This is a genomic window from Methanosarcina sp., from assembly GCF_028693135.1.
Classification (GTDB): domain Archaea; phylum Halobacteriota; class Methanosarcinia; order Methanosarcinales; family Methanosarcinaceae; genus Methanosarcina.
The window spans coordinates 1-57,671 of the sequence record NZ_JAQUVZ010000003.1 but is presented as its reverse complement, the minus strand read 5'-3'; the positions used below and the strand labels follow the sequence as shown (position 1 = coordinate 57,671).

Here is a 57,671-nt window from a genome sequence, read left to right as displayed (position 1 = left end):
CCAGAGCCGCTACACAATCGAGTCGGTGTGGCAGGAGTCCAAACGAACCCTCGCGGGTCTCTGCGACTATGCGCGATACACCTTTCTTTTCGGCAAAAATCTGGAAAGGCAGAAGAATCTTGAGCTTCATGAGGGGTGAATTCATGTTTGTTCCCTGCTTGATTTTCTGGCTATTGCTTCATCAATTGTTCCGATCATGTAGAGATCGCTTTCCGGGTAATCTTTGAATTCGTCTTGCAGGATACGCTCGCAGCCGTCGAGGGCGTCTGAGAGAGGGACGAATTTGCCTTTAAAACCGGTGAACTGCCCGGTAGTGAAAAATGGCTGAGTGAGAAAACGCTCCAGGCGGCGAGCGCGAACGACCACGTTTCTGTCCTCATGTGACAGCTGTTCCAGGCCAAGCATAGATATTATGTCTTTGAGTTCTGCGTATTGCGCGAGCGTCTGCCGGATTTCCTGGGCCAGCCGATAATGCCTTTCCCCAATAATGCCAGTTGTGGACATTTTTGAATTTGACTGCAAGGGGTCAATAGCCGGATAAAGCCCCTCACTTGCCCTTTTGCGTGAGAGGACAATCGATGCCGAAAGGTGTGAAAACGTATGCACAGCTGCAGGGTCCGTGAAATCATCAGCCGGTACATATACCGCCTGAATTGACATGATAGCTCCGGCATCGGTATTGGATATACGCTCTTCTAACTCCGATAACTCGGTGCCCATTGTCGGCTGATAGCCAAGGCGCGATGGCATCTGCCCCATCAAGCCAGACACTTCCGAGCCAGCCTGGATGAAGCGAAAAATGTTATCGATAAGCAGCAGCACATCGCGGTGCTCATCGTCTCGGAAATACTCTGCCATTGTAAGAGCTACATGCCCCACTCGAAAACGGGCACCTGGGGGTTCGTTCATCTGGCCGAACACCATGACCGTATTCGGGAGCACCCCTGCTTCTTTCATGTCACGGTAAAGTTCTTCCCCTTCACGACAACGCTCCCCTATTCCACAAAATATGCTCACTCCCTGGTGTTGCTTGGCCACATTGTGAATCATCTCTGTTAGCAACACCGTTTTGCCAACACCTGCCCCTCCGAACAGGCCCGCTTTGCCTCCGCGTTCAAGGGGTACAAGCACATCTATAGCCTTGATACCGGTCTCGAAGATTTCGGATTTAGTTGACCGACTTATCAATGGTGGTGGAGGTTGATGGATTGTTCGCCACTGGACGTTTGACGGTGGAGCCCTGTGATCGATGGCATTTCCAAACACGTCGAACATCCGGGAAAGAATTTCCCTTCCTACAGGTGCTTTCAATGGTCCACCCGTATCTTCTACCTTCGTGCCCCGGGCAAGCCCTTCGGTAGGGGTCAGTGCAATCCCACGAACGTGATATGAATCCAGTTGGGTTAAAACCTCAATGGCAATTTCTCCATTTTTTCCCGTACGTAGTAATGAGTATATGGGAGGCAAATACTTCTCAAATCTTATATCTACGATACTGCCACGTACCGAGACGACAGCACCGAGGTTCAAGGGATTATTTTTATTTTCCATATGACCTTTGACAGCTCCCCTTATGATTGCATCGCACCCTTTCGCTTTTGAAAGTGCCCATTTTTTATAAGATATAACTCGTGAGAATTAAACAGATATAATGAGAATTCACATTCAATTTAGTTCCGCAAAAACTACAATAAGCGGGAAACGCTGAAGAGAAAACAGAATGTAATTTTTTTTCAAATAAGACTTCTGGCAAAGGAACATACTACATTGCTTTGTCTCCTCTTCCCCATAAGGAAATAGATCACTAAATTATATAAATGTGATTTTGTCCTATTTTTCGTTTTACAGCTACGGCAAAGTCTAATTTATATTATTTAATGAATATGAAAAAATAATGAACTTGTCTCCTGGATGTGAAAATAGAAAAAACAAATCCTGAGACTGAGATTCGAGGATGAGATTCGATACTTATCAAACAAACTTTTAGCTGCAGAAAATCAAGACTTTTTTACCATGGATATATGTTCTATGTTAGTTTCAAGGAAAGTTTCCCCATAGGCAACAAATCCAAACTTTTCATAAAAGCTTACTGCATGAGTTTGGGCATGAATATAAACCTCTCCTGCCCCCATTTTTACAGCTGTTTCCAGAAGTTTATCTACAACGAGTTTACCGATCTGTTTTCCCCTGCATTCTTTCAGGACGGAAATCCTTCCGATAAGCCAGGTTTCTCCATCTTTAAAAAGCCTGCCTGTGGCAACAGGTCTGGTATTTGCATACACAACAACGTGACGGGACCTTAAGTCTGCCCTGTCAAATTCCTCTTCTTCAGGCACATTTTGTTCTTTTACGAAGACTTTTCTTCGGACATGGAAGGCATCCTCCAGGTCCTGAGAGCTTTTAGCATCAATCAGTTTTATGTTGAGTGAGGGGTCACGTTTCTTTTCCATCCAGGAACCTCTTTTTTCAATTTCCGCGGTTTATTTTTCAGCAGGAAGAAAATCCGGAGAATAAATATTTTTTGGCGCCCAATGAAAGGATTTTGGCCCGCAATGCTATGATAATTGTAAAAAATATTGTAAAAAAACTATTAATGAATAACTTTCAGCTGAAGAAAAGACTGCACAGAAGAACAGTTACAGTAAAGTTGAGGACATCAGGTACAAAATTAATTAACGGGCCCGCCGCGATTCGAACACGAGTCAATGGGTATCTTCGTAATAATCTTACTTCGAAGCCCATTAGGATATCCTGGCTACCCTACGAGCCCACGGTGCAGGAGTAGTGATAGTAACTACCCATATTAAAGGTTTCTCTCAGAATTGAGAAAAGTGGACAGAGAAAGAGAGCAAATTCAAAAATACCCTTGCAATGAAAATGTTTATCAAGTCATACAGATGAAATAAATGATAACAGATTAAATGAAAAGATCGGAAATTTATGGCTCAAAGTCCAATCAAGATTAATAGAAACATCAATGAAAAAAAAAGAAACAACTCACAAACATAACTTTTATATTACAAAAGTTCTTTTAATATATAGAAGTGATTTTCGGCATCATATTATTGTACCCTATTGAATTATATAAGTCATATATGGCCCCATCTGAACAAATAAAATCAAATAGAAAGATATTTTATTTTGAGCTATAAAGGAACAGTGGATATGTGTTTTAAGTTAAAAAACTGTTAAATAATATTTAAAGATTTGTGATAACTTACAATACATTGTACAATTAATTCAATGCCGCATAATAGCGCAGAAATGAAAAGGGCAAAGTACACAAGAAAATGAGGGTTTACAAAAATGGAGAGGGTTTCAACAGGCATAGGAGAACTGGACAGGAAATTGATCGGGGGCTATCCTGTGAACAAAGCAACCCTGATAACGGGTGTAGCAGGGAGTGGAAAAACTATCTTTGGAATCCATTTCATTCACAGGAGTTGTCAGGAAGGAAAAAAATGCCTGATGATCGCAACTGAAGAAACTCCTGAAGATATCCTCTACCAGGCAGAAATGCTGGGGCATGATCTTAGACCTTATTACGAGAGCGGGCAGCTCAGCATAGAAAATATATTTGAAAGCCGTTCCGAAAGCATAGGGCATACAAGGTATGGTTTTAAACCTGAAGGCCTGGATATTGAACTTCCGAACCTTATAGAATTCATACGTGAAGGAACGGAATGCCTTGTCATAGATAATCTAGGCACCTTTGCCCTGAGAGTTTCCAAAATAAAGCTCAGAGACCAGTTTGACGGACTGAACTATCTCGTGAGAAAAAAAGGCTGCACTACTCTTTTAATCATGGACGAGTCAGCACACAATCTAACTCACCAGCTTGCTGAGTACTCGGTCTATGGTTCTATTCGCCTTCTGGTGAAAGAAAATGCCTATCTCGGAAAAATGGAGCGCTACCTATGCATACCCAAGATGCGCAGTACCCCCATTTCTCCCGATATGTCGATCTTTGAAATCACATCTGAAGGAATCGAGATTCATGAACCCAAGGGAGGAAGCCTTGTTGAATGAGAATATCAAACCAAAAATCCTGATTGTAGATGACATGAAGGAAAATGTAGAACTTATGGAGGCCTACCTTGCAGTCGAACCTTATGAAGTTGTCTCTGCCTCTGGTGGAAAAGAAGCACTCCAGAAAGTTAAGAACGAAAACCCGGATATCATCCTTCTGGATGTTATGATGCCTGAACTCAACGGCTACGAGGTCTGCAAAATTCTCAAGGAAAATCCCGAAACCCAGTTCATTCCCGTCCTGATGCTTACCGCCCTTTCAGAACTTGAAGACCGGATAAAAGGGATTGATGTCGGAGCTGATGATTTTCTTACAAAACCCATAAATAGACTTGAACTCAAGACCAGAGTGAAATCTCTGCTCAGAGTCAAATGCCTTCACGACAGATTGGTTTCCGACCGCGACAATCTCGAAGTAAAGAACAGAGTACAGAGTATCCTTACATCCATAATTCCGACTCTTCTCCAGTCTATCTCCAATGAAGAAAAAAAGGTTATAATAAACCAGATGACAGGCATGGTAGAAAGGACCCTTCTCGATCTGTACCATTTTGAGAACAGAGAAATGGACCTGGCTTACGCAGGGAATGTCTGCGCCGAGATAATGAACCAGCTGGGTGGAGTCTTTTCCTCGACCATGGGTGAAAATGAAAAAATCTGGGTAGTCAGGGGAACAAAATGTCCCTGGAAAGGAGAAGAAGCCCGCAAAAACCCCATCCTTTGTACACTGACCAGGAAGATTTTTTCAAGCATAACTTTGAAAGTAGATTCAGGCTGCAGCCTTGAAGCTATAAAAACCATAGGAAACAGGAACGACTGCTGTGAATTTATTATAAAAGCAGCATAATATTTGATTTCAGATCCTTTTTACCTGATTTCTGAATCAGATATATCTGAATTCCTTTTTAATTTTAATTTCTTTTTCTTCCCTGAATCTTTTTGTTATTTCGGGGTGAACTACCCCTGAGCTAAAGACTCAGAGGCTTCCTGCGTCATTCTTCAGACTATTGTCCACAAGTCAAGCAGGCTCTACCCCGTGTCCGGTGAAAATATGTACTTGAGCTTCCTTTCGAATTCCAGTTTTCGCTGGAACAGTCTCCAGTGTCGCATCAACAGGAAAATGTCGTCTAAAATCAGTTGCAACTATTCAGAATAGTTCAATCCTTGAGGATTGACGCGACACCGGAATGAGATCGTCGGGAGATTAAATAGGATCACTTGTCGAGTGATTTCTGGCCTATGCCTGAGATAACTCTAATTCCCTGCGAAGTAATGTCAAACAGGGAATATTTGACCGGGACTGGAGTATTTCTCATTTTTTCAATGTAGAGATACTGCTTTGTTTTTCCAGAACTGAAATTTTCCTGTGTTATGAGTCTAATCAACCCGAAAACCATGTAACCTGTAAGCTTGTGGGTCAGCTCGTAAGAATCCTCATCCATTATAAAGAGGCTTGTACATCCGTTTTTCAGGAGGATTATGCTTATCGAACTGAACTCATCTGCAAACTCTCTTATATCGTGATGTATAGCCATTACTCCGATGTTGTCAATGATCACAACATCAACTTCCGAAGACATGGAGCTCAGATATTCGAGTATATCCGCATCCACGGCACAGAGCCCTTTTCCGAATTTTGAAACACTTTTGAGCTTGTTAATCTTGTCTTCGAATATATTCCTGATACTCAGCTGGCCGTTCTCAAGGAAAGGCTCCAGGTTAAGATTGAGGCTTCGGGCCTGAGTGAGTATGTCTTCAGTAAGCTCTCTGGTAAGAACAAGTATGCATTTTTTGCCTTCCTGGCAACTCCTGTGCAGAAAATGAATTTCGAGGATGGTTTTTCCCGAACCAGGAGGACCGGTGACCAGAATACTCTTTCCTTTAGGATACCCCCCATCCATCAGCAAATCCAACCCTTTTACTCCAGTAGACAAAATCTCCATACGATCACATACCCTCCATACTATTACATATTTAAGCACGATAGGTTTCTATTAAACGCGAATAGTTTCTCATCAATTAAAGTAAGTTAATCTTGAACTTACTATAAAAAGTAAGTTTCCATTTTAGTATATTATGTTTCAACTGATATATTTTTTCCTGAAAAAATAAAGAAAGTTGCCAGAAAAGCAGGTGCCTGCAAAAATTACAGGAACAGAGAATTACAGGAACAGAGAATTACAGGAACATAATTACAGGAACAGAGAATTACAGTAACAGAGAAAAAACAAGACTTTTTAAAAACCAGACTTTTACTTGTGTTCATTTATCATTATATTAAAACAGTATATTAATCAAGATAGTTCTCCTTAAACTCCGAGATCTGCTTGCTGCTTCCCACAACTGCAACTATGTCTCCTGCCCGGAGTACAGTCTGTTTGTTAATGGTAGTAGTAACAAGACCCTCGCGCTCAATGCCTATTACAGTGCATCCGACCTTTTTTTCGAGGTCCAGGTTTTCTATTGATTTTCGGTCAAAAAAAGAGCCTTTCTCAATATGGTACTTTTCAATTTCTATGCCCTCGTAAAGCATTATATCTTCATCGATCCTGCAGACTTTTCCAATACAATTTGCGCTCATTTTGGCAAGCATCTGGCCCGCAACTATAGAAAGAGACCCGACATAGTCCGCTCCTGCCTTATAGATCTTATCGATGGATTGTACGGAGTTTGCCCTTGCCACAATGATAGCTTCAGGATTCAGTCCTCTGGAAATAAGGGTTGCGAAAATAACATTGGTATCATCATTCAGGGCTACAAACACAAGGCATGCAGTTTTTACTCCAGCTGCCATCAGGATCTCCTCATCCGCCCCGTTGCCCACAAGATGTTCAAATTCCACATTCTCAAAAACTTTCTCATTGGAATCCACAACTACAAAACGGAACATTCCTCCAGAAAGTTCACTCACAATGCTCCTTCCGACGTCCCCATACCCGAGTACAACAAGATGTCCTTTTGACTTCATTATTAATCCCTTAGGTTTTTAAACAAGTTTTTGAAGAAATGTGCTGAAAAATTGCCCTGGATAAGTTTTATCAAGTCAATTTATTCGGTCTTTAGCTTTATCTGGTCTTTATGGCTTTAAACAGATAAAATTTTTGAGAGATGATGTCTATAATTTTGAGTTATGATGTCTATAATTTTGAGTTATGATGTCTATAATTTTGAGTTATGATACCCTATTAAGGAATGACAAAAATATAACTTTTAATTTTTAGTTTGGGAATTGATCTATAGTTCCATTCCCCAAATAATCATTCTTGGCAACAAAACCCCTTGATATTATATTTGAATCATTCCTAAGCTGTATTTCAGGCTGGCAGTCAATGTGTAAGTTTCTTCAGTTTTGAGAGCTCATCCGGCGTTCCCACAGCCAGCAGGACAGAGTTGCCCCGGATGATATCTTCTTCTTTAAGGTCAAAAGAGAGAGCCCCGCTTTTCCAGATTCCAACAATTCTTGCATCAGTCAGCCGCTGGCTGGAAACTTCTTTAAGGGTCTTGCCTATAAGCGAGCTCTTGAGATAGATAGGGAATTCCGTAACGTGCACTCCTTTGAAAATTTCAGTCGTCCCTGTCACCCTGCTTACAAGCCTGTCCATTGCTTTTCTTCCGATAAACTGTCCGAATATCGATTTAGGAGAAACAACGGTATCAGCACCTGCGTATTTCAGATATTTTGAATTGGACCTATCCTCAACGATGGCAATAATATTAAGATGCTGGAACTCCCGAGCAGTTAGCACGATGTTCGCATTTCTTTCATCGGATTTGTTGGCAATAAGGATCCTGGCTTTTTGAACACCTGCATTTGTAAGGGCCTGCTTGTCACTTGGAGTCCCGAAAATGCAGGGGATATCCCTGAAAACAAGTTCTTTTACGATTTCTTCCTCGTCCTCGATTATTATGAAAGTTATCTCCTGCTCTGCCAGTTCATCAATCAGGGTTTCTACCAGCTGGTTGTACCCACAGATAATAATGTGGTCTTTCATGCTAGAAGGGACTTTCCTTGGCATTCTGAACTTGATAACCTTGTCCATCCAGGGAGCGATAACATAAGTTGCAAGAAAACCTGAAATCAGAATAATTCCCGTAACCTGTACGACTATGGAAAAGATTCTTCCCGGAAGCGAGGTGAAAACCACATCCCCATATCCTACCGTTGCAATGGTAGTTGTAGCCCAGTAGATAGCTGTGACAGCATTTGCATTTGCGGGCTGGTTCTCAAGAATCATAAGCTGTTTAAAAAGCAAAATATAGATTGCAAGCAGGAGCAAAACTACAAGTTTGTATGCCATATCGGGCTTTTTGCGCATTATTTTTCGAAACTTTGATTTATGACTGATCCTTTTCTTACCTGAAGAAAACATTCTTCGTGCCCTTCCTTAGGTCTTCTGCTGAACTAGTGTCGCGTCAATCTTCAATGATTAAATGATTCTAAATAGATGTAATCGATTAAATACGACATTTTACCGCTGACGCGACACTAGGTCAAAATATCTTTTAATCTATATTCTCTCTACAGGTTCATAGAATTTCGCTTGAATGTTACTTGAGAGCTTCTTCTAATAGGCTGGAATATTATTTAAGGAACAGGAAATCTCAAAGACCGGCTAGTAACGGCAAACCGAAGAAATGCCCGAAAAGAATCAGGAATCAGAAAAGAATCAAGAATCAGAAAAGAATCAGGAATCTGAAAAGAATCAGGAATCAGAAAAGAATCAAGAATCAGAAAAGAATCAGGAATCAGAAAAGAATCATGAAAACCGGAAAAAAGTTTTAACTTTCCGGCTTTCCAGCAGATTTCCGAATTAATTGAATTTATCCCGATGCTTCTCCCTGTTTGAGCTATTCTCAGTTTGAGCTATTCACATCAACTGCCCTATGAAAGGCCCGAATATCATGAAGAGGAATGAGAGCAGGATCAACATCGAAAGACTTGCTGTGATCGAATTAGAGATCCTTTCTGAAACTGCCTCGTTCCGTGTAAACCGATATATGAGGGAGTAGGAATAGTCCCTGAACACATGCCCACCATCAAGAGGCACCGCAGGCAGGCAGTTGAACAGGCCCACGTAAAAGTTCAGCCAACCAATCCAGAGCAGGGAGTTTGCAATCCAGAAAATTCCAACTCCAAGGGGCTCTGCCCAGCCAACCGGATGGTAGAACTGAGCGATTGTGCCTGAAAAGCCGCGGAATCCCTCACCTGCAAATCCGTATATAGGAAGCCCGAAAAGGAGAATCCAGCCTACTGGTTCGTCCAGAAAGGAAGGGATCTGCTTTAGCGCTTCAAGATAGAATTTTGCCTGGGGCATCCATATGGAAATTCCGAGCATCGGGCAATCCAGGTTTCCTTCATTTCCGTACGTCACTCCAAGGAAGCCACTTTCACCATCCGAGGGATGAGGAGCCAGCTGGACATCGAAAATAGCGGTGCCGTTTTCGGTAAGGACACCCGTATAATTTGCAGAGGGCATCATCTCTACCTCTATAGTCTGGTTTACCTTTGTCCCTTGCATAAAGTCAATGAAACTTGCAATGCTTCGCATTCTTGTCTCGTTAATCCGGAGCATTGTCATCCCGGTCTCGATTCCTGCAGCCTCTGCAGGACTTCCTTCTACAATACCCCCTACAGGCACACCACTGAAACATTTCTCTGGAGAAGAAGGAACTTTTAATTCATGGACTGAAACGACACTGTCTTTTGAAGCATGGATGCGCAAAGTATCTCCGGGTTCGGCTGTCTCAAGATAAGAGAGAAGGTCCATGCCTGTAGTGACATTTGTGTCATCAACCTGCGTGATTATCATGTTTTCCTGAAGCCCGGCAAGCTGAGCTGGAGAACTTTCGTTTATGCCTACGATCATTGCATCGCTGAGAGGAGCAATTGCCCCCAGCACAGGCCCAAAAAAGAGCAGTAGAGCTACAAAAGCAACGCAGAAATTAGCCATAACTCCGGCAGCAAGGATACGGGACCTCTGGGTTCTTGTGGCAACAACTGCTGGTTCAGGCTTTGCTTCTTCGTGCTTGAGGACACCTGGTTCTCCATTTTGCTCCTCTTTTGGATTTTGTTCTTCTTTTTCTCTTTGCTCCCACTCTTCGATTTCCTCAATCGTTGCCGTTAGTGGAAGCTCTGTTTTTACATCCTCTTTTTTCCCGAAGAGCTGTTCATCATCAGGTTCCGCAAAACCCCCTATAGGAACAAGGGCAAGCAGGATTCCCATGGATTTGACTCTGATGCCTTCAACCCTGCACAGGATTGCATGGGAAAACTCGTGCACTACAAGAGTAACTATGAGGGCAATCACTCCCCAGGTAAAAGGGATAAACTCGTTTACTCCGGGGATCAAAAGGATATTCCTGGGGGCATTGTACTTTCCCGGCGCTGGCACACTATTGTTCAGAAATGAGGTATAGAGTGCCAGGTCCGAAATAATAATGACCAGGAGCATAGCAACCATGCCTGCAAACATCATCAGGATTCCAACGTTTGCGAAAATCCTCCAGTAACGTTTAGGGCGGGCAAGAATGTCCAGTAACTTAAGACCCTTTGTTGTCCTGATCATGAGGATCGGGAGAGGCCCGAAAGTGCTTATGTTATACTTTTCCAGGATACCCTTTCTGTCAAGAAAGGAAATCAGGAACCAGTACATTAAAAAAATACCCAGTGCAATGCTTGTGCCACTCAAGAAAATTCTCCGAAATCATTAACTGAAACAATTATAAGATTTGGATTGTGAATGTTAATCGATTAAATATTGACGATTGACTCATATCGATGATTGAATACATATCGATGATTGCCTATCGGTCGATTTAACTGTAATTAACTGTAGATAGATTAACTGTAGATCAATTATAACTGTAGATCAATTATAACTGTAGATCAATTATAATTGTATATAGAACATGCCTTCAATAATGAAGTTAGCGCCAGCAACCTTTGAACACAGTTTACAAGCTCCAAGCTGTCTTTTTAAGCAGTAGTTCGGGGAAGACATACATTCAATTAATTAATGCTGTTAAACCCGGTAGTATATCTTATTATAAAAACGTTTTAGTTCGTCTTTACATAGCCTGAGATCCAGTTTCATAAAATATTTTTTTTGAAAATGCCTGTATCTAAAAAGGCACAAAATAATACATCATAATTATATAAAAATACATATGGAAATACAGTTTTCGGTTTGCCGGAAAGGTCATTTTAAAGGGTTCTATTTTATGGTCAAAGGCAATAGATAATAATTGCACGAATAATAATAATAATAATATCCAGTATATACCCAGTAATTTGTGGTTATAATAACTTTGTATTAGGTGCCTGTTACATGCTTGGGATCGCGTACATTACTGCAGGAGATATGAAGAATGCATCAGAAATCGCAAGAGAGCTGGTTTCAAGAAGGCTTGCAGCCTGCGTAAACATGTTTCCGATATCTTCAATCTACAGATGGAATGAAAAGATAGAGGAGCAGAACGAGATAGTTCTACTTGTTAAAACCGACTCTTCACGCCTTGATGAAATCATCGAAGTCGTGAAAATCCTTCATACGTACGACCTGCCTGCGATCGAATTCTGGGAAATTGAAGGGGAAAAGGAGTACCTCGACTGGGTCCATGTAAACAGTTCATGAGGAAAACCTGAAGGTCTCTAAACCTGAACATGAAGCTGGGATGTCTGAAACCGGAAATGAGAAAAAATATGTGCAAAACATCCCCCTGACTCAAAAATTAGCAGGATTAGCTTAGTTACAGGATTAGCTTTATATGTTAGTTATAACTTTACCTATTTGGATTCCGAAAAGCGCGAGAATATCCAAACGGTCAACAGTGACAGAGTCAAGATATAATCAGGAAAACTAGATAATATTTAGACAATAAATAAAATCAATTGTGCGAGGGTTGCCGAGTGGTTAAAGGCGATGGGCTCAAGATCCATTCCCGCAGGGGTTCAAGGGTTCGACTCCCTTCCCTCGCATTGAACTTATTAGAATTTTCTCATTTTTTTTAGGTTATTTTATTAGGTTAATTTTTTAAGGTTCTTATTGTCGTTAAATTTCTCTGGTTCTATTTACATTTCTTTTGAGTTGCGGCAAGAAGCCAGGTCAAAGGTGATAGGTTGAAGACCTATTCTCGTAGGAATTCGTGCGTTCTCGTGCGTTCTCGTGCGTTCTCGTGCATTCGAATCGCACTTCTCGCATCCTACCTTTTTGAGGTAAATTGTATCCCCCCATATTCAGAGAAGGGAATTATTCACCACCCTTGACACTTTATCTGGTTACCATTTTCTCCAGTATTTTTTGAAGAATTTAAGATGGATTCCCGGCAGCGACGCAGGGAGAATTTGATTTGAGATGGTAATCATGTGAACCAAGGTCTGTAAAGAGAGGAGCTACATATATGTCAGTGGTTGAGTTTGCATTTTTATAATTTCCACCCACATTATTATACAAACAGTTATTATCCAGCACAAAGGTATGTGTTTCAGGGAGATAATTGATCACTGCGTATCCTGTCCCATCAGGGTCTTTTGTGCGTTTTTGGGTATTTACAATTATATTGTTGCGGATAATCGTTGTGTATCCTGTACCTTGAGGTGAAAGGTCAACGGTATCGCTTGTGCCTGTAGAAACTGAAGGGTACATATTGATAATAGCAGCATGATATATACCGTCAAATACGTTATTCTCAATGAGAGTATCGTAAAACCCACTGGTCACAATACCTCCTACCCAGTCAATACCGGGGTTCGTACCGGTGTCGTAAAAGGTATTATGATGAATGTGGACATTCCGTGCCTCTTTCCTGGGATAAGATTCTCCATAACCTATCAGCCAGATTCCAGGCCCATAAGTGTTATGGATAGTATTATTGTATATCTCTACATCGTTCACTATACCTGTTGATTTCTCGATAAGGATTCCAGGGCCTCCTGCGCTCCAATCGAAAAAAGAGTCGATCACATTATCATGGAATTTTATGTGGTTTGAGTTCCATATTCTAAGACCGCTATTAGTCCTGCAAGTTATTGTGTTGTCCCAGGCCTCTATATTCTGGCATTCAATGGCGTAAAGACCGTCATGCCCCAATTTGTACACTTTGTTATTGTAAAATTGAATGTTGGACCCTTTCTCTACTTTCAGCCCGTCTCCATGCCCATCATGCAGGTACATATCATGAACTTGAATGTCTCTGGCATTGAGGAAAGAGATCATATTGTAATATCCTTCCCCTTTCTTTTTGTCCTGATTATGGTCATGATCTCCGTTGATTTCAAATCCTCTTATAGTGACTCTACGGATTCCGGCACTGTCCATTTGAGTTATCAGCGGCTTCCCACTTTGCCAGCCTGCTTCGTCTTTAAGTTTAATTACGGCTGTAGAATCCCCCTCAAGGACTGTTTTGCTTCCAATCAAAATACTGTCAGAGATATCGTATATATTTGGACCTTTTAAATGAACAGTTGAATACTGTCGATTTTCTGCAACGTATGCAAGAGCTTGATTTATCTCTACCTGATCATCACTCCCGTCACAGTTGAAGTTTCCACTTCCATCGCCAGTTACATACACAATCTTATTTAATGGGATAAGAGAATAGTTGGATTGTGTAGCATAAAGAATGAATATTCCCAGTGCAATCAGGGAAATAAGAATTACAATGGAAATTCCTATTTTTTTCCTGTTTTGCCGTATGTATCTAAGATGTTTTTGATTCATTTTACCCCTCTTTTAATTAAAAATTTCAGCCTTGAAAATCTCTTGAGAGTGGATTTTTGATCTTGTCTGGTGAACTGCCACACCATAAAATCTTCACCTGACGGTTCAGATTTTTGAGGAAGGGGGTCTTCCCGCCTGCGGAGATAAACATATTCGTTGTATTTTGAAAAACATAAAGGGATTTTTGTGATTCAGATTTACAGTAAACTATTCCACAACCAATATAATGGTTACTTTAGAATCACCCTTCTGTAAACCTATAAATCTAAATTAAGTGGAATGGATGATTTCAGCAGTTATTTTTAAGATTCGCAAATTCTTAACCAATACAAATGGATGAGTATATAAAAGATCCTTTTTCGAAGGAATTCGTGGACTCGAATCGCATCCCTTTCATCTGCTTTTTTTTGGCTCTCCACGTTTTCGAGTAGGTGATTTACATCTATTTCCAAAATCGGGGAGATAGCATGCATAAATTTAGAAACATTTATCGGTGAAAGTCGCATTCAAAACTGAGATTTATTTCTTTGGTGTGATCACTTTTCAACCGGGCAATTATTTTCAATCATTTCAAAACAGCGAAGAGCAATTAAGAGCCGGTTATACCTTGAATATCTGTAAAAACAAAATTATAAATTATGGGGCAGAGTATCATTAGCAGAATTAGCAGGCCATAGCAATAAAGTTCTAGTTTTAGTTAATATAGAAAAATATTTGAATTAATTGTGAATCTCTAATTTGGATTATAATAAGAATATAAGAGAGTGCCAGCCTCGACACTCCAATCCAGGCACAGAAGGATGAAAATGAATTTTAATGGATAAAAAACATTCAACGGGTAAAGACAGATGAGTAATAACCAGACCCCGGAGCAGAAAGCCAGAAATGACATCGATCGAAAATTAAATGATTCTGGCTGGATAGTGCAGGAAAAGAGCAGGATCGATTGGAGCGCTTCCAGAGGCATTGCGGTTAAGGAATATCAGACCGATGTGGGACCGGCTGATTATGTACTCTTTGTTGACAAAAGACCCGTTGGAATTATTGAGGCGAAAAGGGACGAAGAAGGACACCGATTAACCATTGTTGAGGAACAATCAGCCGACTATGCTGCAAGCAAGCTAAAGTACCTGAACAATGACCCACTTCCTTTTGTTTACGAGAGTACCGGGGAACTTACACGCTTCACAGACTTCCGTGACCCGAAGCCCAGGTCAAAACCTGTTTTTTCTTTTCTCCGACCTGAGACTTTTGAGGAATGGCTCAGAAAGAAGCCTTTGAGGGAAAGGTTACTTGATATCCCTGAATTGCCTCCCGAAAGGTTATGGGATTGCCAGATAATAGCAATTTCAAACCTTGAAAGATCTTTTAAGGACAACCGCCCGAGGGCTCTGGTCCAGATGGCAACAGGTTCAGGAAAAACCTATACTGCTATAACCTTCATCTACAGGTTACTAAAATTTGCGGATGCCAAAAAAGTGCTATTCCTTGTTGATACCAGGAACCTTGGCGAGCAGGCAGAGCAGGAATTCATGGCTTATGTGCCCAATGATGATAACCGCAAATTTACCGAGCTTTACAATGTGCAGCGCCTGCGTTCCAGTTATATATCCTCGGACAGCCAGGTGTGTATTTCCACGATCCAGCGGCTTTACTCTATTTTGAAGGGCGAGGAGCTGGACGAAAATCTCGAGGAAGAGAACCCTGCCGAGAGAGGATGGCAAAAGGAACCGCTTCCTGTAGTGTATAATGAGAAGATCCCCATTGAAGAGTTTGATTTTGTAGTCATAGATGAGTGCCACCGCTCCATATACAACGTGTGGCAGCAGGTTCTGGACTATTTCGATGCTTTTTTGATAGGTCTAACGGCTACGCCGGATAAACGCACTTTCGGATTTTTCAATGAGAATGTGGTGAGCGAGTACAGCCATGAAGAAGCTGTGGCAGACGGCGTAAATGTGGGCTATGATGTGTACATCATCGATACTGAAATTAGCAAAAACGGGGGTAAGATACCTGCTCAGGAGTTCGTGGACAAGCGGGAAAAACTGACCCGTAAAAAACGCTGGGAACAACTAGACGAAGATTTCACCTATACTTCCAAAAAGCTGGACAGGGATGTGGTCAATCCCAGCCAGATAAGAAATGTGATACGGGCATTTAAGGAAAATTTACCTGAGATCTTCCCTGGCAGAGAGGAAGTTCCAAAAACCCTGATCTTTGCCAAGAACGATAGCCATGCCGATGATATTATCAATATACTGCGGGAAGAATTCAACGAAGGCAATGCCTTTTGCAAGAAAGTGACCTACAAAGCGGAAGAAGACCCCAAATCAGTGCTGGCCGATTTCCGCAACGCTTACAATCCCAGAATAGCGGTTACGGTGGATATGATTGCCACGGGCACGGATGTTAAGCCGCTGGAATGCCTGCTGTTTATGAGGGATGTTAAGAGCCTGAATTATTTTGAACAGATGAAGGGACGGGGTACACGGACCCTGGGCTTCGATGACCTGAAAAAGGTGACGGAATCGGCTGTTTCGGCTAAGACGCATTTTGTAATTGTGGATGCCGTTGGCGTTACAAAAACCTTAAAGACTGACAGCCGGCCACTGGAACGCAAGAGGAATAGTTCACTGAAAGACCTGCTGGCAGCAGTAACTTTTGGTGCTCAGGACGAAGACCTGTATGTTTCCCTGGCTAATCGGCTTGCAAGGCTGAACCGGCAGATAAGTGAGGACGAAAGAGCTACTTTTGCCGAGAAAGCGAAGGGAAAAACTATCAATCAGACTGTTAAGGACCTGCTCAGTGCATATAACCCTGATATCATTGATTCCGGAGCTTCTGAGATTAAACAGCACCAGCCGGAAATTCAGGAAGCCGATGCAAAGAAAAAGGCACAGGAAAATCTGATTGATGTTGCCAGATCCACTTTTTCCGGAGAGCTGAACGATTATATCGAAAATGTCCGCAGAGTCCATGAGCAGATAATCGATACCGTGAACATTGACACCCTTAACAGAGCCGAATGGGACAAAGACGCTGTGGCAAAGGCGGATGAGCTGGTCAGTGACTTTAAGGCATATATGGAAGCTAACAAAGACGAGATCGCAGCCCTGAAAATTTTCTATAACCAGCCCTACCAGCGCAGGGAAGTTACCTTTACGATGATAACAGAAGTGCTGGATAAACTGAAACTTGAAAAGCCTTATTTCGCTCCCTTCAGGGTATGGCAGGCTTACGAGCAGCTGGAAAAGGTGAATGGAAATTCCCCGAAAAAAGAACTCACAGCCCTGGTTTCCCTGATCCGCAGGATAACCGAAATCGACTCTGTGCTGACCTCCTACGACCAGACCGTTAACCGGAACTTCCAGGACTGGGTATTTAAAAAACAGGCAGGGACCCTGAAATTCAACGATGATCAGATGAACTGGCTCCGATTGATAAAAGATTATGTGGCTAACAGCTTCCATCTGGAAATAGACGACCTTGATTACACTCCCTTTGATGCTCTCGGCGGGCGCGGCAGAATGTACCAGCTTTTCGGGGACGAGATGAATATGGTTCTCAGTGAATTGAATGAGGCACTGACGGCGTGAAGATAATGGAAGAGATGAATATTTTGGGTGAAAAGTTGGGTGATAGCCGATGAAAAGTTTGGTAAAAAGTTTGGTGAAAAACTGGGTAAAATCCCGGGTAAAAGCACGAAATAAGATTCGGAGAACAATTAAGAGAAATACCCGAAGATAGGGTCGAAGATAAGTTAGGAGATAAGTTAGGAGATAAGTTAGGAGAAAAGTTAGGAGAAAAGTTCGGAGAAAACTGGGGTGAAAAGTGGGGTGAAAAGTGGGGTGAAAAGTTGGGAGAAAAGTTGGGAGAAAATAATCGGATAAAAGCAAAAAAATAAGCATCTTGCGGTGGAAAATTGATCATAAAAGCGGAGAACAGGTTGGGAGATAAGTTGGGAGAAAGCGGGGTGAAAAGTGGGGTGAAAAGTGGGGTGAAAAGTGGGGTGAAAAGTGGGGTGAAAAGTGGGGTGAAACTGTGATGAAAACTAGCATTTCGGGGAAACTCATAAACTTTCTTTTTCTCACCGTTTTCAGTAATGATGGACACGATCTCAAGTGCGCAAGGAATGTATATTATCAATGAATTGTTATTATTAATGGGGTAGTTTACTGTAAGAAGCTGACAGTCACATCTCTTTTCCAAACGATTAAAGATTGTGACAATATGCTTAAGTCTGGAATGGAGAAAGAGCAGGCTGAGAGCATGGAATGCTTCTCTGTACTTTTGGAAGAGATAAATAAAGACAATAAGTAAATAATATATTAGGAGTTGAGGTGTATGGGAGTAGCTGAAGAAACGCAAGTTGCAAGGAACATGACTTTTGTGCCGGCAACTGAAATAAAAGGATCTAAGATCCTCACTGTTAACGACGAAGAACTCGGAAAGATTAAAGAAGTCATGATTGACTCTGAATGGGGAAGAATCGCATACGTAGTGTTTGCTTGTGATTGTTTTCTTGGTATGAGGTGTAAATTCTTTGCCATTCCCTGGGGAGCTCTTAGCGCAAGTCGAGGAGATTATATCCTTAAAGTGGATAAGGGAGCATTCGAAACGGCAGAAGGCCTGGATGAAGATGTTTGGACTTTAAATCATAACGATTTGGCTAAAGTGTATGAACAGTATAATCTTCATCCTTACTGGGAAATTTAAAAGCTCATTTTCGGGTGATGATATGAAAATTGTTGTTTCCGATCCGATTTTCTTACCGAAGAATACGGGAAAGACTTGAGGTTCTCGGAAACCTTACTATTTTTGTGAATATGCCCTTTTCCATTGGATAATTTATTTCAGTCGAATACCCCCGTTGCTTGCAGCGAGGTGAGCCAGCGCAACTGTGATTAACCATTATTCAATAAACTCAATTAAGAAAAGTAAAATTAGTGAAGTACTTAATGTACACCTGTAATCAAAAGAGTGCATGAATGGGGATTCACAAGGCAGAATTTGCAAAAAATGAACCTGTTAAATTACTCTTAGTAATATCACCGACAGTATTTTATACCATTACTTACATAGTATATATTGTTCACAAGGTAGTAAGCTGTAAAATGAAGCAAATTAAGGACAGATTAAAACCTGATCCAGAAATCTACTTCATTGACGCGTAAGCTTCAAGATGGAGCAAATTCAGGGCGGCTTGAAAACCGATCCCGAAATCTACTTCGTTGATGCTTAAACTGCGAGATGGAGCAAATTAAGGACAGATTGAAACCTGATCCCGTAATAAACTTCATTAACGCGTAAAGCTCTAAAATAGGGCAAATTAAGGACAGATTAAAACCTGATCCTTCAGGACAGATTAAAACCTGATCCCGTAATAAACTTCATTGACGCGTAAGCTTCAAGATGGAGCAAATTCAGGGCGGCTTAAAAACCGATCCAGAAATCTACTTCATTGAGGCGTAAACTGCGAGATGGAGCAAATTAAGGACAGATTGAAACCTGATCCCATAATAAACTTCATTGACGCGTAAGGCTGAAAAATGGAGCAAATTCAGGACAGATTAAAACCTGACCCGTAATAAACTTCATTGACGCGTAAGCTTCAAGATGGAGCAAATTAAGGACGGCTTGAAAACCGATCCAGAAATTTACTTCTTTGACGCTTAAACTGCGAGATGGAGCAAATTAAGGACAGATTGAAACCTGACCCCGTAATAAACTTCATTGACGTGTAAACTGCGAGATGGAGCACATTCAGGACAGATTAAAACCTGATCCCGTAACAAACTTCATTGACGCGTAAGCTATCAAATGGAGCAAATTCAGGACGGCTTAAAAACCGATCCCGTAACAAACTTCATTGATGCATGTCAAACCTTGTGAATACCTTACTAACTCTTTTAATCAACGCTAAAGCGTACAGATATTGTTTTCTCCTCTTTTACTGCTTTTCTCAGCTTTTCATTCCTTTTACTGCTTTTCTCAGCTTTTCATTCCTGATGTTTAACAGGCAAAATCATGATGCTGTTTTGAGACAAAGTGAACAGAATGGTGGTTCCTGCTTAATCGGCTGGTATTATTCAGAATATCCCGATATGAAATCTTTTTTATCTTCTGCGCCTTACAGGGCTGAAACCATCCCATCCTCCCGTAAAAACAAATAACAGGAGAATTCCTGCTGGCATTAAGAGAATACGAGAATTATAGTGAAATTCCTTCCTGGCCCGAAGAATACTTCCCTGGACCCCGGAAACCGCTTTTTAATTCACAGGTAAATATCGGACGCATCCGCCAGCTTGTCTGGCGGCCCTGTAAAAAAAGTAGAAAAAAGAAGAAAGATAATAAGAGAAGAAAGATAATAAGAGAAGAAAGAAACCGGAGGTTGAAATCTCCAGTAAAAATTAATAAAAACAGACGTGGAAAAGAGTGTTTTTCAGGTATATTTTAATCCTGTTTTGACTTCACCCCCAGATTTTTTACTTCACTTTTACTTTATGGCTATTCTTTCGGGTCTTTTGTCTTATTTTTTGTCTGAAAGCCGCTCTCCTGCGTCGAGCGTGACAAAAACGACATGATTAAGCGAATGACGTTGTACGGATCATAATTATTCGAAACGGAGCAAATTCCCAGAAACTTACCCGCAATGAGATTATCGAGTTTTTCCAGAAAGAAGGTCGGGTTCGTTTTGATGAGCTGAAAAATGATAAAGCTGTTTTATGCCATTCTTTTCGTCAAACGGCACACAAACATGCAATACAAGATTGAGAAATTGCAGCGGGAAGAGATTCCCGATATTCCGGATGTAGCACTCAGGAAAGCTATTATAAACTCGAGATTATTCAGTTCATCATCAAGTATAAGATCCTGCAATTAAACGAAATGGTAACCTCCGTCACTATATCTTACCAGAATTGCATTCAGGTCATCGTCCAGTATAAGATTCTGGTTATCAATCGAAACGTAAACATTCATATGAGTGCCATAAGTACGTTCAAATGAAGTTCTAACGAATGTGTGGTTAGTTAAATTCATCTGTGGAAAATCTTGATCATTTCTGGAATAGTGCTGATAGGTTCCATTTCTTAGAAATGCTATTTTTTCAATCTCGTGTGTGTTAATTAGTTCCTCTCCGGCATCATCAACAACAAGAAGACTGTATGTATGTGAGTCCCTATTTTTTACTGGAAGCGTTGTTATGTTTCTTTCAGGTTTGACTTCCAATGCAAAGACAATTTTGGTCCAGCTTATTCCATCGGGAGAGTAGGGAGAAGGTTTCATCACGTTCTCCGAATCTGCCTTATTGAAGAATTCAAATACACTTCTGTTTGCCCAGCTGCAAAATAATGGAGCCCCTTCACTATTAAAGTCAGAAGTGTCTTCAGAATAAGGCGGTATGCCAAACACCGTTGAGTAATTGAAGTGTTCGGCAACTTTTAAAGCTTCAATACTTTTTTCTAAAGAGGCTGAGGAAATAAGAGTTTCGTTATACATCAGTAAAAACGATTCATTGTACAGCGAATTAACCTGAAAAACCACAGATCCGTTTATAGTTTGTCCGGGAGATAGAGTCATACTTTCAATTTTATTTTCTTCTTTGAGGCTTGAAAGCACCTCCAGATGTGATCTCTCATAAAAACCGTAAGGGTCCAGATTTGTAGTATTAAATGTACGATTACCATCACGTACATGAAGTTCGTTTAATTTAAAATCGAGGTTCTTTGAACCATTATTCTTTATTGAAAGGTCATATACCGCGTAATACTTTTCATTGAGATTATATCCGAACTTGCTTTCTGTGGGATCACTTGAACCACGGTATTCTTTAACTCTGTATATGCAAAGCTTACCATCTTCCTCTTTTACTTTTAATCGAATGTCATTGGGAGTTATTAAAACCGTATTTTTATCGTCTGCAAGCTTTAACTCCAGAGAATTGTTGGAAGTAAAAACACGGATAGTATTATTGTCATCGGTTTTAACGATCTGCGCGTTACTTACCCAATCAATCCCCAGATCATTCATGAGGTATTTGCTGAGATTATTACTTTCGTTACCCGGGACATTATCCCAGCTAAACAGGTAATTTAATACGTTTTCTGAATTATCGTGCATATAAATGCTTGAAAAGGATGTCACTTCGATTTCAGGGATATTTTTCTCTTCGGATGACAGGGTTGTTGAGGAAAGATTTTCCGGCGTTATATTTGCTTGCCCTTGATATGCTGACTCATTTGATTGAGTGAGATTATTTTCTTCAACGCATCCACTAAAAATAATAAAGATTGTCAGAATAAAGATTAACATTCGCAATCCCACTCATCCCCGGTTTGGTTTAAATTTTGATTACATCCCTGAAATAGACAAGTAGACAATTATTTAATCAACTGACATCTTAAAAGTACTTCAAAATAAAAAAATGTTCGGAGAAAAGTTGGGTGAAGGTTGGGATAAAAGTACGAATACAGAATTAAATGAGGCTCTGGCGGCTTAAAAATGGAAGAACGATTTAACTGCAAATTAGGAGATCTGTTTGAATTCGAGTATGGCAAAGGTCTCACCAAAAAACAAAGAAATGAAATCGGTAACTATCCTGTTTACGGTTCTAATGGAATTGTTGGTTTTCATGACGAATATTTAATTGAAGGTCCTGCCATCATCGTTGGAAGAAAGGGAGCTGCTGGAGAAGTAGCATTTGAAAAAAAAAACCTATGGCCCATTGATACAACTTATTTTGTAAAGGTACCTGAATATTTGGATTTTATGTTTTCATTTTTTTTATTGAAATCCCTTGTTCTAAGTCAACTTGATAAATCAACAGCAATTCCGGGATTAAATAGAAATGACGCTTATAATTTGAATATAAATCTCCCCCCACTCCCCGAACAACGCGCCATAGTCTCAAAAATCGAGCTTCTCTTCAGCGAACTGGACAACGGCATTGCCAACATTAAACTGGCACAGGAACAGCTCAAGGTTTACAGGCAGGCGGTGCTGAAGAAAGCTTTTGAAGGAGAGCTTACCAAAAAATGGCGGGAGCAGCAGACAGATCTGCCGGATGCAGGAGATTTGCTGGAGCAGATTTACAGCGAGAGAGAAAAAGCTGTGAAGGCTACCAAGGTGAAACCTGTAAAACCTTTCACTGAAAATGAACTGATCCTATTACCAAAAATTCCGAAGGAATGGTGTTGGGTGAGGTTAGAAGATGTTGGCAACGCTATCGACCCCCAACCAAGTCACAGAACTCCCCCAATATTTGAAAATGGAATTCCATATGTTGGTGTTGGCGACATTGATAAAGAAACTGGTGAGTTTGATTATAATAAAGCCCGAAAAGTATCTCCAACTGTCTTAGAAGAGCACTTGGAAAGATATTCTATAGACGAGGGAGATTTTATCATTGGAAAAATTGGAACTATTGGGAAGCCATTTTTAATTCCAATCAGAAGATTTTATACCCTATCTGCAAATGTTGTTCTGATTAAATCAAATGACCATTATTGTCTAAAGAAATACATGTTTTATTTGTCAAAAAGTCAAATTGTTGAAAAACAATTTTTACAAGGCTCAAAAGCTACCACACAAGCAGCTTTTGGAATTCAAAAAGTTAGAATTTTAAATATCCCTCTCTGTTTCCTTCCCGAACAACAAGCCATCGTTCAGGAGATCGAAAAACGACTTTCAGTCTGCGATAAGATAGAGCAGGATATCAAAGAGAATCTGGAAAAAGCCGAAGCACTGCGGCAGAGTATTTTGAAAAAAGCGTTTGAGGGGAAGTTGCTTAATGAAAGAGAGCTGGCAGAGGTTCGAGGGGCAGAGGATTGGGAGTCGGCGGAGGTTCTGTTGGAGAGAATAAGAGCGGAAAAGACAGCCAGCGGCAAGAAGGGTAGATCATGATCTCTGAGCAATTGAAGAGCATCATCCGGGACGGCGAAGGTCTTACCGTGGAATTTAAGGAGTGCAAAACTCAGATAAACCGTGATGTGTACGAGACAGTCTGTGCTTTTCTAAATCGCAATGGAGGACATATTGTTCTTGGAGTTGATGACAACGGGAATATCACAGGAATTGATAAAGATGCTCTGCCACAGATCAAAAAGGATCTTGTTACTGCGCTGAATAACCCGCAAATTATCAATCCTCCTTTGTACATATTGCCGGAGACTGTAAACATTGAAGGAAAAATCCTTCTCTATCTCAATATTCCTGAAAGTTCACAGGTTCACCGCTGTAAAGGAAAAATATTTGATAGAAATGAAGATGGGGACCTGGATGTTACCAATCATCCTGATGCTGTGGCTCACCTCTATATTCGAAAACAGAGCTCATTTTCAGAGAACCGCATTTATCCCTATGTCAGACTGGAAGACCTCAGGAGCGACCTTATCCAGAGAGTACGGAAAATGGTCCGTGCCGAGAACCCAAATCATCCCTGGGCAACAATGAATGATGAGGAGCTTTTAAGCAGTGCCCGTTTGTATCAACATGATTACCAGACCGGCAAAGAAGGTTATACTCTTGCTGCTATTCTTTTGCTGGGCAAGGATGAAGTTATCCAGAGCGTACTGCCCCATTTCAAAACCGATGCTATCCTTCGCAGAATAAACCTTGACCGGTATGACGACAGGGATGACATCCGAACCAACCTTATCGAAAGTTATGACAGGCTCATGGCTTTTGTTGCAAAACATCTGCCAGACCCTTTCTATCTGGAAAAGGATCAGAGAATCAGCCTGAGAGATCATATTTTCAGAGAAGTTGTTGCAAATATGCTCATCCACAGGGAATACATAAACGGTTTTCCTGCAAGATTCATAATTGAAACTGATCAGGTTGTTGCGGAAAATGCGAACCGCCCACATGGACATGGCAGAATAAATCCTTCCAATTTCACACCATACCCTAAAAATCCGGTAATTGCTCGCTTTTTCAAAGAGATCGGAAGGGCGGATGAGTTAGGCTCAGGTGTCAGGAATCTCTACAACTACACACGGATTTATTCCGGTGGAGCTGACCCGCAGCTTCTTGAAGGAGACGTTTTTAAGATCATTGTTCCTGTTACCCCCCAGGCTACCGCGCAAGTCACCGCGCAAGTCACCGCGCAAGTCACCGCGCAAGTCACCACGCAAGTCGATAAACAGGAGATAATTATCGAATTTTGTAAGGAACCTAAAACAGCCAGCGAAATTATGGAACACTTGCAATTAACACATCGAGAACATTTCCGAAAACACATATTAAAGCCACTTTTAGAGAATGGTATTCTCCATATGACCATCCCTGACAAACCAAATAGCTCAAAACAAAAATATTACTCTTATCTCAAGGATTCAAACCATGTCTGAAAACACCTCATCCATCGTTTCCAAAGTCTGGAGCTTCTGCAACGTCCTGAGGGACGGGGGCGTGAGCTATGGCGATTATCTGGAACAGTTGACCTACCTCATATTCCTGAAAATGGCTGAAGAGTACAGGAAACCGCCGTATAACAGGGATATTGGCATCCCGGAGGAATACACCTGGGATAATTTGAAACAGCAGCGGGGAGCAGAACTCGATATTCACTACAAGAAGCTGTTAGAAGAGCTGGGGAAAAAGCCGGGGATGCTCGGGCAGATCTTCCTCAAAGCTCAGAACAAGGTCAGCGACCCCGCCATGCTGTACAAGGTCATTGATATGATCGAAAAGGAAAGCTGGGTCATGATGGGTGTTGACACCAAAGGAGAGATCTACGAAGGGCTCCTGCAGAAGAATGCAGAAGATACAAAAAGTGGAGCCGGCCAGTACTTCACCCCCAGGCCGCTCATCAGAGCAATGGTTCAGTGCCTCCAGCCCGGACCCATGAAAACAATCGGAGACCCCTGCTGTGGTACAGGCGGGTTCTTTTTAGCAGCCTACGACTTCCTTACCTCACACCACCAGCTTGACCGCGAACAGAGCCGCTTCCTGAAAAACAAAACCTTTGGCGGGAACGAGATCGTTGCAGGGACCAGACGGCTTGCCCTGATGAACATGTTCCTGCACAACATCGGGGAAATCGACGGGGAGCCTATGATCTCCAATTCCGATGCTCTCATAGCCGACCCCGGTTACCGTTACGATTACATCCTCACCAACCCACCCTTTGGGAAAAAGAGCAGTATGACCTTCACCAACGAAGAAGGCGAGCAGGAAAAAGAAGACCTCACTTACAACCGGCAGGACTTCTGGACAACCACAAGCAACAAGCAGCTCAACTTTGTGCAGCACATCCATACAATTCTCAAAACCGGCGGGCAAGCAGCAGTGGTATTGCCCGACAATGTCCTGTTCGAAGGCGGAGCCGGAGAGACTATCCGCAAAAAACTTCTTGAAACCACCGACCTGCACACAATCCTGCGCCTTCCGACAGGCATCTTCTATGCAAATGGTGTAAAGGCAAACGTGCTTTTCTTTGAAGCAAAACCCGCAGCAAAAGAGCCCTGGACAAAAGAAGTGTGGATCTACGATTACCGCACAAATGTGCATCACACATTGAAAAAGAACCCTATGAAGTTTTCAGATCTGGAAGACTTTATTAAATGCTACAACCCTGAAAACCGCCACATTCGTACAGAGACCTGGAGTGAAGAATCTCCCGAAGGCAGGTTCCGTAAATTCAGCTATGACGAAATCGTAGCAAGGGATAAAACGAACCTGGACATCTTCTGGCTCAAAGACAAAAGCCTAGCTGACCTGGACAACCTTCCGGACCCCGATATTCTTGCAAATGAGATTATCGAGAATATGGAGGCTTCACTGGCAAGTTTCAAGGAGATTATGGTCACAATTAATGGAGAAAGTGAAGAGAATTGAATCTTAGTTTTGCTGCACCCCCCGCTGTAAGCAACTGGGTCCGTTCGCGCCCCGGTGCGGGTTTTTATGGTCTGGTATTTCTCTGGATAGTATTTAATACAGGGTTTCAATCTTCGATAATCACCCCTCGATAATCCGGTCAGTTTCCAGCTTATCAAGGATCTCAATAAGCCTCTTTTTGCGTTTATTTTCATCCCTGATTCCGCAAAGATATACTTTCCATTTTCCTTTTTGTCTCCCGGTTTCCATGGTCTCTTTGATTTTCCGGAGGTGTACGGCAGCTTCCCGGTAAGCATCCACTTTTGTTCTGGAAATAAGTTCCTCTGCAAGTTTTTTCCATATTCCGATCGCGATGTCGGGATATTTCATGCCTATGGCATTTGCAATTTGGTTTTCGTCGATGTAATTTCCGTATCTTCTTTCCTCATCCCCTCCTTTTTTAAGTTCTTCGTACCACCTGAGCACCTCATCCGGAGCTTTTTCTTCTATAGCTATTTTGATCAGCAGGTCAAGAACAGGAGGTTTAATCTCCTTGAATGAGCCGGGTTCCAGCAGCCCTGTTGCCGGGAGAATTCCGGGAAGTACCGAGGTCTCTTCTTTCTTTTTGCCCCTGACTGCTGGCAGTTCTCCTTTTTCAAGGTATCCGTGAACTGTTTCCCTGACTTCCTGCCAGACCCCGGCTTTTTCGGCCGCTTCCCGCATTTCGAGGTAGGAAGGTAATTTCGGTTCCCTGAAGAACTCCTCTGCCTGAAGAGCGGCTGCAAACAGGAGGTCTCCTTCTTCTTCTTTGATTTGAAAGAGGCTCTGGCGGAGTTCGTGAGCCGTCCAGGGCTTTTCTGTCTGAGTTTTCCTGACCCCCCTGAAAATCCATTCTACAGCCTTTTCTTTCCGGCCCGCTTCGAGCAGTAACCCTACCAGCCGTTCATAACTGTCCGTCTTTTCTGCTTCGTGTTCGCATATGGGGATGGCTTCTTCAAAAAGACCTGCTTTTTGCAGGGCCTGGATCAGCCGGTCAACCAACAGCTTCCGGTCCCAGGCTGAATATTCAGGGAACTGCCCTTCGTCAATTTCACGCAGCCGGGTTTTCAGGATTTCGGCAAAATTTTTCCAGTCCTCCCTGGAAAAGTCCTCCCCCCAGAAGCCGTGTCCGCCGGTGATCTCGTAGTCGTCTTTCATTTCAAGTTCAAAGGCTTCGAGCATCCTTTCATGGGCCAGGCGAGGGGACCCGGCCAGGGCTTCGAATACAATATTCATGCAGCCGGAAATTTCCATTGCTATTTCCCCTTCCTGGTCATACTCCATAATATCTTCAACGCGGTTCATGATCTTTTTTCCGATATTCAGGAGCTCATCATACCGGCCTGTATCGAGCAGGCTTTCCATCCGGGCTTGCACGTTTGAAAAATCGGGAATTCCACTTCCATAACCCCAGGGGTCGTAACTCTCCGCTTCTTCCCAGAGCCTCTCCAGTTCGGAGTCGATACCCCTGACAATCCCCCCGACATTTTCCGTTTCGAGGTCCTGCCTGTCCCGGAGGTAGATGCCAAGAGAGGGGCTTTTTACCGAAAACTCCACCAGGATGTCTATCAGTTCGGCTTTTTCAAGCCCGTCGAGCCATTCGCGCAGGGGCGGACGGGAGCTTTTCCCGGTTTTGAGGCTTTCAAAAGTTTCGGGCCCCTCGTGCATTTTCCTGGCTCTCAGGAGGAGCGGGTCGTTCTCGGAAAGTAGAGGGACTTTTATTCCGTGTTGCATGAGGTTAAGATACTCCAGGACAGTTGCAACTCCGTGCTTGCAATCCCCTCCAACAGGGCAGGTGCATATGGAGCTCAGCGTCCCGTTTACCAGGGTCACTTCCGTGAAATACTCCTTTCTCCCTCGCACCATTGCAAGGAGGCTACCTTCCGGGGTGCATCTTATTTCCTCAACCCTGCCTGAACGCTGGTAATCCTCTCCCTTTGATGTGGTTTTTGAGCCGGCCCATTCTTCGATGTCGCTCCATCCGAGTTCCCTGAAAGGGTCGGCGCTTTCATTCTCAGAAACCATAAGCAATTATTCGGAGAATTAATATAAATAACAGGACTTTCTCGAAAAAAAGGCAAAAAGACAAAAATATAAAAATATAAAGATAATATAGTCACGAGAAAAAATAATGCAACTACGTGGTTTTTATTGCAACAATTGCAGGCGTGACTATATTGTGGAGCCTGCTAAGGTTACGGGTTTGAAAAGTGGTATAACCGTTTTTCATCCTCGCACAAGGCGGACATAGTTATAATATCGTTCGCCGCCTTCGCCCAATGCACCGCCTTCGTATTTTGTGTCAAACCGAACACCTCCGGCGCCGTGCATGTCACTGCCGTTATTATCAGTTGCAGTTCCGAAAGCCACATACCAGGCATAATAATACTCTGGGTCACCCGGGTTGAAATAAGCGCTGGTACTTGTCCAGTAATATCCGTAATCCGGGTTGTAGTTTGTCGTGCCGGGAGCAATTTCGGTGATTTCAAAGAAATCAGTATCAATTGCAGGGCCTATATTTGATTCATCTTCGGCACTGGGGGAGTGGGTATAATCAACGATGCTCTGAAGCTCCCTCACATTGGGCAAGCGCCAATCATCGTAGCCTGCCAGCGTAGAATTCTCAGCATAGGCCAGAGCCGCTTCCCAGTCCATGCCAATACCACTATCTGCCTGCTGCCACATCAAACCGGTGGCTTGGTCAGTGACCGTACCGTCCCCATTTGCCTCGAAATCATTAATACCGTATGAATTGCCTCGAACTGCGCGTACATAGTTTCCCATGGGGCCTGAAACGGTTGCAGGATACGCCTTGATGTGGCCTGTTCCATGATTCACACCAAAAGCCGCTTCCGATCTGCCTTCCACCGTCGTGCCAGCATAATAGTCAGCAGCCCAGTATTGTTCATCTTTGCTCACGTCTTTGCCAGCCAGATCAAAATAGGCTGTGTCCAGATAAGGCCATCCCTGAGAAAAGTCACTGATGGAATACAGTTCCTTCAAAGTGGGCATGCGCCAGTCGTCATATCCGGCCAGTTCCAGGGATTCGCAATATTCATTAGCTTCTTCCCAGTTTAAGCTGCCACTGGCTGGAGTCTGCTGCCATATCAGCCCTGTAACTTCGTCTGTTACCGTTCCGTCGCCGTTGTCGGTGTAGCTGTAAAGATTGCCTTCAAACTGGGCATCCTGACCATAAAATGCTTCACCTGATTCAGGACAGTCGATTTCGTTTCCGTCATCGTCATAACAGGCAGTCTGGCCGGTGTCAACGAGGGGATACGTTATACCAGTGGCGACCTCCTCCTGAGCTGGCGATTCAATTTCCTGTGCATCCGTCTCCTGTGTATCCGTCTGCTCCGTGCAGCCGGAAAATGAGATAGCGATGACCATCAATGCAACAAGGGCAATTTTTAATAAATTTTTCTTCATGTTATTCCTCTATTGCTTTTTTTATTCAGTTAATGCTTACATCGCCGCCACGTACCAGACGGACATAGTTATCGATCCTGATGGCATCTCCCTGCGGGCCATTGCCTTCGGGATAATCTGATGTGTCACCTGCTTTTGGATCGCTCTTCTGTGCTCCTGCGCCGTGCACATCCTGCCATTCGCCTTCCATATATCCCATTGCTCTGCCAAAGGAGACATAGGATGCAAAGCTGCCTTTTCCGTTCGATGCCGCATGTGTGGTGCCTGACCAGTAGTAGGGATAATCTGTCTCACCCGCTTCGTTCGTGATCGCGGTGCATTCAAATACCGGATCGATTGCAGCAGAGTCTGAGGTGTCAGGTGAACGTGAGTAGTCAACGATACTCTGCAATTCTTTTACGTTCGGGAGACGCCAATCGCTATACCCGAGGTAGTTTTCCTCGTTCTTTGTCTGAACCCAGGCAAGTGCCTCCTCCCAGTTCATACCGGTGCCGCTGTCTGACTGAGACCAAGTAAGGCCGGTGGAGCTATCATTGATGGTCCCGTCACCGTTGTCTGAAAAGTCGTTTACACCGTAATCAGGGTTGCCTCTTACGCAGGTGACAAAAAATGTCTTATCGGTGCCGCCGGAAGGCCCGTTAATCTGAGTACCGTTCTGTTCTGGCATTCCGTTCATCGGTGGAATCTGTCCATTCTGTTCTTGCATACCTTCGGATGGAATGTCTCCTGTTGGTCCGGGCATGGTCAGACCATAGCCTTTTATTCTGCCATCGGCAAAATTCACTCCGAAGAGTAAGCTGTCCTCATATACATACAGGGTTTCTGATGCGTACTGCGAGTCAATGATACGCTCGCCTGAATCTGTATCTCCATATGCGAAACTAAAATAATTCGTGTCAATAAATGGATTCAGGTCTGAATTACCAGTCTCTCCGCTTGGGTCAGTTCCGTTGAATAGTATCAGCGAATATTGTTCCTTGATTGTCGGGAGGCGCCAGTCGCTGTATCCTCCATAGTTTTCGGCATTGAGTTTGACAGGAAGTTCCTGTGCTTCGGACAATGTGAGTTTATCGTTCGCAAGGATTTCGCCATCACCGTTGGTGTCGGGAGACTGCTGCCACGTCAGCCCGGTGACTTCATCATAGACCGTAAGCCCGTCACTGCTGAGGATGTAGGCTGGCTGGTTACCCGAATATTGTGCGTCCTGACCGTAGAAAGCCTTACCTTCCTCCGGGTCGGTGATCACATTCTCATTGTCGTAGTATGTTACCTGACCGGTATCGACGATGGGATACGAGAGCTCGGTAGTGGTCTGTTGCGGAGATGTCGATTTCGTTTCTCCCGCATCCTTCTGCGTCGTGCAACCGGAAAACGAGATGATGATAATCATCACCGCAATGAGAGTGATGATTACTGAATGTTTTCTCATGTTATTCCTCGGTTGTCTTTTTTTATGCTGCTTCCTTTAAATCCGATTTTTTGTCATAAGTTTGTCTTTTTTGCTTTTGAGTTACAGAATTTGCATGCATAGTAAGGGCAGGGTCGTGGAGTAATTCTTTGAAAATATTTACTGTGATCTATTTCTTAATATATTATCTAAATTATATATTACATTATTTATTATAACTCTCATTTCGACCCCCTCCAATAAATCTGAACTTATTTTTTTATTTAATACATTTCAGTGCCCATTTCGCCCCTTCTTATAAATTAAATTGTGCATGTCTTGTCTTATGATATCGTAGTTATGATATGATGGAAAAAATTGAAGAAACAGCGATTCCAGGATGGAAAAAAGCAGGAGAAGTTTTCAAAGAGAGAGCAAGGGATATGGCAAGCTTCTATTCATGGAAACAAAGAGATGACCATTTCAAGATCCCGATCAAGAAAAATGCAGTTTCTCAGAGAATAAACAGGATGGGAAAGTTTTTACTTTTTTATAAAGGGGAACGTGACTGGACGGAATGCCTTACTGTATACAGAGAAAGAGATATTATTGAAAAAGGATTCAAATCAATGAAGAATGACATTCAATCACTTCCACTCAATACACAGAGAGATCCGGCAACAAAAGGCTTCATATTTGTCTGTTTCATTGGACTCATAATTAGAATGCGGCTTCTAAATTAGAATGCGGCTTCTAAATATGATGAAAGAAACAGAGATCCTCAAGAACTATACAGTAGAGAGTTTACTTATGGAGCTTGAAAAAATCAAAAAGATAGATCTGGAAAATGGAGAAGCAATCTTTACGGAACTTACAAAGAAGCAAAAAGATATTATGGAAAAATTGAATTTATGCGCCTAAAAAGGCGGAAGGCAGGCTAAAAATAAATATATTATATTTTCGTTTTTAGATATAAGAGGGGTTTTCTATTTCCTTGGACTTCTTGGTCCTCAGTTCGCCTTTAATAGCTTCATAATATTTCATGGTATCTGGAGTAACTGAAGGCCCTGTATCTGCAATCGCTTTAAGGAAATGTTTCTGTTTGACGTTTTTTGCATGGAGTTCTTCGCGCAGGGCATACCTTCCTGCCTTTTTGCATATGGCTGCGAGATCTGCACCTGTGTACTGGTCAGTCAGGTCAACAAGTTCTTCGATATCCACATCCTCTGCAAGAGCCATCTTCTTTGTATGGACCTTGAGGATTTCCCTCCGGGCCCCTTTATCCGGGATAGGCACAAGGATAAGTTCATCAAAGCGCCCTGGACGGATCAGGGCCGGGTCTATGATATCAGGACGGTTGGTTGCACCAATCACCACCACACCCCGGAGCTCTTCGAGCCCGTCCATTTCGGAAAGGAGCTGATTAAGGATCCGGGCTGTAACCTGTGGCTCTCCTGCGGAGATCCCACGGATGGGAGCAAGAGAATCAAGTTCATCCAGAAAAACAATGGAAGGAGCAACCTGCCTTGCCCGCATGAAGACCTCGGCAATCCTCTTTTCGGACTCCCCGTACCACTTGGAGAGGAGGTCGCTTCCTTTGGCTGTGATGAAATTGGCATCGGATTCATGGGCAATAGCTTTTGCAAGAAGGGTCTTTCCAGTGCCCGGAGGCCCGTAGAGGAGAACGCCTTTTGGAGCTTCCACTCCTATGTCCCTGTAAGACTCAGGGTTTTTAAGCGGCCATTCCACGGCTTCTTTTAAGAGGCATTTTACATCTTCTAAGCCTCCCACATCGTCCCAGCTGACATTGGGAATCTCAATAAGGATTTCCCGAATGGCTGAAGGCTGGACTTCTTTCATGGCCTCTTCGAAGTCTGCTCTTGTGACCTGCAGGGTATCCAGGAGTTCTTTTGGGATCTGGGGTTCTTTCAGATTGAGCTTAGGGAGGATACGCCGAAGAGCACTCATGGCAGCTTCCCGACAAAGTGCCGCAATGTCAGCTCCCACAAACCCATAGGTAATCTGGGCGAGGTCCCTCAGGTTTACATCCTCGGTAAGAGGCATCCCCCTGGTATGGATCTGGAAAATCTCAAGCCTGCCTTCGGTGTCAGGAACCCGAAGTTCTATTTCCCTGTCAAACCTGCCTGGGCGGCGCAGTGCAAGGTCCAGGGCTTCGGGGCGGTTTGTTGCGCCTATTACGATCACGTTCTTGCGGCTTTTTAAGCCATCCATGAGGGAAAGAAGCTGGGCAACCACCCTTCTCTCTACTTCCCCTGTGACCTCTGCTCTTTTTGGGGCAATGGAATCGATCTCATCCAGAAAGATAATTGCAGGGGCATTCTTTTCAGCCTCATCGAATATATCACGGATCGCTTTTTCAGATTCTCCGTAGTATTTGGACATTATTTCCGGGCCGTTGATGGATATGAAATAAGCATCGGACTCATTTGCAACTGCTTTTGCAAGCATGGTCTTGCCCGTTCCGGGAGGGCCGTGGAGCAGCACCCCTTTAGGGGCGTCAATCCCAAGCCGGTCAAAAAGTTCAGGATGTTTCAGGGGGAGTTCTATCATTTCCCTGACTTTTGTAATGGCGTCTTTGAGCCCACCCAGATCTTCGTACATAACAGTAGGAATTATCTGTTCAGGTGGAATTTCCACGGCTTCTGGCAGGAGTTCGATTTCTGTCATGTCCGTGATCTTTACGATCCCCGTCGGGGATGTAGAGACGACCTGCAGCTTGATTTCCCCAAGCCCGAAGGAGGGGCCAAAGCCCTGCCCGAAAAAGTCCTGGAAAAAGTCATCGAACATGAGCCCCTTGTTAGAAGTATCTCTATCCCTGGACTTCCTTAAGCTGGTGGTGGAGATAAAGTCTCCTTTTGAAACCGTACGGTTCATGAAGACCGCACTGAGCGTCTCACTGGGAGCAAAGATCTGCATACCCCTCGTAACGGGAGACAGGGTAACATGCTTTGCTTCTTTCCATTCGGCTTTCCGGATTTCCACATATTCCCCTATGCTTGTCTTTGCATTGGTACGGATAAGTCCGTCCATACGGACAATATCAAGCCCGGCATCACTGGGATAAGGACGGCCTATAAGGGCAGAAGTAGATTTTCCACCTCTTATCTCCACTACATCAAAGGGTTTCAGGCCCAGTATCTCCCTGAATCTTTCGTCAATTCGGATAATTCCTTTTCCGACATCCCGTTGATCGGCTTCTGCAACCTTAAGTTTTACAATCGATTTATCCCCCTCAATCAAATAATCCCCTTCTTTTCCATTAGAAAAATATTATCCTGAAAAAAAAACATACAACTTTTGAATAAATAAACGTAATATGTGCATATAAATTGTTGTGTTTTGATAGTAAGTAATGAATGCAGATATTAAGTCCAACCGGGGGACATTTAAGGATTATATATGGATATTAAGGCTGTTTTGGCTTCAGTCACTTACCCTCTTTGCCTCCTCATCAAGCTTTTTCAGGTTGGTAGGAATAGGGTTTTCTTTGAGAAGCTTTGCGAAGTACACAAGATTATGTGCCATGTATCTGACTGTCCGATTCGTATAAAGGTGCTTTTCCCCTCCGGCTTCGATGTAACTTGGCCCCGGACCTGCATCACCAACCCAATAACAGTCAACATTGGGAGGCACAGTACATCCGAGATGGGTCAGGTTGAAGAGTGTGGTTGCAGCAACATTGTGCGCCCCATCTTCATTACCGGTGACTATAACCCCTGCCACCTTCCCATAAAGAGGATACTGCCCTGTTACGGGATTCCCATCCATATACGTCCCGTCCAGCCTTTCGAGGACCAGCTGGGCCACCGAAGAGCGTACGCCAAACCAGATGGGAGATGCTATAATCAGGATCTCACAGGCTTTTATTTTTTCAAGTATGAAGGGCCATTCGTCTCCGTTCCCTTCATCTGAAGAAACCCCGAAAGCTATATTGTAGTCAACAAGTCTTATGACTTCACTTTCAACACCAAGTTCTTTAAAAATAATCCCAGCCCTGTCAATAAGAGCACGGGTATTCGATACCTGAGGTGATTTTTTAAGTGTACAGTTCAAAAAAAGTGCCTTCATCGCCATAGTGTATATGTTTCCAAATGCCGTTATATATACGGGGGCGCATAAATGTTCAGAAGGATTATTACTTAACTAAGCCTTGTTATGGCTTTATTGCCTGACTGCCGGCTTCCTTCTGAAGCCATGATTCCTCTTTTATTTTCTCGGAGGGGCTCGTCACTCAGTCTTTGGTAAAAAATGGGTGGAGATATATTTAATAGATTGAGGAAGATCAAAAACCGGATAGACAGAAAATAGAATAGACAGAAAAACCGGATAGACAGAAAATAGAAAAAATAAAAAGAAAGCATATGAACACAAAGTAAAAAATCTAAAGAGAAAAAGGAAAAATGTTAAAGTTTAAGCTCTTTAGCCATTTCCTGAAAAACTTTTCCTTTATCAGTCGTGATGAAAACACCGTTTTCGTGCTTGATAAGCTCTTTCTCTTTCAACATTTCCAGATATTTCTGAGCAATGTTAAAGTTAAGATTTACCTCATAAACGATATGTGTTTTCTTTGCCCCGTTCATCGCCACTCTTAAAATATCTACTGCAATATCTGTCCTGCTCCTTCTCTTCAATACTGATTCCTCCCCCACTAGATATTCAAAATAATCTTTGTAAGACTCAACGCTTTCAAAATATATTAAAGCGTATCTTTTTGTAGGTAACAAAGATTCTAAGTCTTTATCGTTCCCCTTTCTATATAACAATATCAGTATTATATAAAGTCTTAAGTTTTAAAAAGAAAATTAAATATGCAGTTGATACATAATAAAAAACATGAACTACTTCTATTCAAAAAAAGCTACTCGGTTTTAAAATCTGGTTAAAATTAAAAAAATTAAGTGGGCCCGCTGAGATTCGAACTCAGGATCCCCGCCGTGTAAAGGCGATGTCATGACCGACTAGACCACGAGCCCAATTTGCTATAAGTCATATTTTTTAGATGATCGCTTTACAAGCAATTGCTTGAAATGCAAACCCAACATGTCACTAGTTATATATATGTCTTTTGTTTGGATAAAACTTTATAATATTATCACCAATGATAAATCACTATATATCCCGAAGTTTTCACCAATTATTCTGGATCAAAGACTGAGAGCTGAAACAGAAATATAATGTTAAGAGACCATTTTGAGAGTATGAGAATCCCTGCCATTTGAACACACTCTTTCTGCATTTTTTACAACAGAAGTAATACAAGCAAAATATATTTATACAATATTAGCCTGATATAATATGTGAGCGGGTCTCTCTTTTGTAAGATAACCCCAACCCCCCAACACCCCAATTCATACTCCCCAACTCGCTCACACTAATTCTATTAATATCTCACACTAATTTTATTATTACCTGTTCAAAAAGCATTGTTAATTGCCCACAAATTATTATATATCTACAAAGGTTAGCTGATACTCAAGTAAGTGCTATCCTTTCTTATCCGTACTTCTTCCAGTGTTATTAATCCATTATCTGACTGCACGGGTTCCAGAAAAATATTATTTTTAAGAACATTTTGAGAATATATTAACTATAAGACTGTAATTATATATTGCGATGTATTTTATAGAAAGGTATTTATAGTATGTAATATTACTCATGCATAGTGAGCGGGTCTCTTTTCCATAGTATAACCCCAAACCCATATCCCCCAACTATTCCCCAACTATTCCCCCAACTATTCCCCCCAACTCCCCAAGCCCGCTCACAAACTATTCTCATGGCTTTTTTTTCTCAACTTTATTTCAAAATAATATTATTATCTCAACATTTTGTAACTTTGTTCAAACCATTCTCAACTTTACCGGCTCTTCGTTGTTTTGTGTGAATAGCCTTATCAGAACCAACGCGATCTTGAATTGAAAATCATCTTATCCATAGAGAATGACGAAGAGCCACTTTCCTTATATAATCTCAATTACACCTGCAGTATCTCAACTTCTCTTAACTTATCTCAACTTCTCTTAACTTATCTCAACTTCTCTTAAACCGTCCAAGTTTATTTAAATTGTCCTCATACGGAGTACAGTTTTATAATAGAAACCTTCTGAAATTCCAGTCCGAATTTCCCAAACACCCCAACACTTCTTTATTCATTCAAAGTCAACCCTTATTTATTCAAAGTCAACCCTATCAGTTCCGCTTATATAATACTTCAGGTCATTTTTCGCAGCAGTTAGGGTTTTTTATAGCGTTAAAGATGGTTTAGGTTTCAAATATATCTGGGCTGCCAAGCCCACTAAAAATCAGGACACAGCACCTTTTTTCTAAAACTGAACCGGGGTAAAGTAATAAAATGAAGCATGCATAAACCAACTATCTAAAGAAATATAAATTTAAAAAAAGTGTAGGGAAAATAAAAAATAACTTTTCTGGATTGGGGATTCCAGAAAAGAAATAGTGGACTATTAGCGCTCCAGACACATTTAAAAGTCGAAAAGTGTTTTCTGGTTTTTAGGCTCGGCTTTTTTCAAAACTTCTCCTGTGCTATCCTGCATGCCTGCGGAGGTTGAAGCTTCATCAGATATCCTTTGTTTTGACGGGGCGCTGTTAGCTAGAGCCTTCTTTTTTGAAGATATAGGGGAGATTTTCTTCTCTACAGATTCAGAAACAGGTTTCTTTTCTGGAAGGGGAGTGGAAAAAGAAAAGAAATTATTTCCTGCAGGTTCCGGACCATCAGGCAGTATTTTCCCTGAAGTCTCTTTTTTTTCGTGAATCTCCGAAAGTGTGTCAAATCCCATAAGAAGGGTTTTCTGCCCGTCTTCCGAAGGCTGAGAATCAGAAACTTCAGATTTGCCGGCCTGGACCCCCTTTTGAGTCCCCTTTTCGTCCTCCGAAATAATAACAGGACAGCGGAGGGTTCTCTGCTTATCGTCTGCTGCAGGGGCAGAAGCCTTAAAAAAGTCAGGTTCTTCAGTTTTATCTTTATTTTCCTCAATAAGCTTCTGTGCCTCATCGTAAATTTTCTGCAGCTTTTTGCTTGGCTTTGCGCTTCCTGAGAGGTACATCAGCTCTTCAAGCTCAAGCTCGAGGTTTGCAGTAACTTCAACTGCAGATTCCTCATCCTTCAGCATTCGCGAATAAAACCCTAGAAGGTTATTCCTCGAATAATGCATTGACTCAAAACTATGCTCCCCGATTTTTGAAGCGATATTGTCTCGCATGTCCCGCTTCGAACGCGTCTGCCCGAGCCTTCTCCAGAGTGAAGGCTGCTGGTATTTGATAAAGCCGGGATACGATCTTGTCTTTGAAAGGGCAGCCCCGCAGACCATAAGCATGCTGGCATACCTCCACATCCTGTAATTCTGGCGCTTTTTTACCCGCCCAAGATAAAGATCAGCCTTTGAAATATATTCAAAACCTGTCCTTATATCTTCAAGGTCACCGTCCTTGCGGGCATACTGAATAGGCAGGTTTTCATCGATCCAGTGCACGAGATCTTCAGGACTTTCATCAAGCCCACGTGCAGATTCAAGAGCCTTTTTACAGTCAGTGCTTTTAAAGATCTTCTGCATCGCCTTAAAGATATTCTCCTTGACGTCCCTGCCTGAAGTCCCGATATCCTCAACTTCGAGTGTTTCCTTCCCACTCGCTGCAGCCTGAAGGTCATTCATGGCACTCCTGAAGTCTCCACCCGCATTTTCTGCGATATGCAGGACAGCTTCCTGGCTGCAATGAACTCCCTCAGCCTCGCAAACCTTCTTCAAAGCAGGGATCATGGAACGACTCTGCACGGACCCGAATTTTATTTCCAGGCATAGGTTCCGGATTGTGGGTGTTAACCCGTAAATGTCATTCGCAATAAGCACGATCGGCTGGAGTGTGGATTTTATAATCCCGGCAATAGCCCTCATTCCACCCCTGTCCGAAGTCCCATGGATATTGTCCGCCTCATCAAGGATAATAAGACGCTTTCCACCAAAAAAAGTATTCATTGACGCTGCAGAACCAGCAACCTTCTCAATAACACCTGCAGTCCTCTGGTCACTTGCATTGAGTTCAATGACCTCCCAGTCCAGATCCCTGCCAAGCGCATGAGCACTTGAAGTCTTCCCTATCCCAGCAGGCCCATAGAGTATCACTGCCCTTCTCTCAGGAATCCCGGATTGCCATTCCTCAGCCCATACCCTGAAATCCTGCACTGCCTTCTTGTTCCCCACGACATCTTCAAGGATCCGGGGTCGGTATTTTTCAGCCCATTCGATTGCCGACATCATCTAAAACCATACCAATAAAAAAGGAACTCATTATTAACTGTATATGTTTCAATTTTTTGAATAAGTTCTCAGCATGTACTCCTACAATTTTTCCCAGAACCCCTTTTAAGAATAAAACATCACTTATAAATCAGTCCTCCGACCTAGACAATGTTAATTGCCCATCAAGTAGTCCTCTTGAGCGCAGCGAAAAGGACCGCGTACTCCCGAGGCGCAATTCGGGTGGCGCAACTAGGGCGGGAAGGGCAAAATTAATTAATGATTGTGTTTGTTTTTCTTTGAACTACTTCAAATCTTACATAAAAGTCTGATGGATATGGAAAAGAACGGCATGTATGCCCTCCTTGAGGCTATCGAATCACGAGCCCGGTCGAACAGGGCAAGGGTAGCTATGGGAATAAGGGACCCAAATCCCAAAACTCTTGAAAGTGCATGGAGAGCCCAGGAACTGGGATATGCACAGGTTGTCCTTGTAGGGAACAAAAAAGAAATTGACGAGATAGGGACAGAACTTGAGGTTGTGGATACTGATGACCCCGAAAAAGTCCTTTCAGAACTCCTGGTTTCAAGAAATGTGGATGCGGTTATAAGAGGCACTGCAAAGGCATCCGGAGCTATTTCAAACCTGAAAGAAGCCCTTGGAATGAAAAGGGTTTGCAGACTTGCCCTGCTTCTGACGGCGGACGGAACACCGTTCTTCCTTGCCCCTGTTGGAATAGATGAAGGAAACACAATCAAAGATAAGCTACGTATGATTACCCTTGGTGCAGAGCATATAAAAAGGTTAGGGGTCGAGCCTGTAGTAGGAGTGCTTTCCGGAGGCAGGATAGGAGATATCGGAAGGGACAGGCGCGTGGACAGAACCCTTGCGGATGGAGAATTTGTAACAGGACAAGCTCTGGAACTTGGGATTAATGCCAGGCACTATACCATTCTTATTGAAGACGCCATAAAGGAATCGAACTTCATTGTTGCCCCTGACGGGATCTCAGGCAACCTTATTTTCCGGACCATTGCTTTCCTTGGCGGAGGCGACGGACTCGGAGCTCCGGTATTATTGGACGATTATGTGTTTGTGGACACATCAAGGGTAGGCGGGCATTTCACAAAAGCCATCATGCTTGCAAGTGCACTATCCGACCTTCACAAGGAAAGAAAAAAGGTGATTCACTGAAGACAATTGCAGAGAGCTGGCCCCCTGTAAAAGGGGACTACGTTACAGGAAAACCGGACTCCAGGATTGCAGTCGTAACCCTTGCAAGCAACTTTGACGCCTGCCCTGATGCCGCCATCTGGGGGAGTTCAAAGACTGAAAACCTGGGTGTCGAAAAAATAATTGTAAACGTAATTTCAAACTCCAATATCCGGTATGTCCTGGTCTGCGGGACCGAGTCACGGGGCCATCTGGCAGGCCATTCCCTGCTTGCAATCCACGCAAATGGGATTGACGAAAAAGGCAGGATTACAGGTTCTCAGGGCGCAATTCCCTTTATAGAAAATATCTCAAGAGATGCAGTCGAACGCTTCCAGCAGCAGGTTACTCTTCTGGACAGAATAGGGTTAAACGATCCCGAAGAGATCCGGAAGCTCGTTGAAGATTATAAGGATAAGGGCGAAGCATACCCTGAAGAGCCCATAGTTGTCTGCGCCCCAAAAAAGAGGCAGTCCTCTTTTGCAGTCCCCACTTCAGGGGATGTGATAATCTCAGAAGAATTCGTAATGGATTCAATGGCAGGAATTATCTGCCTGGCAAAAAGCCTCTGATCCTCCAATCCGGAGATATATTAATTAGAAAATATATTTTTAATCAGCATGATTTATATGAATGTTTTGTAATTAAGGGATGTTTTGTAATTAAGGGATGTTTTGTAATTAAGGGATATTTTGTAATTAAGGGATATTTTGTAATTAAGGGATGTTTTGTAATTAAGGGATGTTTTGTAATTAAGGGATGTTTTGTAATTAAGAGAGTTAATTAGATTCCTGACATCAAAAGAAGTAAGTGAATTTGAGAAGTGTGAATTTTGAGGGCGTAAAAATGTTTAAGTTCCAGAAAGAACAGGAAATTGTTAACATTGCAGGGGTAAAGATAGGCGGGCAGCCGGGAGAACTACCTACCGTACTTGCAGGGACTATTTTTTACAATAAACACGAAATCGTAGAAGACGCGGCAAAAGGACTTTTTGACCGGGCTGCTGCCGAAAAGCTCGTAAACCTGCAGGAGTCGGGTTCGGATACTACCGGAAATCCCCATATGGTCCATATATTTGGCACAACCCACGAAAGCATTACGCGCTATATTGATTTTATTGCAGAGGTCTCGGATTCCCCGTTTCTCATCGATTCCCCCGAAGGGACCGTGCGTTCACATGCAGCACAGTATGTGAGTGAAATAGGGCTTGCAGACAGGGCAGTCTATAACTCCATAAACATGAGCATAAATGCTTCCGAAATAGAGGCTCTTGCGCAGTCCGATATTGACAGTTCTATTATCCTCGGTTTTAATGCAACGGACTCCTCTCTCCAGGGCAGGATGGAACTGCTCGAAACAGGGGCAGGGCTTTTAGAAGAGGGGCTTCTCTCAATTGCAGACAGGTGTGGAATAATTAACAAGCTTATCGACCCTAGCATCACCCCTATGGGAAACGGAGCTGGAATAGCTCTCAGAATGACCATTACCGCAAAAGCAAAATGGGGACATCCCACAGGCTCGGGAATTCATAATGCTCCTTCAGCCTGGAACTGGCTGACCCGGCAGAAAGAAAAAGACCCGGTTCTGTATAAAATCTGCGACATAGGCTCAACCTGCCTGCAACAGGCGGCAGGCGGGGATTTCATTCTCTACGGCCCGATAGAATATGCCCCATACGTTTTTCCCATGGCTGCGATGAGCGACATCATGATTGCTGAATCCGTGGCTGATCTGGACATCGAGCCTGCAAACAGACACCCGATTAACCTGCTGGTTTAATTTGCTTGAAGGTTTAATTAGTTTGAACAACCAGCTTGATTCTTCTGACCCGCAGTCATTTTACTTGTGACAGGCAGAAAGCCCCTTGCTTTAGCTTGCGGGATGAATGGCGTAAACTTCTCTCATTTTCGCTATCTTCTAACCTTGAAATACTATTCAGTCCTATACGATGTACTGAATTCCTAAGCGATAACCAAGCCAAGGAAACCAGAAATATTTGTATTAAATAATTTTTCACCTCTGGGACAGAGGGTAGAGCCTGTGGACTTGTGAACGGTAGTTCGAGGTATGAAGCAGGAAGCCTCACAGCTTTAGCGGGGGGTAGTTCACCACGCCGTTTAATGTCTGAATTATCAGTTCGGCTTTCTTTAACCTGCTGATTTTTTTCTTTTTATTGCAGCCAGCAGTTCAGCCAGCATTTAAGTGATTCCTCATTCATCGGTTACCATTATTCGGGAATATCCGAAGTGTTTCTCGATAGTTTTTCCTCGCACTTCATCTTTTTTGTCTGAAAACCGCTCTCCTGCGTCGAGCGTGACAAAAACGACACAATAAGGCGAATGACGTTGTACGGGTCATAAACATTTTTAATTCTGTCCTCTTGAATTACACTCACTGTTAAAACCCATCAAGTAGTCCTCTTGAGCGCAGCGAAAAGGACCGCGTACTGTTGCGATTACATCGCAACTCCCAGAAAATCTTCGATTTCCTGAGATCCCAAAGCGCAATTCGGGCAGCGAAAAGGACCGCACACTGTTGCTATTACATCGCAACTCCCAGAAAATCTTCGATTTTCTGAGATCCCAAAGCGCAATTCGGGAGGGACAAAAACGATATGGTATGGAGAAGAAGGTTGTATGGGTCAGAGTTCTAAATTTCGAGCCGGCATTATATTCTTTGTATTTGAGACTCTTGTCCATAAAAATCTGAAATGGTGCTATTAAAGCCAAATATTAATTTAAAAAAGTTATGCGGTCAAAAAATATCTTTTGTAGTTAAAAAACAGCTGTCGAGATCAAATATTGGCGCATTTTTAAGCAGCGTGACGCCTTTCAGAAATTTTGCATCCAAAAGTATTTACTCTTCAGAAGTAGATTTAGGTATAAAATTTCTTGAAATGGGAGATTACCAGTGGATTAAGATAGAGGGATGAGATAATGGCTATAATAAAGAATAAAACTGACTATACTATCCGGTTTGTAGCTTATCGAGCTGATGGGTCCGAAATGCCTCAGAAAGCTACAAAGATTCCACCAGACAATAGCCGATATGTAAGTGAGGAACACTCAGGGGGAATTGACTGGTTTATCATAACGGCTTTTCTTCCGGAAAGCAATATTAAGGATCATGTAGATGTGGACATCCTGCCGGCTGTAAGAGATGGTGATGATGCTCTTACATTTGCAAAAATAGGAATTGAAGAGAAGTTTGTGTTTGCAGAAGATACCGAAAAAAAAGAATTTCATTTTTACCATGATGAAGACGAACCAGAAGGAGAAATCCAGGGCTGGTGAGCTAATAAAAGTAAGTTAATAAGCCGGAAAAACTTCAAGATTTCAGGCTACATCTTTCAAAAATATTTTCTTTTTTGACTTATTTACTTTTGAGTGATTTAATTTTGCCTGATTTACTTAGGAACGATACAAATATAATATCAAGGATTTTGTTGCCAAGAATGGTTATTGGGGGAAATGGAACTGGAAATCGATTCCCAAACTGAAATTTAGAAGTTATATATTTATCATTCCTTCGTCCTCTTGCGCGCAGCGAAAAGGACCGCGTACTGTTGCGATTACATCGCAACTCCCAGAAAATCTCCGATTTCCTGTGATCCCGAATCACAACTCGGAAAAGAAAAGAATAAGCAGCTTTAGATGCTGCTTCAAACTGGGAATTTATTTAGGCATTTAAAACTTTCTTCTTCTCATGATGCCGTATGCGGCTCCAACTGTTCCCAGAACAGCTGTTAATTCAAAACCAGGCGTAGAGCTTGCAGGTTTTTCAGGTTCTGATTTCACATCATCTCCCGAGGTTTCAGTCGGAACAGGCTTGACATCTATCGAACCAGATCCGTCTTTACCAGATGCAACAATTACAAAGGGTCCGAACCCTGGGGTTCTGGCTTCGAAGTAGACGTATGTGTCGTTTTCCTCATCTATTTTCATGGTCTCAAGTTTGCTCCATGAATCGTTATAGTACCAGAGGCTTAACGAATCCGTATCAACCTCGTTTTCTTCTAGCCAGGCCTTGTTGACTCTGAAACCAATGACTGCGTTTTCGAAATTGTCAGAATTTGCGATCCCTCCGGAACCCACCCAGATGTTCACATTCTTATAAACCGTGCCTTCAGGCAGGCTTGAAACCAGCTTTGACTGGCCTTTCAGCATTTCGGCAATAGTAGTGATTCTCCCGAGAGTTTTCCTGGCGTCAAACTCCACATACCTTATGCAGGTTACACCATTTGGAAAATCAAACCTTACATTTGTTCCATTGGTGACGACTGCCTGGGAAAGCTCTTTAGCTTCAACATTGCTCTGAGACTCGAGGGGACCTCCAGATCCACCTGAACCTCCGGAGGTTATGACCCTGATGGATGAACGGGCAGGGAGGACAGAGAATTCATTTTTATTGATATCCCTTAAAAGACCCGTGAACTGGTATGTGCCAGTTGATGCAGGAGCTTTAAGGGTGTAGCTGAAGCTCTTTTCAGTCATCAGCAGGAAGGAAACCTCGTCTCCGTTTACAGTTACAGCTTCCTCCGGAAGGGTTGAGCTGACGTATGTGAAACCTGCAGGAAGTTTTTCCAGAACCTGACCGGCTGCACCATAATCGGCTACATTAACCGTTACCTGAAACACCTCATTGGTGCTAACTGAAGAATAAAGAGTCCTTTCTGCACTGCCTGCAGAAGCCGGTGCTGTGCATAAGACCAGGGTCAGGAGCAGTACAAAAGCAATTTTAAACTCAAACCGTTTCATATCCGATCCCACCCGTCAGCAAAGTAAATATCCAGAATTGCGTATTTGCTCCTGCTGGAGATTTCATTATTATTTACAATGTTGTTGATTTCTTCGGCAGAGAAACTCTTATCAGCGCCTCCATACCTTGTCGTGAGCTCATCTTCTGAAACTACGGTGATCAAGATGCTGTCTTCATCCGTAACTGTATTCCCGAAGTAATCCGTAGCTGTAAGGGCGAGTTTAAACATTCCTGCCTGAGTACTTCCTACATTGCAGGTATAAATGCCTCCGTCTTCGAGTGTCAATGGAACCACTTCTCCACCTATGGGAGTGAGATCAATGGTTACTGACAGAACCCCGGACAAGTCATCCGAGACTTTTGCTCTGATAGCTGAGTAATCCTTTCCGTCATTCAGGATGTACACAGGAGATGCAAAGCAGTTTTCTATGACTGGAGATACAAAATCTCCTTCGAAAGTAAGATCGAGTCCCTTTACCGGCGTAGCGCCTTGCTGGTAGGTCACGGAGACAGGCTCGGATTCAACGAGGCCCAGCTTGAAGATTATCTGTTTTCCGTTATCCTCCTCGGTACCCGAGACTAATAGCTGGTATTCTCCTGCTTCATCGATAGTATTACTGCCAGCAAGCTCAGAATCTATATAAGCTGAAATAATAGTTCCTGCGGGTGCATCGGCATCGCCTGTAATCAGCTTTCCTTCAAACGCATTGGGAATCGAAGGAATACTGCTGGCAGATGCAACCGGAATAAGGGACATGCCCAGTACCAGAATAACCAGACACGATAAAATTTTTAAGTATTTGTCCTTGATGGTCACCATATCACCTTGAGATTTTCACGTTACCCGTGCAGATCCTTTTACAAAGATCTATCAGGGCTTCTTTCTCGATTCCCTCCCGAAATTGGATCCGAAAGTTAGTAGAATGAGGCCTACAACCGCATAAATAATCTGAAAACCTGGAGTACTGCTTGTTTCAGAGGAATCTTCAGACGACTCTGTGCTCTGTTCAATCCCGGTATCTTCACCTGAATCGGCAACTGTATTTTCCGGGACCGTTTTTTCCTTAACTGTTACATTCTGTTGAGGAACTGAACTTTCAGTAACCTCAGCTCCAGAAGCTTCCGATTCATTGATTTTTGCCGCTCCGGAACTTGAACTTGGTGTTGAGCTCTTTTTAGAACTCCCGGAATCAGCTACAGCACCGACCGAAAGTTCGACGGACGAGACTACCTCTCCGGATTTCCAGTCAAAACTCTTTCCTGTATCCTTCCCATCAACTGTAAAGGTAATTGGTTTTCCTTCATCCTCAGCTTTTCCGGAAATATAGAAAGTGAAATCTCCCGAGGAAGTATTTACGAGAAACTCTTCTACCTGCTCTCCATTAAGGTAAGCTGCAACAACAGTGCCTGTGGGAGCCGGAGTCCCATCAATCAGGGCAACTCCCTGCACTGTCATCGGGAGCAGAGGGACCGGGATTTCTTCCCCTGCCATACCTGTATGAGCAGCTGTTATGAAAAATAACATAAGTACAGCTGTTCCCAATAAACTATTTTTTAATATCCTGTTCATGATTTACCTCCGATTGCTACGCAAACAAGAAAAAAGAAAAAACCTTTCAGCCTGACTGGCTGAAAAGTTACTTGTTTTCGAAATTTCACCCTTTACAGGGGCAAGGTATCATTTTCGGGCAAAGTATCATTTCCGGGAGCGGTATTCACGTCGATCCCCACACTTTCGATGGAAGCATAGGTACCGTCTTCCTTCATGAAGATCCAGTATCCCTGTCCTGGGCACATAAGGCCCTCAGACTGAAGGAATTGAACCGGGAATGCAGCCACGGACTCTTCTGCACCGACCAGGTCCCAGATTCCAAGAGAGATGGTGCCGCCCCAACCTTCATTGTGAGAATACGTGATAAGGTTGGAGAACTTATATTCTGAACCCAGCAGGCCCTGCAATTGCAATGAACCCAGTGTCTTGGACCAGTGTACAGGCACTGTAGAGGTGTGCCCTATCATCTGCCAGCCGGGAGCGAGGTCAAGAGAGGCGGGTAAATCGGGAGTTGTACCATCAATTGACATTGGCTTGAACTTCACATTGCTAACGCTAGCTTCCGGAGTGTAGACCCAGTAACCCTTACACGGTTCGATAGTCTTCGGGAATTCCCAGCAGTTACCGGTCCAGTAAATTACTGTGCTGGATTCTCCAAAGACCGAGTCTGGATCCGCATTGAAAGTAGCCAGATTCTGAGGTACGGATTTCAGGTTCCAGCCTGCATCAAGCATGAGGGTCATGTCTTCGTATGTCTGAACCGGGCCGCAAAGGGCAACGTTGTCGTTGCAGTTGCCAGCCTTATCCAGGGCAATAACAGCTACCCAGTAGTCCTTACCGTAGACGAGGGGCTTCCCATCATACGTTCCAATGTTCATATACATATAAGTGCCAGCGTCATAGATCATGCTTACAGGCACTGCCTGTTTCATGTCCAGAATACTCGAGGGCATGGAATCGCTGATGAGAATTACATATGGATTAAATGCAAGATCGCCGTCGATGTTTTTATCCCAGCTAACGTACAGTCCGGGCTCATCGTACGTATAGTACCATTCTGTGTTGCTCAGTGAGTCCAAAACACACAGGTTTGCCACAGCAGCCGGGGCCGTAGTATCAACAGAGAACAAAAGTGGAATAGGTTCAGAGACGGTACCCGCACAGTCAGTAATACGCACGGTCCATGGTATGTTCTCTGCATCTTCAACCATTGCATTTACTAAATAGTAGTTAACTTCATCTTCTCCAACAACTAACGTGCCGTCCTTTACTTTCATACCGTTAATAAGCAGTTCGTAATCGAAAGGCAGCCCTGCCCCTCCTGAAACACTGAAGTTAAATTCCGGGTTTGCATAAACGAACCCACCATTCGGGGAAATGAGGGAAACCTGAAGTCCATTAAAGTTTACATAGAATTTCCGGACTTCACTTGTACAGTTATTCCCGGATTGGTCCTCGATATAAACGGAACAGTTGTGAGGGCCATCAGAGAGGAGACCTGCGTAGGGAATTTCTTTATACTGCCCTGAGGTCATGCTCCCGGAACCGTATTCAGCAAAAGGTTCTCCGTCGATGTACACCTGGTAATAAAGGTTCTGGGTATCATCCTGAGAGGTGAAATTGAATATAAGAGGATTCTTCATGCTGACGACGGCGAGTTCCGCCGGGGAAATAAGTGTCACGTTCGGGGCTACGGTGTCCCCATCCGTATTGACAGGATCAGTCACCGAAACCAATACAGCATCTGTATCCTCTGTATTTTCACCTGCACTTACTGTTCCTGCTAAAAGGAACATAATTAGCAGCGCACTAAATAGTAGTAATTTTTGTTTCATATTCTACACCTAGATTCCGCAAATGTTCAATTTAAGTCCAATTTTGTTACATTGAATATTATATTATACAAAATAATATAATGAAGTTCGCGAGTTGTAGCAGATCCAGTTAGTTATAACACAATCCTATAAACAGTCTATAAATTCTGAACTTAATTATCAGCAAAAAAATAAACAAAACAAGACTGTGGAAAATTTACAGTTTTTTACAGTTTTTATTCATAAAACTGCTTTTCACCTCACCCCCGGAGCCTAATTAATCGGATCAATTTTATCCTCGATTAGTAGATGAGAAAGCCACCAAATATCCGAAACCCTTTCAGGCAGGAGTTGGTAAGCCTTTATCTCTGGAGCAACAAGTCTGAACCCCATTAATTCTTGCGCAGCAGGGAAATTATGAACCAACCCCGTTTTTATGCCAGTGCTGACCAGTCAGCCGGCACATCAGACATATACCTATTAATCGCAAACAGTAAATTCGCCAATAGGTAAATTACGATGAATTCTAAACACCCCACATTGAATGTAATATATGTCTTTTAATATTATCACTTGATGATAATATGATATAACATATGCAAATATTGGATATAAAGCTTTCTAAAAATTATTAGATACTAAATATACTCCAATATAAAAAATTTATGTTCAATAATAATGATTTTTTTGAAAATCGGTTTTTTAAACACCCTAATATTTTATATGAAGATGCGTAAAAACCCGAGTCTTCAGCTTCGTGGGAGATAAGCGTCAACTTTCTCACGCTCTCTTGTTATTAATTCTGCAAACTTATTTTGATTTTGAAGTCTATTACCCTGTGCTGAAATCCCATGCTGAAATACCAAAGCAACACCCAGGCACGGGTAGAGGTATTTTGCTTTCACCACAATGCGATTCTCGCAAGTTGGTTAACAGGGCAAACTTAACGATCATACTCACTCTTTAAGGGCTAGAGACGGTGCTAGCGAAAACTGGAATCCGAAAGGGAAGCTCAAGTACATCTTTTCACCGGACATGGGGTAGAGCCTGTTTGACTTGTGGACAATAGTCAGAAGGATGACACAGGAAGTCTCTGAGTCTTTACAGGCTGTTCGACAATTACTTTCAGCAAGAACTTAATTCCTTTGTTTACGATTTAAAGGCTTTAAACACCTTATTTTGCACATGTTTTTGCCCTGAAATGGAATTGTCGGACAGCCTCTTTAGCTCAGGGGTAGTTCACTAGATCACCACAAAGAAAATATAAAAAATGTGATCACTCAACATTAAAAGACTTATTAAGAAGCAATGAAAAAAAATCATGGAAATTGAAGGAGTCATATTATCACTCTAAAAAGCATATATTATTCAAAAAAGTACATTCTGTTCCAAAAAGAATAGGCTGTTCTAAAAAGTATCTGCTATTCTAAAAAGTATCTGCTGTTCTAAAAAGTATCTGCTGTTCTAAAAAGTATCAGCTCACAGATTTAAATGTGAAGAAACCTAATTTACCAAAAGACATTTTTACGCAATAAGGGAGTAACTAAAAATGAAATATACCTTTCAGGACTCTACAGAACTTCCTGTTCAGAGGGATTTTATCCAGGATCTGCAGGATTTCATAAGGATTTCAAAAGAAGCAATACCTCTCGAAAAATCAATTATAGGGATAAAGCAGGGGAATAAGGAAGAGACAGCAATCTCTCAGAGCAAGCTCGAGGAGATAGACAGGTTCCAGAAAGACGTCATTGATTATATAGAAGAACGTGCGCAGGGAGTCAAGTCAGAGGAGATTCTTGAAATTAAAGCAAAAACAATTGAGGCCTCTTCAACCGTATCCCTATTAAAAAAGAATGAAAGGCTTGAAGACATTGATAGGCAAAACAGGCTGGCACTTATGGAAGCGCAGCAGCTTGAAACCAGGATACTCACAACCCTCAGCCCTTTTTTTGAAACAAGCATCTATGGAGTCGAGAATGCCTATTATGCCTCAACTGAAGACAAAGAACTGAGGGGACGGCAGGTCAGTTCAGTTAACGGCTTACAGTACGAGTTTGAACTGAACTTTGCGTACAGTTCACTAAAAGTTGAGGATATTCACGAACTCACCCTGCCTGTATGGGCAAAGAGCGGAATCCTGTCCCGGGAAGAAAAAGTAAAGAAGATGGATGTATCCGATTTCCATATTATGAGTATCGAGTACGAAGGAGACAGTGTCAGGACAGTGCTTCAAGACAAGGACGCAGAGCACATGTTTACAATCTCTGCAGATGACATGACTCTTCTGATCCTCTATGGAGACCATGATATAACAGGAGACGAAAAACTGGCTCCTCTTATAGACAGTGAAGCGCTCTATATGTTCACAGCAAAGCTCAAAGAGTTCTTCACTAAATCCATCGAATCCAGAAGTCTCAAGCGGGTCCTGCTGGACGACAAAAACGCTGTTGAAGAGAACATTGTGTTTGATTGCCTGAAACTTATAGCTGGGATATATGGGAAGCTCGTAAGGGAATGCATTGAAAAGGGGTACACTAAAGAGGAAGTTACAATTAAGATGGAGGAGTCTGCAAGCGTCCGGACCGAAAAATACATTTCTAAGTCTGAAGCTGCAAGCGAACTCTCATCCATAGGAAGCGAGGGCATGGAGCTTGCCAGAATTCTGGGAGTTACAGACGCCTGAGAAAAATTAAGCAAAAGAAGGAGACAGCCAGCTGGTGCATAAGGAGAAATAACTTGCTTTCTGGAGTGTTCCTGTATCTTAAATATTGCAGGAACTCCAGACAAGAAGCGAAGGTCTGAAGGGCTCTGAAAGCAGTCAACGCCTTAAAACTTATGGAGCCAATATTCTTAAGCCAAAAAATAGATCGGATGCTCTGAATATCCTGCTTTCCCAATTCAAGAACCTGGTTACCCTTATTCTCCTATTTGCTACCGGGCTGTTTTTCTTTCTCCACGACCCCGCAGACACCTTGATTATTGTAGCTATTGTCCTGATAAGCAGTATATTGGGGTTCTGGCAGGAGAAAGGAGCTGCAGATGCCTTTGAAAAACCTCACCACTGGGATATAGGTTTCATCCGTAAGTTTATGATGGCATTTGGAATTACCAGTTCGATCTTCGATTACCTCACTTTCGGGGTTTTGCTTCTCCTTTTCCCGGGGATGACAGAATAGTTCAGGACCGGCTGGTTTCTTGAATCTGTCATTTCAGCGTCCCTGATAGTACTTGTAATCCAAAGCAGGAAACCTTTTTTCAGGAGCAAGCCTGGAAAATATCTCCTTATTGCCACCCTGCTGATCGGAATTCTGACTCTTGGCTTCCCCTTTACCTCGTTTGCCGTCCCATTTGGATTCAAACCTCTCCCGGTTTCAGTCATTTTAATTCTTGGAGCCATTGTGGGACTGTATATCCTTACAGCTGAAATAGTAAAGAAGATTTTTTATAAAAAAGTGAAATTTTAAAATATCTAGAAATGAGGCCTTGCTGCCCTGCAAGAAAATTTCCTGTTTTCTAAAATTTCTCTTCCTTATAGTCGTCCAGATTTTCAATCTCAGTACAATCTGTTCCGTCAGACAGAAAAGGTGTGAAAAGTATAACTGAGAAAAGGAGTAAAAATGTCCCAAGCATTTTGGACTGAGCCTCAAAAGTAGCATAAAACATGAAAATTCCAATCATGACCCATACAATAAAACTCAACTGAAAAGCAATCTTTACTCTATATAAATGTTCTACGCTATCGCTCAAGCAACTCCCCCTTAACTACCCCATTTAAAATGATTTGGGATTGAATAAATAGCTGTTTATTTGAAAGATTCGGAGCTTTAAATATGAAAGGTTCTGAGTTTTAAGATCAAGAAATTGGAGATATTGACAGACTGAAAAAGGATTTTCCGGAATAAAATATTCCGATTTCAGGACGCAGATTTGTAAAAAATCTTAGAAATAGTAGAACGCCGGAAAAAGAAGGGAAAAGAAGGAGTAAAGCAGATTTAGAGCCTCAGATTTAGAGCCTCAGATTTCGATAAAACTGATCACTTTTTCTCCCTCACTTACCCTCTTTAGAAAATCCTCTCTGTCAGTATAGGGAATTCCGACAGCTATAGAATCAGCCGCTTTTCTGCCGATGCCCGGAATTTCCCGGATAAGGGCAAGAGATGCGGTGTTTATATGCAGGGGATTGGGAATTCCGGTAATCGAACGCATTCCGTGTCCTGTGACAGTAATGTCCGTGAACTTCCGCAGGGGAAGAAGGGCAGGAACCCCCACAAGCAGGGGATAAGAGCCAAGCTGCCTTCCGAAAGTGATCCCTCTGTCATGCACCTCACACATTACATCTCTCAGTACCGTTCCTTCCGGCACGACCCGCCGAAGCATTGGAAGGTCGATGTTCTTCCTGACCTGTTCCTTATAGTCCAGAAAGAGTTTCTTGTGCTTCCTGGTTGCTTCGTCCCTACCGTACATTGGAGTTCCGGGAAATGTCATGACCTGCCGGATATTAATTCTTCGGAGAAGCAGCCCTGAATCAAGCACCTGCTGCAGGAAATCGTAGTTCAGCTGGAAAGTCTTTTTCGTCTCCCCCATCAGCCCGTGGACAAAATTAATGCCCGGGAGAATTTCCGGAAGCCCATTTGCCCCGCGCACGGCTCCAAGCCTGTTTACCAGTTTGATCGCCTCAAAAACTTCTTCGGAAGTCGCCTTGAGGGAATTTGCTGCAACCACATTCGGGTCAGCAGTCTCCATCCCAAAGGCTGCTACATCTCCAGAGGTATGATATTTGATAATTGTCTTCAGAATCTGCTCTGACTCTTCGGGGTATGTTGCAAGGGTTATCGGGTTTGCGTTGTCCATGTGAAGCACGGAAAGCTCAGGTGCGGAATACCGGATTCCGCGGTAAAGCCTTTCAAGGACCTCAGGCACGGGTTTGGGAACAGGCCCTCCGGCATCGGTCCCGTGGTAAGTAAAAAGGTCAGGCTGCCTTCCTAGTCTGAAATAGCGGGCTCCATGGGAATAAAGTGCAGAGACTTCGGAGATAACATCCTCTACAGGCCTGTAGTCCGAAGCCCCATAAAATGGCTCGGTGCAGAAAGAGCAGTGGACCTGCCTGCCGCAGCCCCTGTAGGTTTCAAGCTCGCACATGCAGTAAGGGTAGTCCGGGTGCTGCCGGATCAAAAAAGCCCCTTTAGACCCCCAGCGCCCTATCTCGGCTGTTGTCCTGAATCGGTGGTCAACGGACTCCGGGGCTTTCAGCTTTGCAGGAAAGCTTCCACTGCTTCCACTGCTTCCACTGCTTCCACTGCTCCCTTTCCCGCCAGTCCCGTCCTCAAAAAGATCGTAAATAAAAGCCTCGATGTCCATTTTTGCAAGCACGGCTTCTCCCAGGCTTATCCCGCTTTCCGTCCCCTTTGCAGCCCTACCACCTTCGCTACTGAAACCGAGCCTTATCGGGCCGCCTATGACCTTTACCCCGCTCGCAGCCTGAAAAATAGTTTCAATCTCTCCAGGCGTTACCGGAGATGCCCGAAGGTATTTTCCAGGCACGGTCATGCCTGCAATAATGATCAGAAGGTCTGCCTTCCCTATAAGTTCACCAGCCCCGGGCGGGTTTTCCCGCAGGGTGTCGATGGTCAGGTAGTGAATCTCGTTTTCGGAAAGCCCGCGCTCTCTAAGAGCTCCTGCTATGTACCGAGCGTAAGGAGAAAGGTATGGAGGAACCCCGAGGCAGGCGGGTTCGTCCACATAACCGTCTATAATGAGTGCTTTCATGGCAGTTCTCGTTTCCTTTATTTGATAATTGAAGTTGGAAGCATATGAAGTTGGAAGCATATACAGTGCAGTCGGATATTAGATACAGGCGATTGGTAGATGCAGTAAGGTTATAGAAACATAGTGTAAGGTAACTGTAATATAGAGCAGATTAAGAGTAGATTAAGAGCAGATTATAAAATAGATGTCAGAAACGATATAAAAAACACTGCTGCAGAAAAATACTGTAACCACAGAATATAAAAAAAGCATTAAAAGATATTTAGGGCCGGGACCGAGAATCGAACTCGGATCGTGGCCTCCACAGGGCCACAGGATAACCTCTACCCTACCCCGGCCACAGGGTCTGGTACTTCAGGTTTGAAGCAACCTATAGAAGGAGTTTATTTATATAAAGTTTTTGCCGGAAAAAGCAGGAGACCCTTCTTTGAGAAGGGAGGGATTCTGCTACCCGGCATTCCAGACAGGTAAAAACCCGATATCTGGGAGGGATTTAGCGGGTTTCAGGCAAAAATCAGATATTTTTGAATATGTCAAGGGCAAGTTTTGCAGCCTTTTCCCCGGAAAGGAGCATGCCTCCGAAGACAGGTCCCATTCTCGGTGCACGGGTTGCGGCATTTGCAGCCATGCCTGCAACAATCAGCCCGGGGTAGATCTCCTGGGTTGCGTCCACGGCCATGCGCTCGCCGACCTCAGACCACATTGGCTTTTCCCCGAGCATCCCGAGTTCTCCGATCTTTGCATTCGGGATCTTCCGGAGAATCGTGTTGCAGACAACAGCTTCATGCCCTGTCCCATCGATCACGAGTTTTGTGCGGATCATGAGAGGGTCCACATGCAGGCGCTGGGTTGTGACAGGCCCCCAGTTGATGACTATGCCGGTAACCCTGTCGTTCTCCCGGATCATGACGTCCTCAAAGCTCACAAGGTTAAAGACCTCAGCCCCTGCAGACGTTGCCCCTGCAATCAGCTTCCCGACGGATTCCACGGAATTTGCCACATAATACCCGGGCTGGTACTCCTTATACCTGATTCCAAAGTCATCCAGGACGTGACAGGCTTCTTCCTGCACAACTATGCGCGGGAACATCATGCCTCCAGCCCACATGCCGCCCCCGAGTGACAGCTTCTGCTCATAAATGGCAACCTTTGCCCCGGCTTCAGCCAGGTATTTTGCAGCCACCAGATTTGCAGGTCCCCCTCCTACAAGTGCTACATCGATGTCCGTGTAGTCAAGGAAGGTTTTAGAATACTCTTCAAAAATTGCCCGTGTGATTATGACTTCGTCGAGTTCCATTTTAATCTCTCATAAAGTTGTAGGATTGAAATTCCGGGGAAAACAACCCGGCATTTTAAGAAGTAAATCACGGAATTGTTAACCCTGATCCGTACCATTAAAATTCACATTTTGATAATGGGCATTCCTTTTAAAGTTGTTGGAACTAGTAAGGGGGGAAAGGAAAGAGAAAAGTAATAATCCTGAAATGGCTTCACATATGGCACAGCAGGAGTTTACAAAAGACACCTGAAGCCGGAATTTTTTATCTGCAAATATTTTCCGGATGACAGGGATTCAGTTTTTCACGGCTAGAAGGTTTTAGAGATTGAAAAAATGGACTCCAGATTTTTTGATCAATTGAACTTCAAGCAGAGGGCGTATTTTTCGATTTTGATCTTTGCTCATTGCCGGGGTTCCAGTTTCGTAGCTCGGATACCATGCCCGCCCAAGCTCGAAGAAGGAGAGTGATCTGCCTTTAAATTTAATGAATAAAATAGAGTCAACACCTTTTTCTGGCATTTATGTCTTTTATGCAATTTTTTAATCTTACCTGGCAAAAAGGGCCAACCTCGCTTCGCTCGGAACAATAACACCCGGGATACAACCCCAGTTACTTTGGATAATTAATGAATAAGAGATCAAATTTGAACAGACCCTGGACAGGGGTTAGACGAGTTTGAATGAAAGAAGGGCAGTGGAATGATGCTCATATTCAGGAGCGCAGGGAATTTAATTTAGAGCGAATTTGTGGTCTATAAAGCCGCTATCCGGAGTTAATTTTTAAGATTCCCAGGGCTTGTGAAGGCATAGGAGATGATTAGAATATAAGATAATTGAAAAATGTAACTCCATTCCAAGTAACCCCTTACTTAATAAAAATTTATATACAACTGACGCCGTATATTACATACATTAAACAAAAAAAATAGATGTATAATTTTTTTGATTGTACATTTATTGTTATTTATTATTAATAATTGGGGTAAACTTATGGATGTAAGTAATTCAGAGACATTAAAGGTAAGGACAGCTACCCATAATGAAATCAAGAAAACGGCTGGATTCGATAGTGAAAGAAGGTCTACAGCACAAACCAATATTGGAAGTTCACAAGATGCTTGTGAACAGGTGTTTACCTGTCTCTGCAATAAAAACTCTGCACAATGGATCCTGAAAGGGAACGTCAAAGGTTGTTTCGACAAAATCAACCATCAATGGCTAATAAACAATATTTTGAGAGATAGATCTGTTAGAAATCAATATTTTAAGGCCGTTTTTGATTCTAAATATCATCTGAACCCAAAAAAAACTGTAACTCTGCGAGAAGAAATCATATCGCCCATTATGGTGAACATAGCTTTAGATAACATAGAACAATTGTTGTTTACCAAATACAGTACAGGTAAAAGTGAGAAAGACAACTTTATCGTAAAATGTCAAAACGAAGTAAACTTTGTCAGATACGCTGATGATTGTGCGCCACGAAAGCGCACTCATGCGACAGTTCCTGTCGCATGAACTGTAGCTATGCTGCACAGAAGATGATGGTAGGCCCCTCGGACTCGCTATACAGGTAGAGATTCCAAACCAC

40 protein-coding genes, 4 tRNA genes and 1 pseudogene (1 of these 45 running past the window's edge) are annotated in these 57,671 nt (G+C 42.9%); 19 read left to right on the top strand and 26 right to left on the bottom strand.

All coding sequences use genetic code 11. The features are described from left to right. The 4 genes from PHF18_RS02290 to PHF18_RS02275 all read right to left on the bottom strand — a co-directional run. Window positions 1–145, bottom strand: partial view of a F0F1 ATP synthase subunit epsilon gene (locus tag PHF18_RS02290; protein WP_300097750.1) — the 5' end (the start) only. Its footprint begins 260 nt before the window's first position; only the first 145 of its 405 coding nucleotides appear in the window; the start codon lies at window positions 143–145; its stop codon lies off the left edge, out of view. Next, a complete protein-coding gene (gene atpD, locus PHF18_RS02285; protein ID WP_300097747.1) occupies window positions 142–1,551 on the bottom strand; it encodes a F0F1 ATP synthase subunit beta in 1,410 nt (469 codons plus the stop codon). The genes PHF18_RS02290 and atpD overlap by 4 nt, the downstream gene beginning before the upstream one ends. Window positions 1,552–1,997: 446 nt before the next feature. Next, complete coding sequence (locus PHF18_RS02280) at window positions 1,998–2,450, bottom strand: GNAT family N-acetyltransferase (RefSeq protein ID WP_300097744.1); 453 nt, start codon at window positions 2,448–2,450, stop codon at window positions 1,998–2,000. Between the two features lie 226 nt (window positions 2,451–2,676). Beyond that, window positions 2,677–2,770: transfer RNA gene (locus tag PHF18_RS02275), tRNA-Arg, on the bottom strand. Window positions 2,771–3,306: 536 nt separating this feature from the next. Between PHF18_RS02275 and PHF18_RS02270 the strand changes: the two genes are divergently transcribed. Together PHF18_RS02270 and PHF18_RS02265 are read left to right on the top strand one after the other, a co-directional pair. Next, on the top strand, window positions 3,307–4,029 hold the full coding sequence (locus PHF18_RS02270; RefSeq protein WP_300097741.1) for an ATPase domain-containing protein: 723 nt from the start codon (window positions 3,307–3,309) through the stop codon (window positions 4,027–4,029). Beyond that, window positions 3,998–4,876 carry a response regulator gene (locus tag PHF18_RS02265; RefSeq protein ID WP_300097738.1) on the top strand — a complete coding sequence of 293 codons (879 nt, stop codon included), beginning with the start codon at window positions 3,998–4,000 and terminating at the stop codon, window positions 4,874–4,876. The genes PHF18_RS02270 and PHF18_RS02265 overlap by 32 nt, the downstream gene beginning before the upstream one ends. Window positions 4,877–5,243: 367 nt before the next feature. Here PHF18_RS02265 and PHF18_RS02260 read toward each other — a convergent pair whose 3' ends face one another. The 4 genes from PHF18_RS02260 to PHF18_RS02245 all read right to left on the bottom strand — a co-directional run bounded on the left by PHF18_RS02260 (window position 5,244) and on the right by PHF18_RS02245 (window position 10,718). After that, window positions 5,244–5,972 carry an RAD55 family ATPase gene (locus PHF18_RS02260; protein WP_300097735.1) on the bottom strand — a complete coding sequence of 243 codons (729 nt, stop codon included), beginning with the start codon at window positions 5,970–5,972 and terminating at the stop codon, window positions 5,244–5,246. A 347-nt stretch (window positions 5,973–6,319) separates the two neighbouring features. Continuing rightward, a complete protein-coding gene (locus PHF18_RS02255) occupies window positions 6,320–6,997 on the bottom strand; it encodes a TrkA family potassium uptake protein (protein WP_300097733.1) in 678 nt (225 codons plus the stop codon). A gap of 358 nt (window positions 6,998–7,355) precedes the next feature. Continuing rightward, window positions 7,356–8,345, bottom strand: coding sequence for a TrkA family potassium uptake protein (locus PHF18_RS02250; protein WP_300097731.1), 990 nt, complete (start codon window positions 8,343–8,345; stop codon window positions 7,356–7,358). 552 nt (window positions 8,346–8,897) lie between these two features. Then, window positions 8,898–10,718: a site-2 protease family protein gene (locus tag PHF18_RS02245; RefSeq protein WP_300097729.1), complete on the bottom strand. Its 1,821-nt coding sequence runs from the start codon at window positions 10,716–10,718 to the stop codon at window positions 8,898–8,900. Between the two features lie 639 nt (window positions 10,719–11,357). On the opposite strand from PHF18_RS02245, the gene cutA reads away from it, so the two are divergent. Together cutA and PHF18_RS02235 are read left to right on the top strand one after the other, a co-directional pair. Further along, window positions 11,358–11,663: a divalent-cation tolerance protein CutA gene (cutA, locus tag PHF18_RS02240; protein WP_300097727.1), complete on the top strand. Its 306-nt coding sequence runs from the start codon at window positions 11,358–11,360 to the stop codon at window positions 11,661–11,663. 261 nt (window positions 11,664–11,924) lie between these two features. After that, window positions 11,925–12,007 (top strand) — tRNA-Leu (locus tag PHF18_RS02235). A 331-nt stretch (window positions 12,008–12,338) separates the two neighbouring features. Here PHF18_RS02235 and PHF18_RS02230 read toward each other — a convergent pair. Next, window positions 12,339–13,748, bottom strand: a complete 1,410-nt coding sequence (locus PHF18_RS02230; RefSeq protein ID WP_300097724.1) for a right-handed parallel beta-helix repeat-containing protein — start codon at window positions 13,746–13,748, stop codon at window positions 12,339–12,341. A gap of 848 nt (window positions 13,749–14,596) precedes the next feature. On the opposite strand from PHF18_RS02230, the gene PHF18_RS02225 reads away from it, so the two are divergent. Together PHF18_RS02225 and PHF18_RS02220 are read left to right on the top strand one after the other, a co-directional pair. Then, entirely contained in the window at window positions 14,597–17,347 is a 2,751-nt protein-coding gene (locus tag PHF18_RS02225) for a DEAD/DEAH box helicase family protein (RefSeq protein WP_300097721.1), read from the top strand. A 748-nt stretch (window positions 17,348–18,095) separates the two neighbouring features. Beyond that, a complete protein-coding gene (locus PHF18_RS02220; RefSeq protein ID WP_300097718.1) occupies window positions 18,096–18,467 on the top strand; it encodes a PRC-barrel domain-containing protein in 372 nt (123 codons plus the stop codon). A gap of 2,163 nt (window positions 18,468–20,630) precedes the next feature. Here the strand turns inward: PHF18_RS02220 and PHF18_RS02215 are convergent. Then, the gene (locus tag PHF18_RS02215) at window positions 20,631–22,064 is read right to left on the bottom strand and encodes a hypothetical protein (RefSeq protein WP_300097715.1); all 1,434 of its coding nucleotides are present in this window, start codon (window positions 22,062–22,064) and stop codon (window positions 20,631–20,633) included. 189 nt (window positions 22,065–22,253) lie between these two features. Between PHF18_RS02215 and PHF18_RS02210 the strand changes: the two genes are divergently transcribed. Genes PHF18_RS02210 through PHF18_RS02200 form a run of 3 tightly spaced genes read left to right on the top strand, consistent with a single transcriptional unit; the run spans window position 22,254 to window position 26,591 of the window. Continuing rightward, the gene (locus tag PHF18_RS02210) at window positions 22,254–23,654 is read left to right on the top strand and encodes a restriction endonuclease subunit S (protein WP_300097712.1); all 1,401 of its coding nucleotides are present in this window, start codon (window positions 22,254–22,256) and stop codon (window positions 23,652–23,654) included. Beyond that, complete coding sequence (locus tag PHF18_RS02205; RefSeq protein ID WP_300097709.1) at window positions 23,651–25,102, top strand: RNA-binding domain-containing protein; 1,452 nt, start codon at window positions 23,651–23,653, stop codon at window positions 25,100–25,102. Before PHF18_RS02210 ends, PHF18_RS02205 begins: the two co-directional genes overlap by 4 nt. Beyond that, window positions 25,095–26,591, top strand: coding sequence for a class I SAM-dependent DNA methyltransferase (locus tag PHF18_RS02200; protein ID WP_300097706.1), 1,497 nt, complete (start codon window positions 25,095–25,097; stop codon window positions 26,589–26,591). Before PHF18_RS02205 ends, PHF18_RS02200 begins: the two co-directional genes overlap by 8 nt. 120 nt (window positions 26,592–26,711) lie before the next feature. Here PHF18_RS02200 and PHF18_RS02195 read toward each other — a convergent pair whose 3' ends face one another. The 3 genes from PHF18_RS02195 to PHF18_RS02185 all read right to left on the bottom strand — a co-directional run bounded on the left by PHF18_RS02195 (window position 26,712) and on the right by PHF18_RS02185 (window position 31,428). Next, entirely contained in the window at window positions 26,712–28,634 is a 1,923-nt protein-coding gene (locus PHF18_RS02195; RefSeq protein ID WP_300097703.1) for an SWIM zinc finger domain-containing protein, read from the bottom strand. A gap of 201 nt (window positions 28,635–28,835) precedes the next feature. Continuing rightward, complete coding sequence (locus PHF18_RS02190; protein ID WP_300097700.1) at window positions 28,836–30,038, bottom strand: DUF1566 domain-containing protein; 1,203 nt, start codon at window positions 30,036–30,038, stop codon at window positions 28,836–28,838. 25 nt (window positions 30,039–30,063) lie between these two features. After that, entirely contained in the window at window positions 30,064–31,428 is a 1,365-nt protein-coding gene (locus PHF18_RS02185) for a DUF1566 domain-containing protein (protein ID WP_300098002.1), read from the bottom strand. 362 nt (window positions 31,429–31,790) lie between these two features. On the opposite strand from PHF18_RS02185, the gene PHF18_RS02180 reads away from it, so the two are divergent. Together PHF18_RS02180 and PHF18_RS02175 are read left to right on the top strand one after the other, a co-directional pair. Continuing rightward, window positions 31,791–32,168 carry a hypothetical protein gene (locus PHF18_RS02180; RefSeq protein ID WP_300097698.1) on the top strand — a complete coding sequence of 126 codons (378 nt, stop codon included), beginning with the start codon at window positions 31,791–31,793 and terminating at the stop codon, window positions 32,166–32,168. Window positions 32,169–32,184: 16 nt separating this feature from the next. Then, the gene (locus PHF18_RS02175; protein WP_300097697.1) at window positions 32,185–32,346 is read left to right on the top strand and encodes a hypothetical protein; all 162 of its coding nucleotides are present in this window, start codon (window positions 32,185–32,187) and stop codon (window positions 32,344–32,346) included. A gap of 45 nt (window positions 32,347–32,391) precedes the next feature. Here PHF18_RS02175 and PHF18_RS02170 read toward each other — a convergent pair whose 3' ends face one another. The 5 genes from PHF18_RS02170 to PHF18_RS02150 form a co-directional block, all read right to left on the bottom strand. Then, window positions 32,392–34,686 carry a CDC48 family AAA ATPase gene (locus PHF18_RS02170; RefSeq protein WP_300097695.1) on the bottom strand — a complete coding sequence of 765 codons (2,295 nt, stop codon included), beginning with the start codon at window positions 34,684–34,686 and terminating at the stop codon, window positions 32,392–32,394. Window positions 34,687–34,869: 183 nt separating this feature from the next. Then, complete coding sequence (locus PHF18_RS02165) at window positions 34,870–35,520, bottom strand: flavodoxin family protein (protein ID WP_367279126.1); 651 nt, start codon at window positions 35,518–35,520, stop codon at window positions 34,870–34,872. A gap of 329 nt (window positions 35,521–35,849) precedes the next feature. Further along, complete coding sequence (locus PHF18_RS02160; protein ID WP_300097693.1) at window positions 35,850–36,209, bottom strand: winged helix-turn-helix domain-containing protein; 360 nt, start codon at window positions 36,207–36,209, stop codon at window positions 35,850–35,852. A 136-nt stretch (window positions 36,210–36,345) separates the two neighbouring features. Then, a tRNA-Val gene (locus PHF18_RS02155) sits at window positions 36,346–36,419 on the bottom strand. A 1,509-nt stretch (window positions 36,420–37,928) separates the two neighbouring features. Beyond that, complete coding sequence (locus PHF18_RS02150; protein WP_300097691.1) at window positions 37,929–39,719, bottom strand: replication factor C large subunit; 1,791 nt, start codon at window positions 39,717–39,719, stop codon at window positions 37,929–37,931. 316 nt (window positions 39,720–40,035) lie between these two features. Between PHF18_RS02150 and mtxX the strand changes: the two genes are divergently transcribed. From mtxX to PHF18_RS02130, 4 genes are all read left to right on the top strand, one after another. Then, a complete protein-coding gene (gene mtxX, locus PHF18_RS02145) occupies window positions 40,036–40,893 on the top strand; it encodes a methanogenesis marker protein Mmp4/MtxX (RefSeq protein WP_300097997.1) in 858 nt (285 codons plus the stop codon). Then, entirely contained in the window at window positions 40,890–41,483 is a 594-nt protein-coding gene (locus PHF18_RS02140; RefSeq protein ID WP_300097993.1) for a tetrahydromethanopterin S-methyltransferase subunit A, read from the top strand. Before mtxX ends, PHF18_RS02140 begins: the two co-directional genes overlap by 4 nt. A 274-nt stretch (window positions 41,484–41,757) precedes the next feature. Then, window positions 41,758–42,690, top strand: a complete 933-nt coding sequence (mtrH, locus tag PHF18_RS02135; RefSeq protein WP_300097689.1) for a tetrahydromethanopterin S-methyltransferase subunit H — start codon at window positions 41,758–41,760, stop codon at window positions 42,688–42,690. Window positions 42,691–43,847: 1,157 nt separating this feature from the next. Beyond that, window positions 43,848–44,204: a hypothetical protein gene (locus tag PHF18_RS02130; protein ID WP_300097687.1), complete on the top strand. Its 357-nt coding sequence runs from the start codon at window positions 43,848–43,850 to the stop codon at window positions 44,202–44,204. 393 nt (window positions 44,205–44,597) lie between these two features. Here the strand turns inward: PHF18_RS02130 and PHF18_RS02125 are convergent, their stop codons facing one another. From PHF18_RS02125 to PHF18_RS02110, 4 genes are all read right to left on the bottom strand, one after another. Beyond that, window positions 44,598–45,668 (bottom strand): PGF-pre-PGF domain-containing protein, encoded by a 1,071-nt coding sequence (locus PHF18_RS02125; RefSeq protein ID WP_300097685.1) that lies wholly within the window; start codon window positions 45,666–45,668, stop codon window positions 44,598–44,600. Further along, a complete protein-coding gene (locus PHF18_RS02120) occupies window positions 45,665–46,426 on the bottom strand; it encodes a hypothetical protein (protein WP_300097683.1) in 762 nt (253 codons plus the stop codon). The genes PHF18_RS02125 and PHF18_RS02120 overlap by 4 nt, the downstream gene beginning before the upstream one ends. Before the next feature lie 114 nt (window positions 46,427–46,540). Beyond that, a complete protein-coding gene (locus PHF18_RS02115) occupies window positions 46,541–47,239 on the bottom strand; it encodes a hypothetical protein (protein WP_300097681.1) in 699 nt (232 codons plus the stop codon). 92 nt (window positions 47,240–47,331) lie between these two features. Next, the gene (locus PHF18_RS02110; RefSeq protein WP_300097679.1) at window positions 47,332–49,017 is read right to left on the bottom strand and encodes a hypothetical protein; all 1,686 of its coding nucleotides are present in this window, start codon (window positions 49,015–49,017) and stop codon (window positions 47,332–47,334) included. 1,567 nt (window positions 49,018–50,584) lie between these two features. Between PHF18_RS02110 and PHF18_RS02105 the strand changes: the two genes are divergently transcribed. The 3 genes and pseudogenes from PHF18_RS02105 to PHF18_RS18025 form a co-directional block, all read left to right on the top strand. Continuing rightward, entirely contained in the window at window positions 50,585–51,718 is a 1,134-nt protein-coding gene (locus PHF18_RS02105; protein ID WP_300097677.1) for a hypothetical protein, read from the top strand. Window positions 51,719–51,803: 85 nt separating this feature from the next. Then, window positions 51,804–52,211, top strand: a complete 408-nt coding sequence (locus tag PHF18_RS02100) for a cation-transporting P-type ATPase (protein ID WP_300097675.1) — start codon at window positions 51,804–51,806, stop codon at window positions 52,209–52,211. A gap of 12 nt (window positions 52,212–52,223) precedes the next feature. Further along, window positions 52,224–52,499, top strand: a pseudogene (locus PHF18_RS18025) (cation transporting ATPase C-terminal domain-containing protein); the annotation flags it as partial. A 550-nt stretch (window positions 52,500–53,049) separates the two neighbouring features. Here PHF18_RS18025 and PHF18_RS02095 read toward each other — a convergent pair. The 4 genes from PHF18_RS02095 to PHF18_RS02080 form a co-directional block, all read right to left on the bottom strand. Beyond that, entirely contained in the window at window positions 53,050–54,801 is a 1,752-nt protein-coding gene (locus PHF18_RS02095) for a radical SAM protein (RefSeq protein WP_300097673.1), read from the bottom strand. Between the two features lie 266 nt (window positions 54,802–55,067). After that, window positions 55,068–55,139: transfer RNA gene (locus tag PHF18_RS02090), tRNA-His, on the bottom strand. A 176-nt stretch (window positions 55,140–55,315) separates the two neighbouring features. Beyond that, the gene (locus PHF18_RS02085; protein WP_300097671.1) at window positions 55,316–56,098 is read right to left on the bottom strand and encodes a sulfide-dependent adenosine diphosphate thiazole synthase; all 783 of its coding nucleotides are present in this window, start codon (window positions 56,096–56,098) and stop codon (window positions 55,316–55,318) included. Window positions 56,099–56,398: 300 nt separating this feature from the next. Then, window positions 56,399–56,599, bottom strand: a complete 201-nt coding sequence (locus tag PHF18_RS02080; protein WP_300097669.1) for a hypothetical protein — start codon at window positions 56,597–56,599, stop codon at window positions 56,399–56,401. Between the two features lie 471 nt (window positions 56,600–57,070). On the opposite strand from PHF18_RS02080, the gene PHF18_RS02075 reads away from it, so the two are divergent. Then, on the top strand, window positions 57,071–57,598 hold the full coding sequence (locus PHF18_RS02075) for a reverse transcriptase domain-containing protein (RefSeq protein WP_300097667.1): 528 nt from the start codon (window positions 57,071–57,073) through the stop codon (window positions 57,596–57,598). Window positions 57,599–57,671 lie beyond the last annotated feature (73 nt).

Coding starts and splice junctions, on each gene's coding strand:
- atpD (WP_300097747.1), bottom strand. CDS start 1,551: ATGGAAAATAAAAATAATCCCTTGAACCTCGGTGCTGTCGTCTCGGTA.
- PHF18_RS02280 (WP_300097744.1), bottom strand. CDS start 2,450: ATGGAAAAGAAACGTGACCCCTCACTCAACATAAAACTGATTGATGCT.
- PHF18_RS02270 (WP_300097741.1), top strand. CDS start 3,307: ATGGAGAGGGTTTCAACAGGCATAGGAGAACTGGACAGGAAATTGATC.
- PHF18_RS02265 (WP_300097738.1), top strand. CDS start 3,998: ATGAACCCAAGGGAGGAAGCCTTGTTGAATGAGAATATCAAACCAAAA.
- PHF18_RS02260 (WP_300097735.1), bottom strand. CDS start 5,972: ATGGAGATTTTGTCTACTGGAGTAAAAGGGTTGGATTTGCTGATGGAT.
- PHF18_RS02255 (WP_300097733.1), bottom strand. CDS start 6,997: ATGAAGTCAAAAGGACATCTTGTTGTACTCGGGTATGGGGACGTCGGA.
- PHF18_RS02250 (WP_300097731.1), bottom strand. CDS start 8,345: ATGCGCAAAAAGCCCGATATGGCATACAAACTTGTAGTTTTGCTCCTG.
- cutA (WP_300097727.1), top strand. CDS start 11,358: ATGCTTGGGATCGCGTACATTACTGCAGGAGATATGAAGAATGCATCA.
- PHF18_RS02230 (WP_300097724.1), bottom strand. CDS start 13,748: ATGAATCAAAAACATCTTAGATACATACGGCAAAACAGGAAAAAAATA.
- PHF18_RS02225 (WP_300097721.1), top strand. CDS start 14,597: ATGAGTAATAACCAGACCCCGGAGCAGAAAGCCAGAAATGACATCGAT.
- PHF18_RS02220 (WP_300097718.1), top strand. CDS start 18,096: ATGGGAGTAGCTGAAGAAACGCAAGTTGCAAGGAACATGACTTTTGTG.
- PHF18_RS02215 (WP_300097715.1), bottom strand. CDS start 22,064: ATGTTAATCTTTATTCTGACAATCTTTATTATTTTTAGTGGATGCGTT.
- PHF18_RS02210 (WP_300097712.1), top strand. CDS start 22,254: ATGGAAGAACGATTTAACTGCAAATTAGGAGATCTGTTTGAATTCGAG.
- PHF18_RS02205 (WP_300097709.1), top strand. CDS start 23,651: ATGATCTCTGAGCAATTGAAGAGCATCATCCGGGACGGCGAAGGTCTT.
- PHF18_RS02200 (WP_300097706.1), top strand. CDS start 25,095: ATGTCTGAAAACACCTCATCCATCGTTTCCAAAGTCTGGAGCTTCTGC.
- PHF18_RS02195 (WP_300097703.1), bottom strand. CDS start 28,634: ATGGTTTCTGAGAATGAAAGCGCCGACCCTTTCAGGGAACTCGGATGG.
- PHF18_RS02190 (WP_300097700.1), bottom strand. CDS start 30,038: ATGAAGAAAAATTTATTAAAAATTGCCCTTGTTGCATTGATGGTCATC.
- PHF18_RS02185 (WP_300098002.1), bottom strand. CDS start 31,428: ATGATTATCATCATCTCGTTTTCCGGTTGCACGACGCAGAAGGATGCG.
- PHF18_RS02180 (WP_300097698.1), top strand. CDS start 31,791: ATGATGGAAAAAATTGAAGAAACAGCGATTCCAGGATGGAAAAAAGCA.
- PHF18_RS02175 (WP_300097697.1), top strand. CDS start 32,185: ATGATGAAAGAAACAGAGATCCTCAAGAACTATACAGTAGAGAGTTTA.
- PHF18_RS02165 (WP_367279126.1), bottom strand. CDS start 35,520: ATGGCGATGAAGGCACTTTTTTTGAACTGTACACTTAAAAAATCACCT.
- PHF18_RS02150 (WP_300097691.1), bottom strand. CDS start 39,719: ATGATGTCGGCAATCGAATGGGCTGAAAAATACCGACCCCGGATCCTT.
- mtxX (WP_300097997.1), top strand. CDS start 40,036: ATGGAAAAGAACGGCATGTATGCCCTCCTTGAGGCTATCGAATCACGA.
- mtrH (WP_300097689.1), top strand. CDS start 41,758: ATGTTTAAGTTCCAGAAAGAACAGGAAATTGTTAACATTGCAGGGGTA.
- PHF18_RS02130 (WP_300097687.1), top strand. CDS start 43,848: ATGGCTATAATAAAGAATAAAACTGACTATACTATCCGGTTTGTAGCT.
- PHF18_RS02125 (WP_300097685.1), bottom strand. CDS start 45,668: ATGAAACGGTTTGAGTTTAAAATTGCTTTTGTACTGCTCCTGACCCTG.
- PHF18_RS02120 (WP_300097683.1), bottom strand. CDS start 46,426: ATGTCCCTTATTCCGGTTGCATCTGCCAGCAGTATTCCTTCGATTCCC.
- PHF18_RS02115 (WP_300097681.1), bottom strand. CDS start 47,239: ATGAACAGGATATTAAAAAATAGTTTATTGGGAACAGCTGTACTTATG.
- PHF18_RS02110 (WP_300097679.1), bottom strand. CDS start 49,017: ATGTTCCTTTTAGCAGGAACAGTAAGTGCAGGTGAAAATACAGAGGAT.
- PHF18_RS02105 (WP_300097677.1), top strand. CDS start 50,585: ATGAAATATACCTTTCAGGACTCTACAGAACTTCCTGTTCAGAGGGAT.
- PHF18_RS02095 (WP_300097673.1), bottom strand. CDS start 54,801: ATGAAAGCACTCATTATAGACGGTTATGTGGACGAACCCGCCTGCCTC.
- PHF18_RS02085 (WP_300097671.1), bottom strand. CDS start 56,098: ATGGAACTCGACGAAGTCATAATCACACGGGCAATTTTTGAAGAGTAT.
- PHF18_RS02080 (WP_300097669.1), bottom strand. CDS start 56,599: ATGCCAGAAAAAGGTGTTGACTCTATTTTATTCATTAAATTTAAAGGC.
- PHF18_RS02075 (WP_300097667.1), top strand. CDS start 57,071: ATGGATGTAAGTAATTCAGAGACATTAAAGGTAAGGACAGCTACCCAT.